Raw genomic sequence first — 57,671 nt, 5'->3', positions numbered from 1 at the left:
GTAGAGCGCTTTCACCAGGAGAGCGTGGCCTCGATCGCCGAACTGGCCGGTTTCGGTACCCAGGCCAACCAGTTCGAACTGCTGGAGGCAATACGCAAGGTCGTGGACGATCCGACCGAAGAGACCATCGAGTTCATCCGGCGCGACGTGCTCAACCTGGCCATGCGCAATACCGATAACCATGCTCGCAACACAGCGGTGCAATCTGCCGATGGTATCGTTCGCCTGACGCCCCTGTTCGATTTCGCACCGATGTACCTGGACCCCGAAGGCATCACCCGCTCGGCGCGCTGGTATCACCGTGAAACACGCAAGGAACTTCGGCACTGGACGGACATCCTGGATCACCTGGCCTTGTCCGGTCCGGAGCATGCGCAGGTGGTGGACGCCCTGGTCCGCTTTGGCGAACAACTGGCGACCTTGCCCAACTACATGCGCGAGGCAGGCATCGACAATGACATCGTCGAATTCGTCAAACCCAGCGTCGAAGCGCAACGAACCCACATCCTGGCATTGAGGTAGTCATGAGCAGAAGAAAACCGATCGACAAGACGCAGATTCGGGAGCGACGCAATCGCATGCTTGCGTCCGCAGCCGCCGCCAGGCTGTCACTCACCGAGGGCGTACGTGAGATGCGGGCGATTTCCGGGATGACGCAAGAGGAGTTCGCGCGACACCGTGGCGTCAGCGCCAGGGTAATCAAGGCAATCGAACTGGGACAGGGCAATCCGACGATGGCGACGCTGAATCGCATCGGCCAGTTCTTCGGTCTGGAGGTGGCATTCGTTCCGGTGATGCGCGAAGCGCAGGACAACGGTGTCCTGCAACCTGCCGACGATCTTGCTGCGATGGCGAGCGACGATGCCAGCGTGTCGAAAGCGATACTCATCCAGTTCAAGCATGATAGGGACAACGCCGCCGCTGGCATGCACGAAATTGCGGAGGCCATTGCCGAGTTCAAGCATCAGATGAATGCCGCTTTGCAGCAACTTAAACAGACGGCCGCTATGGGCGATTCGACCCAGCTGCCTGGGCCGGGAAACAGCACCGTGCCTGATGACACCGCGACGACCAAACCGCTTGTCCGTACAAGAAAGAAGCTGCGCTCACCCTGATGCAGGCAACAGTCGGACTACGTCGGACGGTCGAGGTTCCTGGTGGGTGTGGCGATGCCGTTCTACCTCGTCAGCCCAGCGCTTTCACGATCTCTTCCGCCAGCGGACCGGCCGAGGCGGGATTTTGCCCCGTCATCAGTCGGCCGTCGACGATCACCTTGACCTGCCAGGGATCGGCCGCCGAGAACTGCGCGCCTTCCGCCACCAGCGCATCCTCGAGCATGAAGGGCACGTCTGCCTTCGCGTAGTTTTCTTCTTCGCGGTTCGAGAACGCGGTGAGCTGGCGGCCCTTGATGAGCGGCGCGCCATCCTCGGTCTTCACCCCGAGCAGGGCGCAGGGGCCATGGCAGACCGCGGACACGATCAGGCCGGCGTTCCAGGCGCGCGCCAGGGCCTGCTTCACGTCGGGATTCGTGACCAGGTCCGCCATCGGGCCCAGGCCGCCGGGGACGAAGACGGCGTCGTAGTCGAGCACGTCCACTTCGGCCAGGCGGCGGCGGCGCGCCAGGCGGCGGATCGACTTGCTGTTGCGGTAGACCGCCTGGGCCGGGTCGCTCTCGTCGTAGCCGTCGTCCGACGGCGCGCCGCCCAGCGGCGAGCAGTATTCGACCGCCACCCCGTGCCGTTCGAACACCTCGACCGGGTGCGCGATCTCGGGGAAGAAGTAGCCTGTCGGGCGCTTGTGCGGACCGATTTCATGGGTGTTGGTCACGATGAACAGGACGTGCTTCATGCTCATGAGGTTCTCCTGGAAAGTGAATGGTCCGGCAGGGGAGTGGGGGCAGGTAAGGCCGCTTACTGCGCGGCGTCGCTGCCCTCGACCAGCAGCATCCGGTAGTCGGCGCCAAGGTGGCGGCGCTCGCGCGCCTGCCGGTAGGCCGGGCTGTCATACCATGCCCGCGCCGCCGCCATATCGGGAAAGCGCAGGATGGCGACGCCCTCGGCGGCTGGGCCCTCCAGCACCTCGAGCGCGCCATAGAAGGCGAGCCGGGTGATGTCGTGGCCGGCGCGCGCGGCGGGCGCCGTTTGCGCGTACTGGTCCATCTGGGCCTGGTCGGTGGTTTTTTCGCGGATGAAGACGACGTATGCTGACATGGATTCCCTTTAGTTCGGTTCGCCGAAAGGTCATCGGCGCCATATCAGCATAATCGTCATCGTCCGGCGATGAAAGTTAAAGACGGTAAATCCTGCGGGTATGAATCGCGATCCATTTTTCACCGTGAAGCATCGGCTGGTACGGAGCCGATGATCCGGTCGCCCATGCGCCGCCCAGCCTCGAGCATCAGGCGGCCGGCGCGCAGTTGCAGCGCTTCCCACTCGCGCAGCCGCTCTTCGACCGGCACCTCGGTGCGCTGCAGGGCCTGGGCCAGGAACAGCGCATTGGCCGCGGCCTTGGCAGCGCCGCCGGCCGTATGCGGGCGCGGCACCGAGGCGGCGTCGCCCACCAGCACCACCCGGCCCGACACCATGCGCGGACTGTCCAGGTCCAGGATCGCCTGCACGAAGGGTTCGGCGGTCAGGCCGACCAGGCGCGCGAATTGCGGCGCCAGACTGCGTGCGGCGTCTTCGCGCAGCGCCGTCGCGTGCTCGGGCCGCAGCGCGCCGGGCGGCAGCGAGAACGCATGCTGGCGGCCCCCGGCGTCGGTCATCACGCCGGGCAGGCGTTCCGGCGCCAGCTTGCGGTGCCAGACCCAGTTCCAGCGCCGCGCGCCGGGCGCGAGCGAGCGGTCCTCGCCCGGCACCAGGTATTCGAGGAACATGTGGTCCGGGCCCTGCTGGAAGGCGAACACGCCGTCGAGCAGCGCCCGGTCGTCGCCGCTGAGCGCCGGCTCGGGCACCAGGCCGCGCCAGGCGACGTAGCCGGCGTAGTCGGACGCCAGCGCCGGCAGCAGTTGCCGGCGCACCGTCGAGCGCGCGCCGTCGGCGCCGACCAGCAGGTCGCCGGTCTCGCTGCGCCCGCCGGCGAAATGGGCGCGCACCTGGCCACCCGCCTGCTCGAAGCGCAGCAGGGTTTCGCCCGGATGCACCTGCGAGTCCGGCAGCGCGGCGCGCATCAGCGCGTGCAGCATATTCCACGAGGTCTGGGTCTGCGGCTGGTAGCCGCGCTGCACGACGGTGCCGTCACGGTCGAGGAAGATGCGGTCGCCGGACGCCACGCCCAGCGCGCCGGGATGGCGCAGGCCCGCGAAGTGGAAGGCGTGCAGCACGTCGGGCTGCAGCACGATGCCGCCGCCGCGGCTGTCGAGGGCGTGCGGCGAACGCTCGAACACGTCTACCCGCCAGCCGATGGCGCGCAGGGTGAGCGCGGTAAACAGGCCGCCGAGGGAGCCGCCGATGATGATGGCGCGCGGTGCGGTGGTGTCGGTCATGGCGGCTCCGGATGATCAGGGTAAGCACATTATCCGGGGGCTGCGTACCGCCGCCTATCGGCGCATCGGATAGGGCGGGGCATACCTGGGTATGAGTCCGCCGCTTCACGATACTGGAACTTCGTCGCATTTATTGTCGTGCGGCAATGTTGCTTGTCGGCGCCGGGGCTAGGATGCAGTAACGGTCCGGGCGCCGGTCCGGTCGAGGAGGTAACTCTGCCATGGTGCATGACAAGTCCGTCAGCGAAGTCGCCGCCGAGCTGCGGCAAGTGTGGCGCGCAGCGTCCGGATTCCTGCTCAGTATCGAGCTATGGCTGATGGTGCTGGTGGCCGCCAGCATGGTCGCCGGGTTCTGGCTGGCCTTCATGGGCCAACCATCCTGCCTGCTGGCCTTCGGCTTCGCGCTCGGCTACCCGGCGCTGCGGGTCGTGCTGCACCTGAAGGGGCGCCTCGCCTGGCCTTTCTTCTGAGGCTGCCGGCGGGCGCGCCTCTCATCCACCTCAATAAATCTCTTGGACGATCCGGTAATCGCGGTCCGAGACCGGCACGAAGCGCGCGACGTTCAGCTTGTCCAGCACGTCTGCGCTCTGCGGGCCGCCGCGATTGAAGAAGGCGCCGCGTATCTTCTCCTGCAAGTCGTCGCACAGCTGGCCCCTGAACACGAAGGGGTCGGTCGGGATCGGGCCGGAGCGCCACACGACCCGGATCTGGCGCTCCCTGGCTGGATTCGAGGCCATCTCCGTCGCCAGGTTCTGGCTGCCGACGAAGGCGGCGTCGATCTGGCCGGCCAGCACCCGGTTGATCGACTGGGTATGGCTGCCCGAATAGCCGACCTGGGAAAAATACGCTTCCAGCGGCCGGCCGACCTGTTTCGCAAATACGTGGCGCGGGATCAGGGCGCCCGAGGTGCTCTCGGGATCGACCAGCGCCAGGCGTTTTCCGCGCAGCGCCCCGACGTCCATGATCGCGCTGCCGGCCCTGACGATCAGCAGCGAGTGATAGAACGCGCCGGCCGGCTGGAACCTGCTCGCCTTGTTCGCATAGTTGGCGAACGGCGTGAGCATGGGATCGGCGCGCCTGGCGGACACGTAGGACGCGGGCCCCAGCCGGGCCAGCTGGACCGCGCCGGACAGCAGGGCTTCGACCACCGCCCCGTACGAGGGCGCCGCATAGATCTCCACCGGGATGCCCAGCGCCGCCCGCAGCTGGTCGAGCAGCGGCTGCAGATCCGCGATCTCCTTCCTGACGTCGCCGCGCGGGATGATGGAAAAGCGCAGCCGGTTCGGCCGTTCGCAGGCCGCCGCCAGCGCCGGCGCGCCATGCGCGGAGAGGGCCGCCAGGAGCGGCAGCTGCATGAGGGTCCGGCGGCGGGGATCGGGGTTCATGTCGGCTGGAAGGATAGGTACTGCTTGTGGAGGAGAGGCGCAATCTGCGCCGCGGCGCACGGGCGCTGCAGGTAGAAGCCCTGCACCTGGTCGCATCCGGCGGCCTTCAGGTGCACCAGCTGGTCGCGCGTCTCGACCCCTTCGGCCACCACGGTCAGGCCCAGGTTGTGGGCCAGCGAGATGGTCGAGGCGACGATCACCGCGTCGTTGGTGTCGTTGCGGATGTCGCGGATGAAAGAGCGGTCGATCTTGACGGTATGGATCGGGAACTGCTTCAAGCGCGAGAGGCCCGAGAAGCCGGTGCCGAAGTCGTCGAGCGCCATCCGGATGCCGGCGCCGGCGAGGGCGTCGAGGTTGCGCTGCGCCAGTTCCGCATCCTCGATCAGGCTGCTCTCGGTAAGTTCGATCTCGATCAGCTCGGGTGCGATGCCGTGCAGGGCCAGTGCGCCCAGGAAGTCTTCCAGCAGCCGTTCGTCGCGCAACTGGCGCGCCGAGACGTTGATCGCCACCGGCACCAGCGGCACGCCGTCCGCCCGCCACTGCGCCAGCTGGCGGCACACGGCGTCGATGATCCAGCGCCCCAGCGGCGCGATGAAGTCCTGTTCCTCGGCCAGGGGGATGAAGTCGCCCGGGAAGATCAGGCCATGGTCGGGGTGCTGCCAGCGGACCAGGGCTTCCAGGCCGACGATCTGCAGGGTGTCGAGCGTCAGCTTGGGCTGGAAGTGCAGGCAGAATTCGCCGTCCTGGATGGCGGGCCTGAAGCGCGCGGCGAGCTCCGAGTGCAGCGCATTGGAAGCGTTCAGCGAGGCGTCGTAGAAGCTGAAGAAGCCGCGTCCGCGCGCCTTGACGCTGTACATCGCCTGGTCGGCATGCAGCAGCAGCGCGTCCAGCTGCTGGCCGTCGCGCGGATACAGCGCAATGCCGACGCTGGGACTCGTTTCGACGTCGTGGCCGTCGAGGTTCGTATAGACCGCCGACAGGCCCTGCACCAGCTTGCCGGCGAGCTGGGCGACGAATTCCTCCGACGGCACCTCGGACAGCAAGACCACGAACTCGTCGCCGCCCAGCCGGGCAACCAGGTCGTACTCGCGCACGGCGCCGCGCAGGCGCGCGGCCACCGCTTTCAGGAGCTGGTCGCCGACGCCGTGGCCCAGGGTGTCGTTGATCACCTTGAAGCGGTCGAGGTCGAAGAACAGCAGGGCATACAGGTTGCGGCTGCGCCTGGCCCGCTTGAGTTCCGCCGACGCCATCTCCTGGAACATCCGGCGGTTGGCCAGCCCCGTCAGGTGGTCTTGCGAGGCCAGCGCGAGGGCGCGGCTCTTTTCCTGCTCCAGCTGGGCGATCAGGCGCTGCTTTTCCTGTTCCGAAACGGCCACGGCGCTGTGCAGCCGCTGCTGTTGCCACAGGCCGGCCGCGATGCCGATCGTGATGACCAGCACCAGCAGAGAATAGGCGCCCGCGCGCAGGAAGTACGAGCGGTGCTGCGCATCCAGCTGTCCCAGGACGACCGCCGGATCCTGGATCACGGTCACCCGGATCGGGATGTCGGCCAGGACTTCGCGGGCAACGATGGCGCCGGCGGCGGGCTCCATCATCCCCGTCGCGCGCGACGCCGCGGGCAACAGGATCCCGCCCTGCATGACCGCCAGCGGCGCGCCGTCCTGGTGGACGATCTCGATGCGTCCTTCCGGCCCCAGGTCGACGTTGCGGTAGCTGCCTAAAAAGTAGCCCAGGTCGACCATCGCGCCGTAGTGGCCCCGGTCTCCGTCCAGCCGGACCAGGACCGGCAGGCGCCAGGGATACTTGCCGCTCGCGGCGGGGTGCCCGAACGCCATCGCCGGCGCGTCGGGCGGGGCGCCGCCGGTGCCCTCGAGAAGCTGCTGCAGCTCGGGTTCCCGGTCCTGGTTGGCGGACGAGTACACGAGGGCGCCGCCGGCGTCGAACAGCGCGGCGCGCACATAGGCCGAGTCGCCGACCATTTGCGGATTCAGGTGGAGGGCGCTGGGCTGCGCCCCAGTCGCTTCGCTGGCGGCGATGCGCGCATAGAGCGTGGCCCGGCCCAGCACTTCCTCGAGATTGGTCGCGACGATCAGGACGATGTTTTCGCTGCTGGTGGTCGCCGCCTGGCGCGCGACGGTTTTCTCCTGCTCGGCGCGATCGAAGTAAAAGGCCCAGATCGAAAGCACGATCGTGAGTCCGAGCACGCAGGTCACGGGCAGCAGGGCATTGGGGCTGACCAGTGACAGGACGCGGCGGCGCAGGATGGCGAATGGAAGAGGGGTGGAGGCAGGCACCGGGCTGTCATTTATCGAACCGAACGAGCCATGCTAACAACGTCACGTGACAGGTCCATGACATGGCGATGTCAGGCGTGCTTGCTGAATTGTCAAGTCTGCTATGCTTTCCGCTTGCAGCCCATTTGCTTCTCATGGAGGATCGCATCGATGACGTTTGACCCTTGCGCCAAGCCGCGCAACCTTTATTGGACCCGGCTCGCCGTCGCCGTCGCTCTGGCTGTCACGACGATAGGCGGCAGCGCCGCCCAGGCCCATGAACCCGCCCAGGCGACGGCGCCGCAATGGCGCCAGCAAAGTGACGCTTCCAGACCTACCGCGCGCCACGAGAACGGCTTCGTGGCGGTGGCCGGTCGCCTGATCCTGCTTGGCGGACGCGGCGAACGGCCCCTGGAGATCTACGACCCGGCCAGCGGGCGCTGGACCAAAGGCGAAGCGCCGCCATTCGAGATCCACCATCTGCAGGGCGTGGAGTTCGGCGACAAGCTATACGTGCTCGGCGCCCTGACCGGCAAGTTCCCGGAAGAGTCTCCGGTGCCGCACGTGCTGATCTACGATCCTGCGGTCGACCGCTGGAGCAAGGGTCCCGAGATTCCACCGCAGCGGCGGCGCGGCGCGAGCGGCGTGGCGGTGCATGACGGGATCATCTACCTGGTCGGCGGCAACCGCCGCGGCCATATGAGCGGCTACGTCGCCTGGCTCGACGCCTTCGATCCGGCCACCGGCCGCTGGACCGAACTCCCCGACGCACCGCATGCGCGCGACCACTTCCACGCCGCAGTCATCGACGGCAAGCTGTATGCGGCGGGCGGACGCCGCTCCGCGCACGACCTGGGCAACGCGCTGGCGCAGACCGTCGGCGAGGTCGACGTCTACGATTTCAGGGCGAAGCGCTGGAGCACGCTCCCTGCGCCGCTGCCGACGCAGCGCGCCGGGACCGCCAGCGCCGTCATCGACGGCAAGCTGGCGGTGATGGGCGGTGAGAGCATGAAGCACGAACACGCGCACCGCGAAGTCGAGGCCTGGGACCCGAAAAGCGCCCGCTGGCACACGCTGCCTGCCTTGCCGGTCGGCCGCCACGGCACCCAGGCCGCCACGCTGGACGGCAAAGTATATCTTGCGGCCGGCAGCGGCAACCGCGGCGGCGGGCCGGAGCTGGACGATCTCTGGCGCATCGAGCCTGGCAAGCCCGGTAAGCCCACTGCGCGCGATCCCGCCTACGATGCCTTCTCCCTGATTCCCGAGGCGCCGGGATCCGGCTGGATCGATGCGACCCTGCCGAATGTGCCGGTCGCACCGGCCCTGCACGCGACCGACTCGGTGTTCATCGACGTCGACCACGACGGCGACCTGGATGTCGTGATCTCGGTGGAGCACGGCGTCAATCGCCTGTACCGCAACGATGGCGGCGGCAAGCTGACTTACGTCCCCGACGCCTTCGGCACCCGCATGCACGACAGCGAACACGTGCGCGCCGCCGATTTCAACCGCGACGGCCATATGGACGTGGTGTTCGTGGCCGAGGCGGATGAGCACCACCAGCTCTACCTGGGCGACGGCAAGGGCGGCTTCGTCGACGCCAGCGCGCGCCTGCCGGCCCACAGCCAGGGCAATGGGCTGGCGGTCGGCGACGTCAATGGCGACGGCCTGCCCGACATCTTCATCGGCAGCACCGGCGAGGCGGGCGGTGGCAAGGAGGTGCCGGCCAAGAACCTGCTGTTCCTGGGCGACCCCAAGCGGCCCGGCTACTTCATCGATGCCTCCGCCACCCACCTGCCGCAGGCGAACGACCAGACCGAGGGCGCGGTGCTGGCCGATATGGATGGTGACGGCCATCTCGACCTGGTGCTGGCCAGCCCCAGCCAGCCGAATCGCCTGCTGATCAACGACGGCAAAGGGCGTTTCAGGGAAGAGTCGCACCGGCTCGAGCTGAAGGTGCCGATGGAGACCCGCGAAGTGCACGTGTTGGACGTGAACGGCGACGGCAAGCTCGAGATCGTGTTCTTCAATATCACGAGCAATAACGCCGGCTGGGAGAAAGACCCGCAAACGCGCCTGCTGGTCAACGACGGCAAGGGCAACTACCGCGACGAGACCGCGGCGCGCCTGCCGGCGCACACCTTCTCGAGCTGGGCCGGCACGGTGGTCGATTTCAATGGCGACGGCGCGCCGGATTTGCTGGTCGGGGCGATCGAGGTGCCGGGCTTCGTGCCGCTGCAGCCGCGCGCCTGGCAGAACGACGGCAAGGGCAATTTCAAGGAGGTGACCCTGGCGGTGCTGCCCGGTGTGACCGTCGGCCGCAGCTGGAGCATGGGCCGGGGCGACCTCGATGGCGACGGCAAGGATGACGTCTTCATCGGCGGCTGGGGAACCCAGGCGCGCCTGCTGCTCAGCGACATCAAGAAGCACCAGGCGTCGCTGCCGCCGGTGCCGAAGCTGGAGAAGAAGAAGCGGTAAGGACTAGCGCGCCGGCCTGAGGACGAATTCCGTGATCTCGGCCGGCACCCCGAGCCGGATCGGGAACCCGTTCCACAGCCCGGTGCCATTGCTGACATACAGCTCCATCCCTTTGACGCGGTAACTACCCGAGACGTAGCCGCCATTCGCGCGTTTCACCACCTGGTCGACACCCCGGATCATCCCGCCATGGGTATGGCCCGACAGTTGTACGTCGATCCCGGCTTCGGCATTGGCGGCGACGCCGATCGGCTGGTGGCTGAGCAACACGACCGGCGCATCCGGCGCCGCGCCTTCGAGCGCGCGGCGCGTGTCCGGCCCTTCCATGCCGAAGCGCGGCGCCACCCGGTCGGTCACGCCGGCAATCGTCAGGCGGCCGCCATCGTGCTCGATCGTGGCGTGGCGGTTGACCAGCACGCGCATGCCAAGTCCCTCGAAGACGCCGGTCCAGCGCTCGGCGCCGAAATAATATTCGTGGTTGCCCAGGCTTGCGATGACGCCGTGGCGCGCCGCCAGGTCGGCCAGCGGCCGCACGTCGCCCGCGCGCGCCTGCGGCGAACCGTCGATCAGGTCACCGGTGATGACGACCAGGTCGGGTCGCAGCGCATTGCTGCGCTCGACCACCTCGCGCACCCAGTCCCCGTGCATCAGGCGGCTGATGTGCAGGTCGGTCAGCTGCACCATCCGGAACCCGTCCAGGGCCGGGGGCAGGTCGCGGATCGCCAGCTCGACCCGGCGCACCTCGGGCACCCCGATCGCCTGGCCCACGCCGACCGCCGACAGCAGGGTGCCGGCGGCAAGGACGGCATACCGCACACGAAGCGTCAGCCGTGCATCGACGGCGCGCCCGCGGCGCAGCGCCCAGGCGGCCAGCAGGGCCAGGTCGGCCAGCAGCTGCAGCAGGAGCGCCAGCAGGAAGCTGCAGTACAACCAGCCCAGCAGGATGATGAAGATGCGCGGGATCTCGGGCGAATACATCGTGCCGAACACCCAGCGCTGGATCATGTGGTGCTGGCAGACCAGCAGCAGGGCGAGTCCCAGCCCGATCCGGGTGTAGCGGTGCAGGGGAAGGGGAACGATCAGGCGCAGTACGAAGTACAGGTAGGCAAGATAAACATAGGGGAAAAACACAGCGGCAACTTTCTTGTCTCTGGTTAAGTTGCCGCGATGATATCGCACTCTGCCCAGGGGGGCCGGGCCGCGCGCGGTTTATCGTCGTTTACTAAACTTCGCTAAACTTCGCCCGTTCCGCGAAAGACTGTTGAGTGAAAGTTCTTTCCTTTGTATAAATTCGCTTGTTGTTACACGAAGACCCCTGCTATGCACGCGGCATCACTGTCGTTTAGTAAATCCCTGTGAACGCTATCATTCCAGCGTCCGCGCATCCGGGGAAAGCACGGCATGCCGCTCCATGGAACCCGAAAGGTTCCGCCTAAAAGAAAGCCCGCCACAGGGCACGACAAGGAGACAAACGATGACTTCAAGAACCCAAGCCGCTTCCCGGCAGCAGACCTGCCGCATCACGCCCATCGCCATGGCGGTCGGCGCCGCACTGCTGACCCTTTCCAGCGCCCACGCGCAGACGGCTGCGAGCACCGCAGCGGAACCCGCAGCGCCGGTGGCCCAGCAGGGCGCTGCGCAACCAGAACCGGCGCAGGCGGGCGCACAGCCCGCGGTCCAGCCCAATACCGTGGCACCGGTGACGGTCCAGGTTACCGGCTACCGCTACGCGATCGAGAAAAGCCTCGACCAGAAGCGAGAGGCCAATTCGATCGTCGAGGTGGTCACGGCCGAAGACGTCGGCAAATTCCCCGACAAGAACGTGGCCGACGCCCTGCAGCGGGTGCCGGGCGTGGTCGTCACCCGCAGCGGCGGCGAGGGCAAGAACGTCTCGGTGCGCGGCCTGTCGTCGGAACTGACGCTGACCCAGTTGAACGGCAACTACGTCGCCACCGCCGAATCGAACGGTGACCCGTCGCGTTCGTTCAACTACACGCTGATGCCGTCGAATATGCTGGCCAGCGCAGAACTGTACAAGACGTCGGAAGCGCGCTTCGACGAAGGCGGCATCGGCGGCACCGTGATCCTGCGCACCCGCCGTCCGCTGGACGTGAAATCGGGTTCCGGCTTCCTGAACGCCGAAGGCACCTGGTCCGACACCACCAAGAAGACCGACCCGCAGATTTCGGGCCAGTACGCCTGGCACGACGAAAGCAACCGCATCGGCGTCCTGATCGGCTACACCCAGCAGAAGCGCACCATCCGCACCATGGGCGGCAGCACCTCCAACTGGCAGTGGTACAGCGACAGCCGCGCCAATAATCCGTCGGTCGACGTCAACGGCCAGCCGAACGGCCTGAACTCGTACTGGTGGGGCGAATCGGGCTTCTACAACCAGGATGGCGACTACTACACCAACTTCGCCCTGCCGACTTCGGTCAACCTGGACGTGGTGACCAATGAACGCGAGCGCAAGGGCGGCCAGCTGACGCTGCAATTCAAGCCGCTGCGCAACCTGAACATGACGGCCAACTATTTCCGCTTCGACTTGAAGCAGAATACGCAGACCAATTCCCTGAAGATCCCGGAATGGAGCATCGCGCGCTTCAACGGCGACGGCAATTATCCGGGCGGCCGCATGCTCGACCACCTGACCTTCGACCCGAGCGGCAGCATCGTCACCGGCGCCCAGTACAGCGCGCGTCCGGGCAAGAACTATTACTGCAGCTCGGCGCAGGCCGGGGCGGCCGGGTTCGCCAATACCGGCGGCTTCGGTCCCGACGACTGCACGATTCCGACCCCGCAGATCGCCGGCAACATCAGCCGCGAAAAAGCGTTGTCGCAGACCGCCGACTTCGAACTGAACTGGAAGGGCGAGTCGCTCGACGCCGACATCAAGCTCGGCCGCACCTGGGCCGAGGGCGGTCCGGAAATGACGCTCGGCATGCCGATCAAGCCGCGCCGCCAGAACGCCGACGGCAGCTGGAGCCTGGGCAACCACTTCTCGTCGTGGGACCTCTCCGGCACCCCGACCATGAACTTCTCGCCGGAGCTGATGGCCAACCTGCGCAATGGCATCGGCGAGATCGACCTTGGCTCGACCAGCTCGTCGTGGACCCGCAACAAGACCGACCAGAACTACGCCCAGGCCGACCTGACCTGGCACGTCGACAAGAGCAACTGGCTCGATTCGATCCAGTTCGGCGCCAAGTACCGCGATGGCGGCACCAACCGCCGTACCGGCAATAACTACTGGGTTTGCCAGGGCGCCGACCCGGGCGACTACGACAGCCGCTTCCAGAACGGTTGCGACGTCAATGCCAACAAATTCCGTCCCGACTTCCTCTACAGCGAAGAGCTGGGCAACCTGACCAACGGCCTGAAGGCGAGCGCCTTCCCGGCGATCAACTATCCGGCCTATATCGCGCACCTGAATAGCACCTACGGCCCGATGCAGACCCGTAACGAGGACAACTTCGTCTACAACGTCGACGAGAAAATCACGTCGATGTACGTCCAGGCCAACATCAAGACCGACCGCCTGCGCGGTAACCTCGGCATGCGCGTGGTGCGCACCCGCCAGCACGCCGATTCGACGGACCAGGTCGATTACTACAACGATTACTTCTTCGACGGCCCCGACGGCAACCCGGCGCCATGCCTGCCGGGCGGCGCGCCTGCCGCCGGCGCGCCGGCCGGCTCGGGCTGCACCAGCGGCTTCACCGTGCTGCCGGACAGCCAGACCAATCCGGCCAGCGGCCACATCTCGACCTTCGTGGTGAGCGCGCTCGACCGTACCTACACCGACTACCTGCCGAGCCTGAACCTGGCCTTCGACCTCACCGACACCCTGCTGCTGCGCGGCGCGGCGTCGAAGGTGGTGGCGCGTCCGAGCTACAACTCGATCGCCGCCCCGGGCAGCCTGCGCAACTTCGGCCAGGAATACGTCGACGACCGCCGCCTGATCGGCGGCGGCGACCAGGTCGGCTGGTTCGGTACGGGCAGCAACAAGGAACTGGACGCCTTCAAGGCCACCCAATACGACCTGGGCCTCGAGTGGTACTTCACGCGCGGTTCGGTGCTGGGCGCAGCCGTGTTCCGCAAGAACGTGAGCAACTTCGCGGTGCCGGTGGTGCGCGACGTCACCCTGGACATCGGCGGCCAGTCGGTGGCAGTGCAGAACTACAGCACCAGCGCCGGTGGCCGCGATGCGGTGTCCAAGGGCATCGAAGTGTATGCGCAGCACACCTTCGATTCCGGCATTGGCTTCCAGGCAAACTATACGTACAACAAGACCAACCAGGCCGCGATCACCTTGTCCAACGGCCAGCAGATCGGCACCTCGCCGCTGGTGGGCAGCGCCAAGAACCAGGCCAACCTGACCGTGTTCTACTCGGACGACAAGATGATGCTGCGCGCGTCGTACAACCGCCGCGGAGAAGTGGTCAACGGCCTGGTCAACGGTTTGAACGTGTATGACGAGCCATACAGCCAGGTCGACCTGAACGCGGCCTATAACTTCACCAAGGAACTCAGCCTGACCGCGTCGGTGCTGAACCTGACCGAGGAAGAGTCGCGTTCCCGCCTGGGCAACGACACCAAGGCGCGTTACTACTCGAGTGGCTACGCGGGCCGCGTGGCATACGTGGGCCTGAACTACAAGTTCTGAGTTCCGCCGTCGCGCCTCCCCGCACCTCGACCAGGAGGCGGGGAGGCCCACATCTCATGATTGCCATGTCTACACTGATGTCCTCCACGCGCCTGTTGCTCGGATTGGTCATGGCGCTGTTCGCCGGCGCCGCCCAGGCCGACGCCGTCCAGGCCGACGCCCCGCTGCAGTTCACCATCGACCAGGGCTGGACCTTCCGCATGGTGCCCGGCGACACCCAGGCCGGCGCCTATCCGGAAGCGGCGCCGTCGCGCGCGGCCACGGTGCCGGGCACGGTGCACACCGACCTGATGGCGCACGGCCTGATACCCGACCCATATATCGGCGCGCCCGAGGCCGGGTTGCAATGGATCGGCCTCGCGGACTGGGAATACCGCGTCGAATTCGATGCCTCGCGCGCGGCCTTGCGCAACGGGCGCAGCGACCTGGTGTTCGAAGGGTTGGACACCTTCGCCGAAGTCTGGCTCAACGGCCACAAGCTGCTCGACGCCGACAACGCCCACCGTACCTGGCGCGTGCCGGTCGAGGGCCGGCTGCGCCCGAGCGGCAATATCCTGCGCATCGTGCTGCGCTCGCCGATCGCGCGGATGCTGCCGCAGGTCGCGGCGATGCCGCACAAAATCGCAGGCAACTATCCTTCTCCCTACGGCGACGAGCCGCAGGACGCCATGACCGGCAACTTCGTGCGCAAGCCCGGCTATCACTACGGCTGGGACTGGGGGCCGCGCTACGTCGGCGCCGGCATCACGAAGCCGGTGGTGCTGCAAAGCTGGGATGCGCTGCGCATCGACGACCTGCAACTGCGCCAGGACCGCGTCGACGCCACGCGCGCCGAGCTGACCGCGATCGCCTCGCTTGACGCGGTGCGCGCTGCGGCGGTCGAGCTGCGCCTGTGGCAGACCGCGCCCGATGGCGCGCGCGTGCTGGCCGTCCGCAAGACCGCCCGGTTGCGCGCCGGCCCCAATCGCATCGCGCTTCCGGTGGCGGTCGACGCGCCGCAGCGCTGGTTCCCGAACGGCTACGGCAAGCAGCCGCTGTACCGCTATGAGCTCGAGGTCGCCGATGGCAAGACCCGGCTGGCGGGCGTCTCCGCCCGCACCGGGCTGCGCAGCGTCGAACTGCGCCGCGACCGCGACCCGCGTGGCACCGCCTTCTACTTCGTCATCAACGGCATTCCGGTATTCGCCAAGGGCGCCAACACGATCCCGTTCGACATGTTCCAACCGCGCGTCAAGAAGGCGCAACTGCGCCGCGCGCTGGAACTGGCGCGGGACGCCAATATGAATATGCTGCGCAGCTGGGGTGGCGGCTACTATGAAGGGCGCGACTTCTATGACCTTGCCGACGAACTGGGCCTGCTGGTATGGCAGGACTTCATGTTCGGCGGCGGCATGCAGCCGGCCTACGACCCGGCCTTCCGCGCGAACGTGGTGCACGAGGCACGCGACCAGGTCAGGCGCTTGCGCAACCATCCGAGCGTGGTGCTCTGGTGCGGCAATAACGAGCAAGAGATCGCCTGGAAATACTGGGGGCACGGCAAGACGCTGAAGGCGGCCGACGCAGCCTTCGCCGACCAGGTGTGGAAGGGCTATGTGCAGCTATTCGGCGCCGACTTGCGCCAGGTGGTGCGGGAAGAGGGCGGCGGCATCGGCTATTGGTCCAGCTCACCGAGCCAAGACCTGCAGGAAGTCGCCAACACCGAGGCCAGCGGCGATATGCATTACTGGGAGGTGTGGGGCAATCCGGCCCATCCGGTGACGAAATACCTGGAGATCACGCCGCGTTTCATGTCCGAGTACGGCCTGCAGGCGTGGCCGGTCCAGCGCACCATCGATGCCTTCGCCCGGCGCGACCAGCAGCAGCTCGGCGCGCCCGTGATCGATGCCCACCAGAAGTTCATGGCCGGCAAGGGCAACGAACGCCTGATGAAGTACATCAATGATGAGTTCGGCGCGCCGCGCGACTTCGCCGGCTTTGTTTACCTGAGCCAGGCGATGCAGGCCGAAGGCATCGAACTGGCGGCGCTGCATCACCGCCGCAGCCGGCCATATACCATGGGCTCGCTGTACTGGCAGCTCAACGACGTCTGGCCGGGCGCTTCCTGGTCCGGCATCGACTGGTTCGGTCGCCCGAAGGCGCTGCACTTCCACGCGCGCCGATTTTTCGCACCGGTGGCCTTGGCCGCGCTGCGCGACGCCAGGGGCGAGACTGGACTCAGTCTGCTCAATGACCGCACCAGCCGCGTGCGTGGCGAGCTGCGTACCCGCGTGATGACGCTGGAGGGCAGGGTGCTGCGCGACGAGCGCAAGCCGGTCGAGATGGCGCCGTTGTCGGCGACCAAAGTCGCCGCCTACCGCGATGCCGACCTGCTCGGCACGGCCGATCCCGCCTCAACCGTTGCCGTATTCGAGCTTCAAGCCGAGGGCGAGCCGACCGCGCGCGCCGTGGTGTACTTTGCGCCGGCCAAAAACATCGCCTGGAGGGATGCCGGCCTCCATGCCACACTGCGCCGCGACCCTCAGCACTCCGGCGCCTACCTGCTCGACATCTCCGCCTCCAGCCTCGCGCGCGCGGTCTGGATCGATTTCGGCGACCTCGATGCCGACCTGTCCGACAACGCCGTGACCCTGCTGCCCGGCGAGCGCATCACGCTGGAGGTGACGTCCGACGCCACCGAGGACGCCTTGAGCGCCGCCCTGCAACTTCGCGCGCTGGACGATGCCGTGCCAGCCACCCTTCCACAGACCAGGAGCCCTTCCGCACCATGACGCAGAAAGCAACCGCTCACGATTCCAGCAGCGCCGCCTTGCTGTCCGACCAACCACGCAGCGCAGGCGCAAGCCGCGGCGCTGCCCCGCGGCGGCGCGCCATCGCGGCCCAGGTCGCCGCCGCCGCGCTGCTGCTCGGCTGCGCCAGCACTACGCCGGACAACCTGGCGCCCGCCACGGACGCGGCCCGGTTCTCGAGCTCGTTCGAGGCCAACGAACCCATGCCGGCGACCCTGGCCGAGGGCGGTGTGCGCGTCGAAGCCGGTGCGGGTCCCGAGCGCCCCTACACCGCCAAGCCGAAGGCCGGCTACAGCGGCCTGCGCGCGCTGCGCTACCAGGCCGAAGGCGGCGGCGGCCGCATGCAGCTGTTCCCGGTCGATATCGCCATCGATACCGACACCACGCTGTCGTGGAAGGTGCTGCCCGAGATCGTCGACGACGACACGGTCGCCTCGACCGGCGTCTCGCTCGACCTGGTGCTGGACGACGGCAGCCGCGTCTCAAGCCTGGGCATCCTCGACCACCACGGCGTACGTGTCGGCGCCGCCTCCCAGGCCGAATCGAAGACGCTGTTCCCGCAGCAGTGGGCGAACAAATCGGTGCGCCTGGGCCAGCTGAAGGGCCGCCGCATCAAGTCGATCGAGCTCGAGGTGCGGCCCACGGGTGGCAAGGCGAGGGCCAGCGGCTGGCTGGACGACATCGTCATCGCCGACCAGGCCCCGCTGGCAGTCACGCGCGTGTCGGACTACGTGCGTGCCACGCGCGGCACCCAGGCCAACGGCACCTTCTCACGCGGTAACAACATCCCGGCGACGGCGATGCCGCACGGCTTCAACTTCTGGACCCCGGTCACCGACGCCGGCACGCTCAGCTTCATGTATAGCTGGAACGAGAAGAATGGTCCCGACAACCGGCCACGCCTGCAGGCGCTGTCGCTCAGCCACCAGCCGAGCCCGTGGATGGGGGACCGCCAGACCTTCCAGGTGATGCCGTCGGCCGCCAGCGGCCAGCCCGACCCCGACCGCCAGCGCCGCGCGCTGTCGTTCTCGCACGAGCAGGAACAGGCGCGCGCGCATGGCTACCGGGTCGACTTCGACAACGGCATCCGCGCCGAGATCGCGCCGACCGAGCGCGCCGCGGTGTTTCGCTTCCGTTTCCCTCTTGACGCCGACGCCAACCTCCTGTTCGACAACGTCGACGCGCGCGGCGGCCTGACGCTCGATGCCGCAACCCAGACCCTGCGCGGCTATACCGACACCCGCAGCGGCCTGTCGAACGGCGCCTCGCGCATGTTCGTGTTCGCGCGCTTCGACCAGCCATGGACCGCCAGCGGCGCGCTCGAGACCGGACGCCCGACCGGCTACGTCAAGTTCAAGCCCGATGCCAAGGGCGAGGTGCGCATGCGCATCGCCACTTCGCTGATCTCGCTCGAGCAGGCGCGGCGCAACCTGGATATGGAGGTCGGCAACGCCGGCTTCGAGGCCGTGCGCGAACGCGCCCAGGCCGCCTGGGACGTGGAACTGGGCCGGGTGAACGTGCAGGGCGCCAGCGAAGACCAGCTGGTGACCGTGTACTCGAACCTGTACCGCCTGTTCCTGTATCCGAACATGGCCCACGAAAACGTCGGCACGGTCGACAAGCCGGACTGGCGCCATGCCGACCAGAGCGGCTGGTCCAAGGACAATGCCGGCGGCGACGGCTCCAGCACCTCGGCCAGGATCATCCCGGGCAAGAACTACGTCAACAACGGCTTCTGGGACACCTTCCGCACCACCTGGCCGGCCTATGCGCTGTTCACGCCGACCCGCGCCGGCGAACTGGTCGACGGCTTCCTGCAGCAGTACCGCGACGGCGGCTGGATGGCGCGCTGGTCGTCCCCGGGCTACGCCGACCTGATGGTCGGCACCAGCTCCGACGTCGCCTTCGCCGACGCCTGGCTCAAGGGAGTGCGCGGTTTCGACGTGCACCAGGTCTACGAGGCGGGGCTGAAGAACGCGACGGTCGCGCCGCCGGTCTCGAACGTGGGCCGCAAGGGCCTGGGCAAGTCGATGTACCGTGGCTATGCCGACACCACGGTGCACGAGGGCATGTCGTGGACGCTGGAAGGGGCGCTGAACGACTTCGGCCTGGCCAAGATGGGGCAGGCGCTGGCGATTGAGGAGGCCGGCAAGGGCAATACGGCGCGCGCGCGCCGCTACCGCGAAGAGAGCGAATACTTCGCCTCGCGCGCCACCGACTACGTGCACCTGTTCGACCCGGCGACGGGCTTCTTCCGCGGCCGTGACGCCAAGGGCCAGTGGCGCCAGCCGGCGGCCAGCTTCGAGCCGCGCCTGTGGGGTGCGGACTATACCGAAGCCAACGCCTGGACCTTCGCCTTCACCACCCCGCACGATGCCGAGGGGCTGGCCAGCCTGATGGGCGGCCGCGACAAGCTGGCGGCGCGCCTGGACCAGTTCTTCGCCACCCCGGAGACGGGTGAGGAAAAATTCTCGGGCCGTTACAAGCGGGTGATCCATGAGATGACCGAGGCGCGCGACGTGCGCATGGGTATGTACGCGCACAGTAACCAGCCCTCGCATCACATTCCGTGGTTGTACGCCTCCGCCGGCCAGCCATGGAAGACCCAGGCGCTGACCCGCGAAGCGCTGCGCCGCCTGTACCTGGGCAGCGAGATTGGCCAGGGCTACGCCGGCGACGAGGACAACGGCGAGATGTCGGCCTGGTACACCTTCGCCATGATGGGCCTGTATCCGCTGCGCATGGGTTCTCCCGAGTACGTGATCGGCTCGCCGGCTTTTGCGCGCACCGACGTGCGGCTGGAAAACGGGCGCATGCTGAGCGTGATCGCGAACAACAACAGCCCGCAGAACGTGTACGTGCAGTCGCTCAAGGTCAACGGCAAGCCGTGGAACCAGGCCTGGATCAAGCACGCAGACATCGCCAATGGCGCCACCCTGGAATTCACGATGGGCAGTGCGCCGTCGACCTGGGGCAGCGACGCAGCGAGCCTGCCGGCCTCGCTCACGGCCCCCGGCGCGCAGCCGGAGGGCCTGGACGATCGCAGCGGCGGCGCGCGTAGCGTGACCCTGGACGGCAAGCGCATCGCCGGCGCGCTGGTGGACGACGATGCGGCGACCGTGCTGTCCCTGCCGCCGCGCGCCAGCGTCGCGTTCGCGTTTGCAGCGCCAACCCGCATCAGTCACTACACCATCACCGCGGGCGCGTCCGCGCCGCAAGGCCTGGGCTGGACGCTGGAGGGCCGCAGCGGCAAGGGTGGCTGGACCGTGCTCGACGGGCGTAGCGGCGAGCGCTTCGACTGGGGCAGCCAGTTGCGGCCGTTCGGTATCGCCAAGCCGGGCGCCTACCGCGAATACCGCCTGCGCTTCGACAACGGCAGCACGGTGGAGGTGGCCGAACTCGAACTGCTGCAGCCGGGCGTGCGCAAGCCGTCGACCGGTGTGTTGAGCGCCAGGTAAACACGAAACAGGCACGCAGTAAGTACGTTCTGCCGAGGTAAGACATGCCTCGGCAGAACCCGGCGACAGGCGGCGTTTGGCCTGTTTACTAAAAATCGCTAAAAAGAACCTGAGCGGCTTCTCTTCGATTGACGCGTCGAAAGTGCGACTGTTATAAAACCTGCTGGATGTACGCGAATTTGACGGGCCGGTTTGATGCCGGAAAACGCGGCATCCAGCGTTTAATAAAACAGTTTTAGATAATAAATACGGAGACACAGCATGTTGTTGATTTTGGTGCTGCCATGAGCCAGGTGACCCTGCGCGACATCGCCGGCGAGACCGGGCTGTCAATCGGTACCGTCTCGCGCGCCCTGAAGAACCAGGGCGGGATGACCGAGGCGACCCGCAGCGTGGTGCGCGAGGCGGCGATCCGGCTGGGCTACGATTTCTCGCTGCTCAAGAAGGGCCGCATCCGCCGCATCGCCTTCTTGCTGCACAGCCAGCACAACACGCTCACCTCCAGCCCCTTTTTCACGCCGGTGCTGCACGGCGCCGAGGAAGCCTGCCGGCGCGAGGGCATCGCGCTGTCGCTGATCGTGGTCGGTCCGGCCGAGCCGGTGCTGGAACAAATTCGCCTGCACCAGCCCGACGCGATCCTGTGCGCCGGCTTCTTCGAGCCCGAGGTCCTGAGCGCGCTGCAGCAGACCGGCAAGCCGATGGTGCTGGTGGACATGCACCGGCGCGGCTTCACCTCGATCAATCCGGACAATATGGGCGGCGGCTACCTCGCCACCCAGCACCTGCTGCGCTGCGGCAAGAAGCGCATCGCCATGTTGTCCGGCTCCCTGGCCCACTACAGCATCCAGCAGCGCAACCGGGGCTTCCGCCAGGCGCTGTTCGACGCCAAGGTGCATGCCGACCCGAGCCTGGAAGTCATCGTGCCCACCATGGGCGAGGGTGAGGACGGCGTGATCGAGGCCATGCGCAGCCTGCTGGAGCTGCCGAAGCGGCCGGATGCGCTGTTCTGCTACAACGACAGCACCGCCCTGGTCGCCATGAAGTACTGCCTGGCCGAGGGGCTCAAGATCCCCTACGACCTCGCGATCGTCGGCTTCGACGATATCGCCGCCTCCGCCGCCGCCATCCCGCCGCTGTCCACCGTCCACGTGGACAAGGAAGCGCTGGGACGGGCCGGGGTCGACTCCCTGCTGCACAAACCCGACGAAACCCCATCCCAGATAACCCTGCCAGTCGAGATGATCGTGCGCGAGAGCAGCTACGACGACTAACGCACAGACCCTAGAAGCCACCATGACCACTTTCCCGAACTTCCGCAGCCCGGACGTGCTGCTCGACCATGCGCGCCACACGATGCGCTTCTACCATCCGCGCGCGATCGATCCCGCCGGCGGCATGCACCATTATTTCAAGGACGACGGCGCGGTCTACGACGCGAGCCATCGCCACCTGGTCAGCAGCACGCGCTTCGTGTTCACCTATGCCATGGCTTACCGCCACTTCGGCGATCAGGCTTATCGCGAGGGCCTGGAGCATGCTGTGCGCTTCCTGCGCGAGGCGCACCGCGCCCCGGGTGGCGACGGCTATGCCTGGATGCTCGACGGCCGCACGATCGAGGACGGCACCCAGCATGCCTATGGCGAGGCCTTCGTGCTGCTGGCCTATGCGCACGCCACGATGGGCGGCCTGGAGGAGGCGCGTCCCTGGATCGCCGAAGCCTTCGAGCTGATGGAAAAACGCTTCTGGAACGCGGCCGACGGCCTGTATGCCGACGAGGCGAGCCAGGACTGGCGCGAGCTATCGACCTACCGCGGCCAGAACGCCAATATGCACGCCTGCGAGGCGCTGCTGGCGGCGCATGCGGCGACCGGCGAGCGGCGCTACATCGAACGCGCCTATACGGTGGCCTACAACATCACCCAGCGCCAGGCCGAACGCTGCGGTGGCCTGATCTGGGAACACTACGACACGGACTGGCAGCCCGACTGGACGTTCAATATCGACGACCCGGAAAACCTGTTCCGTCCCTGGGGCTACCAGCCGGGCCACTTCACCGAATGGGCCAAGCTGCTGCTGCAGCTGGAAGCGCGCGGCAAGGACGTGCTGGAACATGACCTGGGCTGGCTGCTGCCGACCGCGGAAAAGCTGTTCAAGGTGGCGGTGGAGAAGGGCTGGGACCCGGAATACGGCGGCCTGTGCTACTCGCTGGCGCCGGACCTGACCATATGCGACTTCCATAAATACTTCTGGGTGCAGGCCGAAAGCGCCGCGGCGGCGGCCATGCTGGCCGCGCGCACCGGCAACGCCGACTACTGGACCTGGTACGACCGCCTGTGGGAATACAGCTGGACCCATTTCGTCGACCACCAGCACGGCGCCTGGTACCGCATCCTCGACCGCGAGAACCGCAAGCTCTCCGACGAGAAGAGCCCGGCCGGCAAGGTCGACTATCACACCATGGGCGCCGCCTACGACATCGTGGCGGTGCTGAAGGGTGGCGCGCGTGCTTAATCCTCCGCTCATGCTGTGCGCCGGCGAGGCGCTGACCGACATGATCCACCAGGGCGACGAACAATGGGTGAGCCGCGTGGGCGGATCGACCTGGAACGTGGCGCGCGCGCTGGCGGCGCTGGGCGAGCCGACCGCCTTCGCCGGCGCCATCAGCCTGGACCGCTTCGGCGACGCGCTGTGGAGCGCCAGCGAGGCCGTCGGCCTGGACACGCGGCTGCTGCAGCGGGTCGACCGTTCGCCGTTGCTGGCCGTGGTCGAGCAGGGCGAGCCGCCGCGCTACTTCTTCATCGGTGACGATTCCGCCGACCTGCACTTCGAGCCGGCGCTGTTCCCGGCCGGCTGGGCCGAGGGCCTCTGCTGGGCCCACTTTGGCGGCATCAGCCTGGCGCGCGAGCCACTGGCGGCGAAGCTGCTAGAACTGGCGCGCCAGCTCAAGGCGCAGGGTGTCGCGATCAGCTTCGACCCCAACTACCGGAACGTGATGGACGAGCGCTATGCGCCGACGCTCGAAGCCATGGCCTCGATCGCCGACCTGGTGAAGGTGTCGGACGACGACTTGCGCGGCCTGTTCCCCGGCCTTGAACTAGACGAAGCGCTGGCGCGCCTGCGCGCCTTCAATCCGGAGGCGTATTGCCTGCTGACGCGCGGGGCCCAAGGCGCGAGCCTGTTCCACGGCGCCGAGCGTTGCGATGCGCAGGCCCCGAAAGTGGCGGTGGTGGACACCGTCGGCGCCGGCGACGCCAGCGCCGCCGGCCTGTTGACCAGCCTGATGCGCCATCCGGAGCGGCGCCTGCAATCGCACCTGCACGCGGCGCTGGCCGCCGGTTCCGCCGCCTGCCTGCAGGCCGGCGCCACGCCGCCGCCACCCGCGGCCATGCACCAACTGTTCGAACAGCTCGAAGGAGACGCAGCGTGATGAGTCAACACCGAACCACCCCATTCCAGCCTGCGATTCGCGGCATCTGCTTCGCCCTGGCCGCCTGCCTGCTGCCGCTGTCCGCGCTCGATGCGACCGCAGCCGGCGCGCCCGCAAAGGCGGCCGTCGCCGTCGGCACGATGCCAGTGAACACCTTCATCGGCACCCAGGATGAAGGCAATACCTTCCCCGGCGCCTCTGCCCCATTCGGCATGATCCAGGTCAGCCCGATCGCCGACCACTACGCCGGCTACCGCTACACCGACAAGAAGATCCGCGGCTTTGGCCACTCCTTCCTGTCCGGCGCCGGCTGCTGGGAGCAGGGCGGCCAGCTGTCGGTGCTGCCGGTCACCGGCACCATCGGTCCCGGCGGCGACTTCGACACCGCCAAGAAGGGCGCGTTCGACCACAAGCAGTACGCCGCCGACTACACCCATGACGGCGAAGTCGGCCAGGCCGGCTACTACAAGGTCAAGCTGACCAGCTATGGCGGCATCACCGCCGAGGCGACCGCGCTGACCCGCGCCGCCGCCGAGCGCTATACCTATGCGCCGGGAACGAAGACCGGCCACGTGCTGCTCAACCTGGGCCAGGCCAACGAACGCCATTCCGTGATCGGCAGCGAAGTCAAGATCGTGGGCGACCGCAGCGTCGAGGGTCAGATCGTCACGAAGAGCTTCTGTGGCGGCGCCAAGTACACGACCTGGTTCCGCATGGAGTTCGACCAGCCCTTCGCCAAGCGCGGCATCTGGGACGACCGCGCCGGCTGGCCGGATGTCGACGGCCCGAGCCAGCAGGGCGAGGCCAAGCCGCACGGCGTGTGGCTGAGCTTTGATCTGAAGGACGGCCAGGCGGTGACCGCCGTCAGCGCGATCTCGCACGTCGATGCCGAAGGAGCGCGTATCAACTTGAAGGCCGAGGGCATGGAGGCTGGTCGGCCGATGCGCTTCGACGCCATGAAAGCCAAGGCGCAGGCCAACTGGCAGCGCGAGCTGGCCAGCGTGCGCATTGAGGGCGGCAGCCTCGATGACCGCACCGTGTTCTACACCGCGCTGTACCACACCTTGCTGCAGCCGCTGACCGGCAACGACGCCGACGGCCGCTACCGCGGCTACGACGACGCCGTCCATACGGCCAAGGACTGGACCTATTACGAGTTCTTCTCGCTGTGGGACACCTACCGCGCCCAGAACCAGATGCTGGCCCTTCTGCGTCCGGAGCGCGCGAGCGATATCGCCACCTCGGTGCTCAAGATCCGTGAGCAGGGCGGCTGGCTGCCACGCTGGGGCTATGCCAACTTCGAGACCAATATCATGACCGGCGATCCGGTGACGCCGTTCCTGGTCGACCTGTGGCGCTTCGGCGCCCTGAAGGGCCGCGAGGCCGAGGCCTATGCCGCGCTGCGCGAGAACGCCTTCGGCGTGCCGGCCCACGGCATCCGTCCACAAGGCCGTTCGGGCAACCCGAGCTACCTCAAGCAGGGCTTCGTGCAGTACGACCGCAGCTTCATCTCGAAGGGCATGGACACCGACCCGCACCACGGCGCCTCGGCGACGCTCGAATACGCGGCGGCCGACGGCGCGCTGGCCGGCATGGCCCAGGCGCTCGGCCACGCCGACGATGCCAAGCTGCTGGCGCAGCGCGCGCTCAACTGGAAGGCGGTCTGGGATCCGAGCGTGGTCGACGCCGAGACCGGCCAGAAAGGCTTCCCGCGTCCGCGCCTGCTGGACGGCAGCTGGTTCGGCGACGTCGGCAGCGGCTACGATCCGCGCGGCGACCACGGCTTCCATGAAGGCACGGCCTGGCAATACCAGTGGCTGGTGCCGCAGGACGTGCCGGGCCTGGCAGCTGCCATGGGCGGCGCGGCGCCGGCCCTGGGCCGCCTGGACCAGTTCTTCGACTATCCGGCGGTGCTGGCCGATCCGAACGCGGTGCGCAAGTCGTGGGTGGTGGGACCGTACAGCTATTACGCCCAGTTCCGCTACAACCCGAACAACGAGCCCGACCTGCACGCGCCATGGATGTACACCCTGATGGGCCAGCCGTGGAAGACCACCACCGTGGTGCGCGCGGCCGAGACGCTGTTCACTAACGGTCCCGGCGGCGTGACCGGCAATGACGACCTGGGCACCATGTCGTCCTGGTACCTGTTCAGCGCGCTGGGCATCTACCCGGACATGCCGGGCAGCGGCCGCTTCCTGCTGCATGCGCCGCGCTTCGCCAAGGCCGAGATCGACCTGCCGCAAGGCCGCATCCTGCGCATCGAGGCGCCGGGCGCCAAGCCGGGCGAGCGCCGCTTCGTCAAGTCGGTGAACTACGGCGGCCGTGCGGTGGAGCGCGTGTGGCTGGACTGGGAGCAGCTGCAGTCGGCGGGCACGCTGAAGTACCAGCTGACGAGGCAGCCGGACACCAAGGGCTGGGGCACGCGCGGGCGTGACCTGCCGCGCCCACCGGCCGGCCTGGCGAACTAAGCGCAGATAAAACAATATCAGGAGACAGCATGGCCAATATGCCATACAAGGCGGCGCCAGCCGCCCCCAACCAGGGCGCGGCGACGCAGCTGGACAACAACACGAGCGCGCTCGTCATCGTGACGATCCTGTTCTTCATGTGGGGACTCATCACGTCGCTCAACGACGTGCTGATCCCGCACCTGAAGGCGGTCTACACCCTGACCTATGTGCAGGCCATGCTGGTGCAGTTCTGCTTCTTCGGGGCCTACGCCATCGTGTCGCTGCCGGCCGGCGCGCTGATCCGCCGCATCGGCTACCAGAAGGGGGCGGTGGCCGGCCTGCTGGTGGCCGCCGTCGGCTGCACCCTGTTCTATCCGGCCTCATTCGGCGGCTACGGCCTGTTCCTGCTGGCGCTGTTCGTGCTGGCCTCGGGCATCACGGTGCTGCAGGTGGCGGCCAATCCCTATGTGGCGGTGCTCGGCCCGGCGCGCACGGCCTCGAGCCGCCTGACCCTGACCCAGGCCTTCAATTCGCTGGGCACGACGATCGGGCCGGCCGTAGGCGGCCTCTTGATCCTGTCGGCCGCCGGGGCGGTCGCGGTGACCGGTGTCGATGCAGCGGCCGAAGCGGCATCGGTGCGCGGTCCCTACCTGGTGCTGGCCGGTGTGCTGGTGCTCCTGGCCGTGCTGTTCTGGCTGGCCCGCCTGCCGGCGATCGCCGATACCGATGACGTGCCGCTGGTGGGCGTAAGCCAAGGCTCGGCGCTGTCGCACCGCCATCTGGTGCTGGGCGCGATCGGCATCTTCCTGTACGTGGGGGCGGAAGTGAGCATCGGCAGCTTCCTGATCAACTTCATCGGCGAGCCGCACATCGCCGGCCTGTCGCATGCCGATGCCGCCCATTACGTCAGCATCTACTGGGGCGGGGCAATGATCGGGCGCTTCATCGGCTTCGCCGTAATGCGTGTGGTCAGCCCCGGCAAGACGCTGGCTTTCAATTCGCTGGCGGCGATCGCGCTGGTGCTGGTGGCGACCTTCACCCAGGGCGACCTGGCGATGTGGGCGATCCTTGCCGTCGGCCTGTGCAATTCGATCATGTTCCCGACCATCTTCAGCATGGCGCTGCATGGCCTGGGCAGGCACACAGGCCAGGCCTCGGGCATCCTGTGCATGGCGATCGTGGGCGGCGCGCTGGTGCCGTTCGCGCAGGGAGCCCTGGCGGACGGGTTCAATGTGCAGGTGTCGTTCCTGCTGCCGGCCGCCTGCTATGCCTTCGTCCTGTTCTTTGGCGTCAAGTACGCGTCGATGTATAAGGCGTAGGGTGGGCGGGTTTCCCGCCCACGCGTTCAACGCCACTGCGCTCTGCCACTGAGCATATGTGATTTGAACACGTGGACGGCGAAGCCGCCCACCCTACCATTGACCGCCCCAGATCAATCGAACGAGTAATTCACGCTGGCATAGAAACGCCGCCCGCGCGGATCGGTATAGCTCGGATCGTACCCGGACAGGAAGAAATAGGCCTGGTTCGAATACGGCGGACTCTCGTCGAACAGGTTCTGCACGCCGGCGCGCAGCTTCAGGCGCGTCGTTGCCTGATACGCCGCCGACAGATCCCACAGCGAGTATGACTTGACCTTGTTCTGCGCCACCACCGAACCGTCGTCGATATTGATCGCCGTGTTCTGGTCGTCGTAGCCGCTCGACCAGGTGTTCTGCAGGCTGGCCGAGAGGGGGCCGCGATCCCAGTCGAAGCTCACCGTATGGCGCCAGCGCTGCACCACGCCGTCGGTGACGAATTTGTTCAGGTTGCTCACGAAGGCGTCGCCCGGCGCGTTCTGGATTTCCGACGACAGCACATAGGTGCCGTTCAGGCGTCCGCCGAAACGGCCGATGGCGGTGTCGACGCCACGCACCGTGACCGCCAGGTCCAGGCCCTTGGCCACCTGGGCGCCGCGATTTTCCTTGCGCAGCTCGATATAGTCGATGACGTCGTCCTCATCGCGGTACACCAGGTCGCCGTACTTGGCCAGGTTGCCCAGGATGATGTCGTCGCCGATCTCGCTGATCAAGTCGGTACGCTTGATATTCCAGTAGTCGAGCGAGGCGCTCACATTGCGGCCGGCCGCGAACACGGCGCCGAAGGAGAACTGGCGGCTGCGTTCGGGCTTGAGGTCGGCGTTGCTGTAGCGGCGCGTATCCCAGTTGTCGGCGCAGTCGGCATAGTTGTTCTCGACCGTGGCGCAATAGACCGGATCGGGCAGGGTGGCGGTGCTGCTGTAGACGGTGGGGCGGAACAGCTCCGTCATCGTTGGCGCACGGAAGCCGCGGCCGGCCGAGGCGCGCACCAGCAGCGCATCGGTCGGGCGGTAGGAGAGGCCGATCTTGGGGCTGGCCGCGCCGCCGACCTGCTCGTAGTGGTCGTAGCGCGCCGACAGCTGCGCTTCCCACTGCTTGGCGAACGGCACCAGCACTTCGCCGTACAGGCCGGCGACATCGTGCTTGTCGCTGGTGGCGCGGCCGCCTTCCGGCGCGGCGTCGTTGTTAATGTTGTCGGAGAGGAGCAGGGCGGATGGCGTGAAGTTATTCTTCTCGCGCCGCACCTCGCCGCCGATGGCAACCGCCAGTTCGCCGCCAGCCAGCGGCATGAGCGCGCGCGAGAACTTGAAGTCGACTGCGTCGAGCGTGCCGCGCGCACGGCGCACGACGTCGTCGACCTGGATGCTGTCGATCAGGGCGCGGCCTTCGGCGCTGGATGGGCCGAAGGGGTTGATGCGGCCGTCCAGGATCCCTTCCATCAGCTCGTTGTACAGCACGTAGCCATTGGTGTCGCGGTCCTTGACCGTGTTGACGCTGTGGTTGTACGCGGTGTCGTAGTCCCAGCCGCCCACGGTGCCGCTGACGCCGACCACGAAGCGCATGCCTTCGCTGGTCAGTTCGCTGGTGCGCTGGCCGGCTTCGGACAGGCGCATGCGCAGTTCCAGCTCGCCCGGATAGTCGTCGTCCAGTTCTTCGAGGCCGGTGCCCACCAGTTGCGGCACCAGGCGATAGTCGATATAGCCCGTCACGCGCGCCGACGAACCGGTGTAGTACGACTTGGAGCGGCTGAGCGCCACCTCGGCATAGGCCTGGTGGCCGCCGCCCAGCTTGAGCACACCGCGGCTGAGCAGGCTCGCTTTTTCCGTCTTCGGATAGAGCTCGGTGTCGCCCATATAGTTATAGGTGCAGGCATCGACGCCGCCGGTGCCGGCGGGCAGGTAGACGTTGGCCGGCGGCGCGCAATCGGGCGCCGACAGGTTGATCAGGCGGTTGGTGATCGGGCGGCCGTTGATGGTGAAGCCCTGTTCCTGCAGGTGGTCGCGCTGGTTCGAGGTCAGGCGGATGTTGGCCGGGCCGGTATAGCCCGACAGCAGATGGCCCAGGCGTTCCTCGACCCGCAGGCCGGGGATGAAGCTGCGCTGCGAGGTATTGAGCGCGTTGGTGCGCTGGAAGTCGGCCACCGCGAACACATTGTAGCCGTCGCGTTCGAGGTCGCCCTTGCCGGCGCTGATGCTGGCGGTGCGCTTACCGGCGCCGCCTTCGTCGGTGGTGCTGCCGTAGGCGTTCAGTTCCAGGCCCTGGAAGTCCTTGCGGGTGATGAAGTTGATGACGCCGCCGATCGCATCGGTGCCGTACAGCGCGGAGGCGCCGTCCAGCAGTACCTCGACCCGCTCCAGCGCGGCCGCCGGGATGTTGTTCAGGTCGACGCCGCTGTCGTCGCCGGGCGAGGCGAAGTTGGCCATGCGCCGGCCATTGAGCAGGACCAGGGTCGACGAGGTGCCGATGCCGCGCAGGTTGGCGCTGTTGAAGCCGCGCTGGTCGCCGCCGACATTGATGCTGGCGCCGTCGGTCAGGCCGCCGACGTTGCTCGATACCCGGGCCAGGAGTTCGGAGGCGGTGGTCACGCCGGCCTTCTCGATCTCGGCGCGCGAGACGATCTGCACCGGCAGCGCGGTCTCGGACAGCACCCTGCGGATGGCGGAACCAGTGACTTCGACCTTCGGCATGGCGGCCGGCGCCGGCACCGCCACCGCCACCGCCACTGGGGCGGCCTCAGTCGCAGTCGTTTCCTGCGCCAGCGCGCCCGTCGATACCCCTGCCGCCATCCAGGCGCCCGCCAGCAGCGCACCGCGCACGGCGTGTGCCGCCGCCTTCAACTTCATATTCATCAATTGTCCTTGTGAAACTACGCAATAACCGACGAGTGTAAACGCGCGGCGAGCCGTAAAGACAACAATCGATGCCGGAAACGAGGGATGTTGCGAATCTGATACGCGCAAGCCGCCAATCCGGCTCGGTATTCCCTTTGGAGAAATAATGTATTGCGGGTTGCAACGATTCCCTGCGTTCGCATAATTCATGAAAATGCATCCATGACGAACGCGGCCAAACTGGCCGCCACCCTGGGAGACCGCAGCATGACGACCTCTGTTTACCACGACGGCGAACGCGCCGTGCAGCGCAGCGCCGGGGAGGTCGGCATCGCCGACCGCAATGGCGTGGTCATCGCCGACACCATCCTCGGCGGCGCCCGGCCCTTCATCGGCAAGCAGTCGATGGTGGTGCTGGCCAGCGTCGACGCCGACGGCGCACCCTGGTCCACCGTCCTGTTCGGCCAGCCCGGCTTCGCCCATGCCGACAGCGCGGCCCAGGTGACGGTCGACCTGCCGGCGGCGCTGCGCGATCCCGAGGAACCGTTCTGGCGCAACGTTGCCGCCAATCCGGCGGTCGGCAGCCTGTTCATCGAGCTCGGCTCGCGCCGCCGCTACCGCATCAATGGTGCCCTGGCGCGCCTGGACGACGGAGGTTTCGACCTGGACGTGCGCGAGGCCTATCCGAACTGCCCTAAATACATCCAGCGCCGCCAGCTGCGCCGCATCGATGGCGAGGCGGCGCCGGCCCTGCTGGGCAAAGGCCACGCGCTCGACGAAGATGCGCGCGCCATCGTGCGCCGCGCCGACACCGTCTTCGTGGCCAGCAACCACCAGGAGCGTGGCGCCGACGCCTCGCATCGCGGCGGCAGCTCCGGCTTCATCCAGGTGGTAAACGACACGCTGCTGCGCATCCCCGACTACTCCGGCAACAGCCTGTTCAACACCTTCGGCAACCTGGCGGTCGATCCGCGGGTGGGCCTGTGCATACCCGATTTCGACGGCCAGCGCCTGTTGCAGCTGAGCGGCCGCGCACGCATCCTGCATGGCCAGGACGATCCGCACGGCCTGACCGGCGGCACCGGGCGCTTCTGGGAAGTCGCGATCGAGCGCTGGCTGCTGCGCTGCGCGCCGCAGCGCCTGGACTGGGAATACCTGGACGCTTCGCCCTTCAATCCGGCGGTGGAGGACTGAATCGTGAGATATCTGATCGATGCCATCATCCGCCATGGCCCCGTCGTAAAAGAGTTCCGCCTGGCGGCCGAAGGCGGCGCGCCGCTGCCTTCGTGGCAGCCCGGCGCCCACGTCGAACTCGAATTCACTTCGCGCGCCGGCGCCAGCCACCGCAATGCCTACTCCGTGATTGGCGAAGAAGTTGGCATGCTGCGCATCGCGGTTCAACGCGAGGAGGGCGGGCGTGGCGGCTCGCGCGTGCTGCACGACGAATTCGAGCCCGGCATGACGCTCGAGGTCAGCCCGCCGCTGGACGCGTTCAAGCTGCATGTGGGCCGCACCCGCACGGTGCTGATCGCGGGCGGCATCGGCATCACGCCGATGGTGCCGATGGCGCGCGCGCTCGACGCGGCCGGCGCCAGCTACCGCCTGCACTACCTGGCGCGCGACGCCGAACGCCTGGTCCTGGCCGACGACTGGATGGGACTGGGGCCTGAGTGCGTCCAGACCCACGTCACCGCCACCCAGGGCCGTCCCGACCTGGCAGGCATGATCGGGCCGTGGGAAGAGGGCTGCGAGCTGCACGCCTGCGGGCCGTCGATGCTGCTGGAAGCGATCCGCGCGGCCGCCACGGCGCAGGGCTGGCCGCAGCAACACATCCGCTTCGAGAGCTTCGGCGCGCGCGCCCACGACCAGGACCAGTCGCTGCAGGTCGTCCTGCGCCAGACGGGGATAACCCTCGATGTTGCGCCGGGCAAGTCGATCCTCGATGCGATGATCGAGGCCGACGTCTTTGTCTCCTACGAGTGCAAGCGCGGCGAATGCGGCAACTGCTATGCTGGCGTGGTGTCGGGCGAGCCGCTGCACCGCGACGTCTGCCTGAATGCGCAGCAGCGGGCCATGGGCATGACGCCCTGCGTCTCCTGGGCCCGGGGCCCGCTGCTGGAACTCGATCTGTAAGCTGTTTTCACCACCACCAACCGAAAGGTCTCACGATGACAACGCCCACCGCAGTGCGTCCGCCGCTGCCGCCGTTCACCCGCGAATCCGCGATCGAAAAAGTGCGCCTGGCCGAAGACGGCTGGAATACGCGCGATGCAGCCAAGGTGTCGCTGGCCTACAGCCTGGACACCCGCTGGCGCAACCGCGCCGAATTCGTCAACGGCCGCGACGAGGCGCGCGGCTTCCTCGAGCGCAAGTGGAACAAGGAGCTCGAGTACCGCCTGATCAAGGAGCTGTGGGCCTTCACCGACAACCGCATCGCGGTGCGCTACGCCTACGAGAGCCGCGACGACTCCGGCAACTGGTACCGCTCGTATGGCAACGAAAACTGGGAATTCGGCCCGGACGGCCTGATGGTCAACCGCTATGCCAGCATCAACGACATGCCGATCAGCGAAGAAGAGCGCAAGTTCCGCTGGCCATTAGGACGCCGCCCGGACGATCATCCGGGCCTGTCCGACCTGGGACTGTAAAGGGCGCGCAAGCGTTTGACTCGCTCTGGCCCGCGCAGGAATGCGCGGGTGAGCGTCTCGACGAAAGCCTGATCGTAGCGCCCCCATGACGGCGGGGCCGGCGAAAGCGATCGAGACGAATGAGCAAGGGATTGCACGCTTCGAGCATTCATTCCCGCGGCCTGGCACTCTAGACTGGTGTTCATCCCAACCAGCCGGAGCGACGTATGAACCAGGTAACGATGTACACCACCCGCCAATGCCCCTACTGCACGATGGCCAAGCGCCTGTTGGCGGCGCGCGGCGTGACGCCGCGCGAGATCGCGATCGATGGCGACGAGGCGCGCCGCAACGAGATGGTCGACCGCACCGGGCGCCGCAGCGTGCCGCAGATCTTCATCGGCGAGCGCCACGTCGGCGGCTACGACGATCTGGCGGCGCTCGATCATGCAGGCCAACTGCAGGTATTACTGTGAAGCCGATTCCAGTGTTGCTTTTGGCGAAACAATGAATTTCTAGCGGTATCCATTCCCTAAATGGTCAGTATTTACGACAATGATGACGTGCGCCTGGCTGGCCGGGGGGCTGGCGGCGCCGTGCACTATCGGTGAACCATGATGGGAACTATGACCAGGGACGACCGCGCCAGCTACACGCTGTCGTTCGCAGAATTCGACATCGAGCCGCGCCTGCGCCGGCTCAGCCGCGGCGGCGCCGTCGTGCGCATCGGCGCGCGCGCCTTCGACATCCTGTGGCTGCTGGCCGAGGCGCCCGGGCAGGTGCTCGAGCACCGCTACCTGCTCGAACGGGCGTGGGCCGGACGCGTCGTCGGCGAGGCCAACCTGCGGGTGCAGATCGCGGCCCTGCGCCGCGCCCTGGACATCAAAGGGGTGGAACGCTACATCTTGAACGTGCCGGGACGCGGTTACCTGCTGACGGCGCCGGTGGTGCGCCGTTGATCGTCAGTCCGCTTTCCGCCTGGCCCGGGCGATCGCCGCGTTGATGCCATCCGGCCCGTAGCCCGCGTCGTGCATGCGCCGCAGCGCGTCCGGCGACGGCGCACCCGCTTGCGACAGCAGCGTCGCGACGAAGGCGAGGCAGGCGGTCGCCCTGGCCTCATGGCTGCTGCCTTCCTCGTTGGCCATCATTTCGGCGGTGTTCATGCCGGCCGCCCGGCCGCGCTCGCGCAGGCGCAGGATCAGCGGCGTGGCCGCTCCCGTCCCGGCGCGGCGGCGCGCCAGGAACAGGTCGATGCGGATCCGGGTGCGCAGGTCGAGTCCCGTGGCGGCAGAGTTCTCGTTATGCGAATTCATACGAACTCATGGTCCATCATAATGGGGATTGCGGCGGCAGATAATTGCTGAGACTGCCATTCTGCGAAATAATGAAGCCCATTGGAATCGGCGTGCTACGCAAGGCACAATTTCGCAGGGAGTAATGAGTGGACCAGATCCATCTGATGAACGTCTTCGTGGCCGTCGGCGAAGAAGAAGGCTTCGCCGCGGCGGCGCGGCGCCTGGACCTGTCGCCGGCCGCCGTCACGCGCGCCATCGCCGGTCTCGAGGAAAATCTGGGCGTCAAGCTGCTGCTGCGCACCACGCGCAATGTGCGCCTGACGGAAGCGGGCCGGCGCTACCTGGACGACACGCGCGCCATCCTGGCCAGCATCGATGAAGCCAACGAGGCGGCGGCCGGGGTCAACGCAGCGCCCAAGGGCAATCTGTCGGTGACGGCCTCGGTCCTGTTCGGCAAGACCTTCGTCATGCCCTGCATCGTGCAGTTCCTGAACGAGTATCCCGAAGTCGAGGTGTCGGCGCTGTTCCTCGACCGGATAGTGAACCTGGTCGACGAAGGCATCGACGTCGCCGTGCGCATCGGCCACCTGCCCGATTCGAGCCTGAAGGCGCTGCGCGTGGGGCAGGTGCGGCGCGTGCTGTGCGCCTCGCCCGAGTACCTGGCGCGGCAGCCCTTGCCGCAGCATCCGGCCGACCTGCTGCGCCATACGGTCATTGCCGCCACCGGCATTTCGCCGCGGGTCGAGTGGAAGTTCGGCGCGGTCGACGATCCGACCATGGTGCGCCTGCGGCCGCGCCTGACGGTGACCAGCAACGACGCCGCCATCGAGGCCGCCTGCGCCGGGCTGGGGATCTGCCGGCTGCTGTCCTACCAGATCGCCGACCAGCTGACCGCCGGCCGCCTGAAGATCGTGCTGTCCGAATACGAGGAAGCGCCATGGCCGGTGCACCTGGTGCACCGCGAGAGCAAATTCGGCTCGTCCAAGGTGCGTAACTTCATCGACCTGCTGGCCGACCACCTGCGCGCCAACCCGCATCTCAACTAGCGTCCGGTCCGGCATTGCGGCAGGCGCAACGATGTATTGTCCTGGGCGGGATTTCTCTTGGCGTCTCCGGTTCCTAGAATGGCTTCATTCGCTGCACGGCGCGGCGAACACAAGCCCACTAGGAGAAAACCATGAAAGCAGCCATCATCATCCTGTCCGATCCCAAAGCCGGCGAAGACGCGCTGGGACGCATGTTCAACGGCCTGGCCGCCGCCTACGACTTCAAGCAGAAGAACACCGAGGTCGGCATCTACTTCCAGGGCACCGGGACCCGCTGGCCGGGCGTCCTGGCCGACGGCAAGCACCCGATCCACGCCCTGTACAAGGCGGTCGAAGACAAGGTGGTGGGCATCTCCTGCGGCTGCGCCGACGTGTTCGGTGCACGCGAAGAAGCCGAGAAAGCAGGTTTCGACATGATCACCGATAACAGCGTGCCGGGCACCTCCGGCCTGCCGAGCATCGCGCAGATCGCGGCCGACGGCTATACCGTGTTCACCTTCTGAGCAGGCGGCGGAGCGCGCCGTGCACGCGGGCTCCCCTGTCGTCTCCGGTTCAGACGATAATGTCAGGGTTTATCAAAAAAACTCGGAGACAGCATGTTCGACACCGCAAGCCGGCCCGGCGCGCTCGCGCCAGGGACCGGCCCGGCCACGTTGGAAGGGGCGTACCGCAAGGCCACCTGGCGCCTGATCCCCTTCATCTTCGTCTGCTACCTGTTCAACTACCTGGACCGCGTCAACGTCGGCTTCGCCAAGCTCGAGATGCTCGACGCCCTGCAGTTCAGCGAGACTATCTATGGCCTGGGCGCCGGCATCTTCTTCATCGGCTACGTCAGCTTCGGGGTGCCGGGCAACCTGATCCTGCACCGGCTGGGCGCGCGGCGCTGGATCGCCATCATGATGATGACCTGGGGCTCGCTGTCGGCCTGCATGCTGTTCGTGACCACGCCGCTGGAGTTCTACCTGCTGCGTTTCTTCACCGGGGTGGCCGAAGCAGGCTTCTTCCCGGGCATGGTCCTGTACTTCACCAAGTGGTTCCCATCGCACAAGCGCGGCCAGGTGATGGCCTTGTTCATGTCGGCGATCCCCGTCTCGGGCCTGCTCGGCGGCCCGCTCTCGGGCTGGATGCTGAGCCACTTCGCCGACGGCCAGGGCGGCATGGCGGCCTGGCAGTGGCTGTTCCTGCTGCAGGGGCTACCCACCGTGTTCCTGGGCCTGGCGGCGCTGTTCTACCTGAACGACGGCGTGGCCCAGGCCAGCTGGCTCGGAGCCCACGAGAAGGCCGCCCTGCAAGAGGAGCTCGCGCGCGACGAGCGCGAACGCCCGCCCGGCGCGAGCGCCGTGCACTCGCTGCGCGCGCTGCTGCTCGACCGCCATGTGTGGATGCTCGGCTTTATCTATTTCAGCATCAAGATGGGGGCGTATGCGATCAACTTCTGGCTGCCGTCGATCATCCGCGAGCTCGGCTTCGAGGACGTCGGCACGGTCGGCTGGCTGAGCGCCATTCCCTACCTGTTCGCCTGCGTGTTCATGGTCATCGTGGGCCGCTCGGCCGACCGACTGCGCGAGCGTCGCTGGCACCTGTCGGCGCCGCTGCTGATGGCGCTGGCGGGCCTGGCAATGGCCGCGCACTTCTCGGACAACGCCATTCTCGCCATGATCGGCCTGTGCCTGGCAACGATGGGTGCACTCGCAGGCCTGCCGATGTTCTGGCCCCTGCCGGCCGCTTTTCTCAGCAGCGCGGCCGCGGCGGGCGGCCTGGCCCTGATCAATTCTATGGGGCAGGTGGCCGGCTTCGCCAGCCCATTCCTGGTCGGCTGGATCAAGGATCTTACCGGCAGCACCGACATCGCGCTGTATATCCTGTCGAGCGTGATGCTGGTCGGGGCCTTGCTGGTGCTGACGGTGCCGGCGCGGCTGGTGAATAGGTAAGAACTGCGCGGTGAGCACTGCGCGCTGATCAGGCGGGGCTGAGCAGCGCCGACACGTACAGCAGCAGCTTGTCTTCGCTGCGCGCCAGGTCGAGCCCCGTCAGCTCGCCGATGCGGCGCAGGCGGTAGTCGAGCGTGTTGCGGTGGATGCCGAGCGTGGCGGCGGTGGCGGCCGAGTTCTCGTGCTGGGCGAACCAGGTGTCGAGCGTGGTGCGCAGCATGGCGCGGCTCTTGTCGCCCGCCAGCCTCGCGATCGGCATGCGCAGCTGGTGCGCCTGCCAGCCGCTGTCCAACCCCGACAGCAGCACCGGCAGGGCCAGGTCGTAATAGCTGAACACCTGCTGCTGCGGCATGCGCAGGCGCCCCAGCCGGCTGGCGCTGCGCGCGCTCTGGTAAGAGATGGCGGCGCCTTCCAGGCCGGGCAGGGCGATGCCCATCGCCAGCGTGAAGGGAAGCTCGCATTCCTCGCGCACCAGCTGGGCCAGCAGGTCCAGGCGCCGCTGCGGCGTCGTCTCATAACCCTTGCGCGCCGGATCCCAGGTATCGAGCAGCACCATCTCGGACGGGCCGACGGTGGCGGTCAGCGCATCCTCGCGCCGCGCCAGGAGGCGCATCTGCAGGCGCTGGATGTCGTGCAGGGCGGCCCCGGCGTCGGCGCCGTCCGGGCGCGGCTGCAGCTCGAGCAGGAATACCAGCTGCATGCGCTCGAGGTCCAGCCCCAGGCGCCGCGCCCAGCCTTCGAGCTCGGGGCGGTGCGCGCTGTCATTACGGATCAGGTTCAGCACGAAGGCTTCGCGGTAGCGCGAGTTGTTCTGCAACTCGTTCGCCAGCGCCGCCTGCTCCAGGATCATCTCGGCCGTCAGCCGCACCAGTTCGCCGAACTGGCGGACCTCGTCCGGCGCGCCGGAGAGGCCCACCGCGCCGCACAGCTGGCCGCCCACGGAGAGGGGCAGGTTGGTGCCCGGCTGGGCGCCATGCAGCTTGCGCGCGGCGGCCGTGTCGATCTCCACGGTCAGCTTCTTGGCCAGCGCGAGCAGGGCGCCCGCATGCAGTTCGCCGACCCGCTCGCGGTTGCCGCTCGCGAGAATCACGCCGCTGGCATCCATCACATTGACGTTGAACGGGATGATCCGCATGGTGCGGGTGACGATTTCCTGGGCGAGCCGGGTGTCGAGGATGTGCATGGGGTAGTGCCTGGAAGGTGGAACGGTCCTTGTGATTATGCACAAAACTTCTTCCATCGAGGGCGCTGATTTGGGCAGATAATGGTGATTATTGTGAGGTTGCACGAAAAATGCCGACTATTTCGCGCTTCGTTTTGTGCGTGTCGCCGACGCCCGAAATCCCTTGTTTGGCCGATAATCTTGTCGATCACCCTTATTAGAAATTCGGAGACAGCATGAGCACCACCGCAAGCACATCCGGCATCCAGGACGGGGGCGCCGGCGCGGCCCTGTTGGATGGCGCCTACCGCAAGGCCACCTGGCGCCTGATCCCCTTCATCTTCGTCTGCTACCTGTTCAACTACCTGGACCGGGTCAACGTCGGCTTCGCCAAGCTCGAGATGCTCGACGCGCTCCAGCTCAGCGAAACCGTGTACGGCCTGGGCGCCGGCATCTTCTTCATCGGCTACGTGACCTTCGGCGTGCCGAGCAACCTGATCCTGCACCGGCTGGGTGCGCGGCGCTGGATCGCCATCATGATGATGGCCTGGGGCGCGCTGTCGGCCTGCATGCTGTTCGTGACTACGCCGACCGAGTTCTATGTGCTGCGCTTCTTCACCGGCGTGGCCGAAGCCGGCTTCTTCCCCGGCATGGTGCTGTACTTCACCAAGTGGTTCCCGTCGCACAAGCGCGGCCAGGTGATGGCGCTGTTCATGTCGGCGATCCCCGTCTCGGGCCTGATCGGCGGCCCGCTGTCGGGCTGGATGCTGAGCCACTTCGCCCACGGCCAGGGCGGCATGGACGGCTGGCAGTGGCTGTTCCTGCTGCAAGGCCTGCCCACCGTGTTCCTCGGCGTGGCCGTGTTCTTCTACCTGAACGACGGCATCAAGCAGGCCGGCTGGCTGACCGACGCCGAGAAGACGGCGATGCAGGACGCGCTCGACCAGGACGAGCAGCAGCGCTCGAAAGGCGTGCATGCGGTGCATTCCTTCGGCGCCGTGCTGCGCGACTGGCATGTGTGGATGCTGGGCTTCATCTATTTCAGTATCCAGATGGGCGTCTACGCGATCAACTTCTGGCTGCCGTCGATCATCAAGTCGCTGGGCTTCGAGAACGCGACCACGGTCGGCTGGCTGAGCGCCATTCCCTACCTGTTCGCCGGCGTGTTCATGGTGCTGGTGGGCCGCTCGGCCGACCGCCGGCGCGAGCGCCGCTGGCACCTGTCGGCGCCACTCCTGATGGCGCTGGTGGGCCTGCTCATTGCCGCCAATTTCTCGGACAACGCGGTGATCGTGCTGGTGGGCCTCTCCCTGGCCACGATGGGCGCGCTGACCGGCCTACCGATGTTCTGGCCCTTGCCGGCGGCCTTCCTTGGCAGCGCGGCGGCGGCCGGCGGCCTGGCCCTGATCAACTCGATGGGCCAGGTGGCAGGTTTCGTCAGTCCCTTCCTGGTCGGCTGGATCAAGGACGCCACCGGCAGCACCGACGTCGCGCTGTACATCCTGTCCACCGTCTTGTTCATCGGCGCCATGCTGGTGCTGGTCGTGCCTGCCCGTCTGGTCAATCGCTAAAAGGAGAGGTCCATGAAAATCGTCATCGCTCCAGATTCGTTCAAGGAAAGCCTGTCGGCGCTGGAAGCCGCCAGCGCCATCGAGGCCGGCTTTCGGGAGATCTTCCCGGAAGCGGTCTACGTGAAGGTGCCGGTGGCCGACGGCGGCGAGGGCACGGTCGAGGCCATGGTCGCCGCCACCGGTGGCCGCCAGGTCGTGTTGCAGGCTACCGGTCCGCTGGGGCGGCCGGTCGAGGCCTTCTATGGCCTGACCGGCGACGAATCCACGGCCGTGATCGAGATGGCCGCCGCCAGCGGCCTCGAACTGGTGGCGCCCCCCGAGCGCGATCCGCTCGTGGCCACCAGCCGCGGCACCGGGGAACTGATCCGCGCCGCGCTGGACGCCGGTGCGCGCCGCTTCATCCTCGGCGTGGGCGGCAGCGCCACCAACGATGGCGGGGCCGGCATGCTGCAGGCGCTGGGCGTCGAATTGCTCGATGCGCAAGGCGCCCAGCTGGCGCCGGGCGGCGGCGCGCTGGCTCTGCTTTCTCGCATCGACGTCTCCGGGCTCGATCCGCGCGTCAAGGACTGCGTGTTCGAGGTGGCCTGCGACGTCAGCAATCCCCTGGTGGGCCCCAAAGGCGCGTCCGCGATCTTCGGGCCGCAGAAAGGCGCCACGCCGGAGATGGTCGAGCAGCTGGACGCCAACCTGCGCCACTACGCGGGCGTGATCGCGCGCGACCTGGGCCAGGAGGTGGCCGATATTCCAGGCGCCGGCGCCGGCGGCGGCATCGCCGCGGCGATGCTGGTGTTCCTGAAAGGACGCCTGCGTCCGGGCAGCGAGATCGTGGCCGATGCGGTGGGCCTCGATGCCTTCGTGCGCGAGGCCGACCTGGTCGTCACCGGCGAGGGCCGCATCGACAGCCAGACCGTCAACGGCAAGACGCCGATCGGCGTGGCGCGCGTGGCCCAGCGCCACGGCAAGCCGGTGATCGCCATCGGCGGCTGCCTCGCAAACGACGCCCATGCGGTGCACGCGCACGGCATCGCGGCGACCTTCAGCACCGTCATGAAGGCGGGGACGGTGGCCGAGGTGCTGGCGGGCGCGCAGTTCAACCTGCAGTGCACGGCGCGCAATATCGCGGCCGCGCTCAAGCTGGGCATGGACTTGCGGCGCTAGCCAATCAATGGCGTATCGACTTTCTTGAGGGTGCGCAGCACGAAGCTCGACTTGCTGTGGCGGATGCCGGGGATCTTGTACAGGCGTTCGCGCAGCAGGCGTTCGTAGTCGCGCGTGTCTTTCACCGCGATGCGCAGGAAATAATCGTAGTCGCCCGAGATCAGCGAGGCTTCCAGCACCTCGGGAATCGATTCAAGCGCGCGCCCGAATTCATACAGCGTCTCCTCGCTGTGGCTGTCCAGCGTGACCTGCACGATCAGCTGGTCGTGGTAGCCCAGGCTGGGCAGGTCGACCTTGACCGTATAGCCCTGCAAGGCCCCGCTATCCGTCATCCGCTTGATGCGGTTCCAGCACGAGGTAGTCGACAGGCCCACCATGGCGCCGATCTCCTGCAGCGGCGTGCGCGAGTCGCGCAGCAGGATGCCAAGGATGGTCAGATCGGTCGCGTCGAAAGATTTTTTATCTTGAGTCATATATGATGAAAATTATTCAGGTAATGCGGCGATATTAGCTGAAATTATGAAGCACTTTCACGTCCTGAGTCGATAGACTTCAAGGCATGAAACCACATCCCGAATTCCTCCCGCCGCCGACCGGCAAGGTCGCCCTGACCGGCGCCGGCCTGCTGCTCGACACCCTGGTCGCCTGCGGCGTCGACACCGTGTTCGGCTATCCCGGCGGCGCCGTGCTGCCGCTATACGATGCGCTGGCCCAGGACGGGCGCCTGCGCCACGTGCTGGTGCGCCACGAGCAGGCCGCCGTCCATGCGGCGCAAGGCTATGCGCGCTCCACCGGCCGGCTGGGCGTCGTGTTCGTGACGTCCGGGCCGGGTATCGCCAACACCACGTCGGGCCTCCTCGACGCCCTGAGCGATTCGATCCCCATCCTGTGCATCAGCGGCCAGGTCGCGACCACGTCGATCGGCACGGATGCCTTCCAGGAGTGCGACGCGCTGGGCATTTCGCGCACGGTCACCAAGTGGAATACGCAGGTCCGGGCCACGCGCGACATCGTCGCCACGATCCGGCGCGCAGTGCAAGAGGCGCTCGAAGGCCGGCCCGGTCCGGTGCTGGTGGACGTGCCCAAGGATATCCAGGCGCGCGCGGTGGACGCGGCCGACTTTGGACGCCAGGTGAAACCAGCCCCGCAACTGCCGGCCGCGGGCGACGACCTGGAAGGCCTGGATGCGGCCGCGCTTTTGATCCGCCAGGCGCGGCGCCCGGTGTTCTACGGCGGGGGAGGGCTGATCAACGCGGGTCTCGACGCCTGCGCGGCCTTCACGCGTCTGGTGCGCTTGGCGGATGCGCCCTGCACGCTGACCCTGATGGGCCTCGGCGCCTTCCCGGCCTCGGACCGGCGCTGGCTGGGCATGCTGGGCATGCACGGCACGCTGGAAGCGAACCTGGCGATGCACCACGCCGACCTGGTCGTGTGCGTCGGCGCGCGCTTCGACGACCGGGTGACGGGACGGCTGGCCGACTTCTGCCCGGGCGCGAAGGTCGTCCACATCGACATCGACCCCCGCTCGATCGGCAAGGTGGTGGCGGCCGACGTCGGCCTGCGCGGCGATTGCGGCGCGGTGCTGCGCGGCCTGCTGGATCGGCTGGCCGGCCTGCGCACCGATCCGGCCCTGCTTGCGGACTGGTGGCGCACGATCGACAACTGGCGCGCCGAGCGCTGCCTGGACTTCGCCGCGCAGGATGACGTGATCGTCCCGCAGCAGCTGATGTCCACCCTGGCCGGGCGCCTGGCGGGCAGCAACGCGATCGTCTCGACCGACGTCGGCCAGCATCAGATGTGGGCCGCGCAATACCTGGGCTTCGAGGCGCCGCGCCGCTGGCTGACCTCGGGCGGCGCCGGCACCATGGGCTATGGCTTGCCGGCGGCGATCGGCGCCCAGGTCGCGCATCCGGACGCGCTGGTCGTGTGCGTCAGCGGCGATGCGTCGGTGCTGATGAACATCCAGGAGCTGTCGACCGCCGTGCAGCACCGCTGTCCGGTCAAGCTGGTCCTGTCGAACAACGGCTGCATGGGCATGGTGCGCCAGTGGCAGGAGCTGCATCACGGCGGGCGCTATAGCCACAGTTATACCGAAGCCTTGCCCGACTTCGTGGCGCTGGCGCGCGCCTTCGGGTGGGAAGCGGGGAGGGTGGAATATGCGTCCCAGCTGGAAGAAGGAATGGACGCATTCCTGGCATCGGACGGGCCCTTCCTGCTCGATGTCAGGGTGGCCCAGGCCGAGAACTGCTTCCCGATGATGCCGGGCGGGCGAGGGCACCACGAAATCATGCTGGGCAAGGATCGCTGGTATCGCGCTACTAAGTAATTGCTCGTATTGAAAATGATTCTCATTCACGATAGGATGCCGGTTTGTTCATGAATTCCGCATGCCATGCTCACGCCCGTGTCCCGTCGTCCGCTCCTGATCGTCCTTGCGCTGTCTCACGCTTTCCCTGTCTTCGCGGCGCCGCAGGAGACTGACGAGCAAGACATGCAGGCGGTGCGCGTCACCGCCACCCGGGCCCAGGGCTTCATGCCGAACACCGTGGAGGCGGGCAGCTTCCGTGGTTCGGACGTCATGGACGTGCCTTCGACCGTCAACGTGATCACGCGCGAAGTGCTCGAGCTACAGGCTGCCGCCGGCCTGTACGACGCGCTGCGCAACACGGCCGGCGTCACGCGCCAGCAAAATGGCGGCGATACCTGGGATCAGCTGGTCATCCGCGGCATCGCGGTCGAGAACCGCACCAACTACCGCCTCAACGGCTCGCTGCCGCTGATGAACTTCGGCCAGGTCTCGATGGAGAATAAAGAACGGGTCGAGGTGCTCAAGGGCGCCACCGCCCTGTACTACGGCTTCACCTCGCCGGCCGGCGTCGTCAACTTCGTCACCAAGCGCGCCGGCAGCGCGCCGGTCAACACGGTCGGTCTGACCCTGGACGACAACGGCTCCGCCGTCGCCAGCGCCGACGTGGCGCGCCGCTTCGGGCAGCGCCAGGAATTCGGCGTGCGCGTCAACGTGGCTGGCGGCACGCTCGGCTCCCACCTCGACGGCGTCGGCAACGGCAATCGCGGCTTTGGCTCGGTCGCCCTCGACTGGCGCCTGAGCGAGCGGGTACGCCTGCGCGCCGATCTCGAATACGACAAGCGGCGCGTGACCGAGCAGGCCGGCATCAACCTGCCGCCGGTGGTGGGCGGCGTCATCGCGCTGCCGCGGCCGGTCGATCCGCGGCGCCTGATCGGCCCGGACTGGGCGCGTTTCGAAACCCGTTCGCACAATGCCCAGCTACGCGCCGACATCGCCCTGAGCCAGGACTGGGCCCTGACCCTGGAGGCCGGGCACGCCGAGACCGGGCGCGAGCGCAACCTGCCGATCTTCCGCTTCGACAGCGCGGCCAGCGTCGCCGGCGGCGCCGGCCGCATCACCGGCAACTCCCAGTTCGCCGACGTCGACTCCGACATGCTGCGCGCCGAGCTGGCCGGGCGCTTCTCGACCGGCTCGCTGAGCCACGACCTGACGCTCGGCGTGAGCAGCACCGACAAGGGCCAGGCGCCGGTCTATCAGTCCACCTACACGGTCCCCTTTCAAAACCTGTACGATCCGGTCCCGATCCGCAACGCCAGCTTCGGCGCCGTGCCGACGCGGCCCACCACGGCCGCGCTGGATAGCCGCGACAAGGGCCTGTATCTGGTCGACCGCATCCAGCTGGGCCAGTGGCAGCTGATCGGCGGGGTGCGCCGGGTCGACTACCAGAGCAGCCAGGGCGCCAACCGCTACGACGTGAGCGAGACCACGCCAATGGCGGCCGTGATCTGGCGCGCCCGCGACGACTTCTCGTTGTATGCCTCGATGGCCGAAGGGCTCGAGGAAGGCGAGGCGGCGCCGGCCGGCAGCGCCAACGAGGGCACCCGCATGGCGCCGGGCGTGAGCAAGCAGAAGGAGATCGGCGCGCGCTGGCGCAGCGGCGGCGGCCTCCTGACCCAGCTGGCGCTGTTCGACATCGAGCGTCCCGGCTATTACACCAATGCCGCCAACGTGTTCACCGCCGACGGCGAGCAGCGCTATCGCGGCGTCGAGCTGTCGGCGCAGGGGCGCCTCACACGTCGCTTGTCCTGGCAGGGTTCGGCCCAGGTGCTCGATCCCGAATTCCGCGACATCGGCGCCGCCTATGACGGCAAGCTGCCCGAGAACGCGGCGCGCCGCACCGCCAGCAGTTTCCTGGCCTACGACCTGGACGCGGTGCCCGGCCTGTCGCTGACCCTGGGCGCCTATTACACGGGCAAGCGCCCGGTGAATGACCTGAACCAGGCCTGGCTGGGCGGCGTCACGCTGTTCAGCGCCGGCGGGCGCTATGCCACGCAGGCTTTCGGCAAGCGCACCACCTGGCAGCTCAATATCGATAATGCGGCCGACAAGCAGTACTGGGCGGGAGCGGGTACGCGTCTGTCGGCTGGCCTGCCGCGCCTGGTCAAGCTGTCGATGAAGGTGGACCTGTGATGGCGGCGCCCAATTCGCCACGGCGCTGGCGCCTGCCGACCATGCGCGAGGTCTGGTTCCAGCTGCACTGGTTCGTCGGCATCACGGCCGGCACCTTGCTGGCGGTGATCGGCCTGACCGGCGCCATCCTCGCTTTCGAGGACGAGATTGTCGAAGCCATCAATCCCGGCGTGTTCGCCGTCCCGGTCGAACAGCGGTCGCGCCTGGAGCCGGAACAGATCCTGCGCGCGGCCCGCCAGGCCCATCCCGGTGAACGGGTCGCCAGTCTCACATTCGAGGCGCAGCCCGGCAGCACCGTCGGCGTACGCTTCGCCCCGCCGCCAGGTGAGCGGCGCGGCCTGGAGATCCATGTCCATCCGTATAGCGGCGACATGCTGCCCGCCGTGCGCGGCGCGGCCTTTTTCCAGTTCGTCGATTCGACCCACCGCTGGCTGCTGCTGCCGCGCGCGCCGGGCCGCATCGTGCTCGGCATCCTGGCCCTGTGCCTGGTCGGGCTGGCGCTCAGCGGCCTGTACTTGCGCTGGCCGCGCAAGAAAGACTGGCGCAGCTGGCTGACCTTCAACACCTCGCTGCGCGGCCGATCCTTCCTGTGGGCGCTGCATGCGATCGCCGGCACCTGGGCCCTGGTCGCCTACCTGGTGGTGGCCGGCACCGGACTTTACTGGAGTTTCGATATCGTGCGCGGCACCTTGCAGGACTGGGCCGGCACACCGTCAGCACAGCCGCGCGAAGCCAGGTCCGCTGCCACGACGCGGGGCGAGGGCGGTCTGGCGCCGGCCTGGAATACTTTCGTGTCGACGGCGCCCGACTGGTCGAGCGCCACCATCCGCTTGCCGGAGCGCGGGAGCGGCGCCTATCAACTGACCTGGCTTGCACAGGATGCGCCGCACGACCGCGCGCGCAACCGGATGACCCTCGGCGACGATGGCGCGGTGCGCCAGGACGAACGCCATGCCGACAAGGACGCCGGCCAGCGTGCCCTGACCACCATCCGTCCGCTGCAAACCGGGACGTATTTCGGCTTGCCGGGACGGATCGTCATGATGCTCGCCAGCCTGGCCTTGCCTGGCTTCGCGATCACCGGCTGGATGCTGTATCTTGGCCGCCGGCGCCAGAAGCGTGCGCTGGCGCGCGAGCGCAGCCTGGCGGCGCAAGCCGGCACGGACACCAGCGGTGCGCCGGTGCTGGTGGCCTTTGCGACCCAGGGCGGCCAGGCCGAACGGATCGCGCTGCACAGCGCCGGCGCCTTGCGCGCCGGCGGCCGCGCGGTCGACCTGCGCGCCGTGTCGGCGCTGGCGCCGGGCGACCTGGCCGGCTACGGGCAGGCGCTGTTCGTGGCCAGTACCTTCGGCGAAGGCGAGGCGCCCGATTCCGCACGGCGCTTCAGCCGCGAATTGGAGGCATGGCAGTCCATGTTTGATGGCTGCCGCTTCGCCGTGCTGGCGCTGGGCGACCGCAATTACGCGCGTTTCTGCGGCTATGGGCATGCACTGGACCGCCGCCTGCAGGCGCTGGGCAGCAAGCCGCTGTTCCCGCTGATCGAAGTGGACCAGGGCGACGAAACGGCGCTGGGACGCTGGATGCATGCGCTGGGCGGGCTTGGCGCCAGCGCGGGCGAGCTGCCGCCAGCCGGCGAGGCCGCACCGCTGTATGACTGGGTACTTCATTCAAGGCGCCTGCTCAACCCGGGCAGCCAGGGCGCGCCGCTGTACGAAATCGCCCTGCGGCCAGGCCTCGAGGCCAGCTGGCAGGCAGGCGACTTGCTCGAGATCGTTGTTCCCGCGGCCCCGACGGCGCCACGCCGCTATTCGATCGCCAGCGTGCAGGAGGACGGCGCGGTGGAGCTGCTGGTGCGCCAGCAGCGTCACGAACACGGCCTCGGCCTGGCCTCCGGCTGGCTGACCGAACACCTGGCGGTCGGCGGATCGGTGCGCGCGCGCCTGGTCGCCAATCCGGGCTTTCATGCACCTGGCGACGACCGGCCCTGCATCTATATCGGCAACGGCTCGGGCATGGCCGGCTTGCGCGGCCATCTGCGCAGCCGCGCCGGCATGGGGCGGGGCCGCAACTGGCTGCTGTTCGGCGAGCGCCAGCGCGCTTTCGATAGCGTATGCGACGCCGAGCTGGCGGTCCTGCGGGCAGAAGGCATGCTGCCCGAACTCGACCTGGTATTTTCGCGCGACCCGGGGCCCGAATACGTCCAGGACCGCCTGCATGCGCGCGCCGACGTGCTGCGCCGCTGGATCGACGACGGCGCCACGATCCACGTCTGCGGCAGCCTGCAGGGCATGGCCGGGGCGGTGGACGAGGCGCTGGCCGCCATCCTGGGACGGGCGGAACTGGAACGCCTGATGGACGCGGGGCGCTACCGGCGCGACGTCTACTGATTCACTTGCCGCCCTGGAGCCGCTGCACGGTCTGGTCGGTGGTCCACAGCGCGTTGGCGATGTAGCGGTAGTTGACCAGCGCGCTGGCGTAGCCGTCGCCTTCCGGCGTCTTGGGGCCGGCGACTGCATCGCGCACCACGGCCACCTCGAAGCCGCGCTCGAGGAATTCGCGCAGGTGCGACTCCACGCACAGGTTCGACAGCATGCCGGCCAGGATGATCTTGTCCACGCCCTGCTTGCGCAGCTGGAGCATCAGGTCGTTCGACTGCGGGCCGTACAGCTTGTGCGGCGAGGCGACGACAGTCTTGCCGTCCTCGATAAACTGTTTGAACTCGGGCATGAAGTCGGCGCCGGAGCCGCGAAAACCGTCCAGGCTCAGGGCGCTCGGGCGGTCGAAGATCTTGATCTTGTGCTGGAAGATCTCGGCCGGGCCGCCGTGCTTCCAGGCGTGGTCGTGCGGGTAGTAATAGTGCGGCGAGATCGACACCACGATGCCGGCCGCCTTCGAGGCCTTGAACAGCTTGGTCAGGTTCGGCACCAGGTTCTGCTCGGTGACGCTTTCGCCGACCACGCCCCAGGCCGCGCCCTTGGCGCTCATGAAGTCGATTTGCGGATCGATCACGACCAGCGCCGTGCGCTTCAGGTCGAGCTGCATGCCCGGATCGGGCAGGGCCGGCTTGGCGGGATCGGTGTACTTCGCGGGGATCTGGGCGGCAGCGCCGGTGGCGAAAAGGGCGCCGGTCAGGGTGCCGGCCAGGACGAAGGCCAGCGCGCGGCCGATGGTGGATGGTTTGGTGGTCATCAGGGTTCTCCTTGTGGATGGACCTCCATTACATCGTTGCCGCGCATGGCTCGCCAGCCCACATTTGGCGAGCCTGGCATCCCCCTGATTCTGGATGGCATTTGTGGCCGAAAACGTGGTAAGAATAAGTTTTCGGACGTGGCTTGAGGTGACGCCGGAGACTGACCCAACGCCCGCATTCCGCAGGCTGGGCGCGCATGGCGACGGTAGCCATTCGAACTACGCCATACGGCATCTGCAGGCTGGCGCCGCTCTCGTTATACTGCGCGCATGAACATTCCCGAATCCGACGCCGGCGGCGATTTCCAGGCCCTCGTGGCGGCGCGCCGCAATTTCACCTTGCGGCGCCTGCACGCGCCGGGGCCAGATGCGCAAGCGCTGGAACGCATGGTCGAAGCGGCGGCGCATGCGCCCGACCATGGCCTGCTGCGGCCGTGGCGCTTCGTGCTCATCCCGCAAGAGCGGCGCGCCGACCTGGGCGAGGTGTTCGCCGAAGCCCTGGCCGAGCGCGACCCCGGCTGTGGCGAAGAAGCGCTGGCCACCGCGCGCGACAAGGCGCAGCGTGCGCCTTGCCTGCTGGTGGCGGTGCTGCGCGACGATACGGCGGCCAAGGCGATTCCCGTGGCCGAGAAGCTGGTCTCGCTCGGCTGCGCCTTGCAGAACCTGCTGCTCGCGGCCGGCGCCGCCGGCTTCGCGACCGGTCTGGCCAGCGGCGCCGCCATGGACGCACCGGGCATGAGGCGCCTGTTGCGCCTGGAAGCGCACGAGCGCGCGATCTGCTTCATCGGCCTGGGTACGGCGGGAATTGAAAAACCGCCGCGCCCAAGGCCGGACGCGGCGGATTACCTGAGCAGCATCTGATCTTTGACTGCGGCGCGGTCAGCCTCCGCCGCAGGCGCCGCAACAGCCGCCGGCGCGCGCCTGGCGCACCGGGAAGCCCGCGCGCGTGGCCGTGATGTCGATCTCGCGCGACGATGTCAGGTCGCCGTCGTACAGGACCCTTACGTGGCTGGCGCCGGCATTGGCCTCGACCGCGTTCACGCCGGGGATGGCGCGCAGCCAGTACAGGATGTGGTCGGCGCCGGGCTGGTCCAGCGCGGCGTCCAGTTGCAGTCGGTGTTCCATGGTTGGATCCTTTCGGTGGCGATGAACGGTCAGCCGCAGCTGCCGATGTAATGGCATTCGGCGCAGCGCGCGCAGCCGTCGACCTTGTGCAGGGCGCGGGCGCCGCATTCCGGGCACTTGGCGGCGGCCGTGCGCGGCTCGGCGGCGATGTTTTCGGCAAGCGGCGCCGGCATGGTTTCTTCATGGTCCGCCGCGCGCGCCGCCAGCGCGCAGTCGAGCTGGTCGACCGGCACCTGGTTGCCCCAGGTGTCCAGGAAGCCGCGCCGGATCAGCATCCGCTGCAACATGAAGGCGATCGCCGCCACTTCGGAATCGTGGTAGACCGGCACCTGCACGCCGTCCTCGCGGACCAGGTGGCCGCAGCGCACCGGCCCTTTCTCCCACACCACCTCGCGCATGTCGGCCAGTGCCTTTGCTACCGGGCTGCCGGCGCGCGCCGCCAGCGACAGCAGGCGCATGGTCGAGGTGATCCACTGGTGGCCGTCGCTGCGCTGGTTGGCCGGCATGAAGAATTCGAAGGGACGCTCGATGGTCACCGGGCGCCCGTCGTGCAGGCCCTCGACGCGCAGGAAGCTGATGGTCAGGTAGACCGCCTTCTTGCCCTCCTGGGTCGTGTACTCGACTTTCGAGGTGAGCGATTCCAGCTCGCCCAGCGGGCGCGACTCGAAGCGCTTGCGCAGCGGATCGTCGTCCGACGGTGCGGGCGACGTCGAGGCCGGGGCCGGCGCTTCCACGCTCAGCACGCTGCCGGTAACGCTGTTGGGACGGTAGGTAGCCAGGCCTTTCAGGCCGGCGCGCCAGGCCTCGGTGTACAGGTCCTTGAATTCGGCATAGGGATAATCGGCCGGCACGTTGACGGTCTTCGAGATCGCCGTGTCGACATAAGGCTGCACCGCCTCCATCATGCGCAGGTGGTCGAGCGCCGACATCTCGAGCGCGGTGACGAATTGCGGCGGCAGCGGCTCACCGTCGGCCTGGAGACCGAGGTGACGATACAGGCGCCAGGCGTGGTCTGCCACTTCATAGGTGCGGATGGAGTCGTCCGGCATGCGCTTGCGGCGCTGGTAGACCCAGGAGAAGGCCGGCTCGATGCCGTTCGAGGCATTGTCGGCGAAGGCCAGCGAGATGGTACCGGTCGGCGCGATCGACAGCAGGTGCGAATTGCGGATGCCGTGGCGCGCGATGTCTTCGCGCAGCGCATCCGGCAGGCGGGCGACGAACTGGCCGGCCAGGTAGCGCTCGGCGTCGAACAGCGGGAACGGACCCTTCTCGCGGGCCAGCGCGATCGAGGCCGCATAGGCGGCGTTGCGCAGCTCGCGCGCGATGCAGGCCGCCATGGCGCGGCCTTCCGGCGCGTCGTAGCGCAGGCCGAGCATCACCAGGGCGCTGCCCAGGCCCATGAAGCCCAGGCCGATGCGGCGCTTGCTGGCGCCTTCCTCGGCCTGTTGCGGCAGCGGCCACTGGTTGGCGTCGAGCACCAGGTCGAGCATGCGCACGCCGATCGCGGCGACTTCGCGCATGGTGTCGAAGTCGAAGGCGGCGCCGGGGGTGAAGGGCTGGCTGACGAAGCGGGTCAGGTTGAGCGAACCGAGATCGCAGCAGCCATACGGTGGCAGCGGCTGCTCGCCGCAGGGATTGGTGGCCGCCAGCCGCTCGCACCAGTACAGGTTGTTCTCCGCGTTCATGCGGTCGATGAACAGCACGCCCGGCTCGGCGTGGTCGTAGGTCGAACCGACCACCTTGTCCCACAGCGTCCGGGCCGGCACGCTGCGATAGACCCACAGGCCGTCGTCGCGCTGGAAGGCGCCGGCATCGATGGCGTCCTGGGCCGGCGGGGCGCGGTGCACCAGCTCGACGGCTTCGTCGGCCAGCACCGCTTCCATGAAGGCGTCGCTGACGCCCACCGACAGGTTGAAATTGCTGAAGGCCCCGCCGTCCTTGGCGGCGATGAAGCGCTCGATATCGGGATGGTCGATGCGCAGCACGCCCATTTGGGCGCCACGGCGGGCGCCGGCCGATTCGACCGTGCGGCAGGAAGCGTCGAACACTTCCATATACGACACCGGGCCGGAAGCGCGCGAGTGCGTGCCTTTGACCAGGCTGCCGGCCGGGCGGATCGGGCTGAAATCGTAGCCGACGCCGCCGCCGCGGCGCATGGTCTCGGCGGCTTCCGCCACCGCCGTATAGATGCCGGGCAGGCCGTCGGTGTCGCCGGTGATCGAGTCGCCCACCGGCTGCACGAAGCAGTTCATCAGGGTGGCCTTGATGCCCAGGCCAGCGGCGGAATTGATGCGGCCGGCCGGCACGAAGCCGTGTTCCTGGGCCCACAGGAAGCGCTGCTCCATCTCGGCGCGCAGGGCTTGCGGCTCATGGCTTGCCAGCGCATGCGCCACGCGGGCGCGCACTTCCTCGATCGAGGTTTCCAGGCCGCGCGCGTATTTTTCGCGCAGGACGTCGGTCGATACCTCTTGTGGAGGCATGGCCGCGGTAAACAGGTGGTCTTTGGCGTTCATCGAATTCTACGGATCGTGGATCGTTCGATCCTGTGGGTTAGGTGTTCGTCCACTATCCGCGCTTCGGGCGCCCGGCGCCTTAAACCGGTTCAAGATTCCGACAGCGTTCCCAGGTCTTGCGCGATCAGCGCCGTCATCGTGCGCGCCTGGTCCGGATCGACGTCATGGTGAAAGCGCTTCTTGACGCCGTGTTCGGCCAGCTGCCAGTGCAGGTCCGGCTCGATACCGTGCCGCGCCAGGCAGCTGCGGGCGCACAGCAGCGGGCAGCCGTCGATCACGGCCAGCGGCCGGCCGGATCGCGCCAGCTTGAGGATCGGCTTGACGTCGCCGCCGATGCCGGCGATGCAGGACATCTCGGCCACGCCCATGCGGTCCAGTTCGAGGGCGACCTGGTTGGCGGTCTGGGCGGCGCTGGAACAGCCCGAGCACGAGTACACGATGGGAAAAGTCGACTTGTCCATGATGGCCTTTCAATGGGGATGGGGCGGGGCGCCGGGGCGCCGCGGGATGAGCGACGCCAGCACCCGGTGCGGCGCCAGCCGGGCCGGGTCGAACACCGGGCCGTCGATCGCGTCGAGCGTGTTCTTGATCGTCAGCCCGAGTTCGGTGTCGCCTTCCATCAGCAGGCGGCGGCTGAAGAACAGGGTGTCCGGATCTTCCTTGCGCGCCGCCAGCTGGGCGAAGTCGTGCAGGCTGGCGCTGATGGTGAGGTCGGGCGCCTGGCTGCGCGCGGCCGGTCCGAAGGCGCTGCCGTTCCAGACGAAGTCGAAGGCGAGGCCGGCATCCGGCGCGCACAGGCGCAGGCGCTTGCCGCGCAGGGCGGCGCGCACGTCGTCGGGAAGGTGGCGCACCAGCGCGAGGTTGAGTGCGGTGGCGAACAGGCGCGAGCCGGGGGCGGCCGGCAGCAGCGACAGCAGACGCTTGACGGGCGCGGGCAGGGGATGCGATTCAGGGTGCATGGTGGTTCCTTGTCGTGTGGTCAGGCGGCGGGTCAGGCAGCGATGCGCTCGAGTCCCGGCCGGCCATGCCAGAAGCCGTCGCAGGCTTCGGCCGGCATCAGGGGCGCCATGCGCGCCGTCGCATCGCCAGGGGCAATGGCGCCGTCCAGGGCGGCGCGCACCAGGGCCACGATGGCGGGCATATTGTTCGCTTGCGGGCTGAGACGCACCACGTCCACGCCCATGGCGCGCATGGCATCGAGCTCGCCCACCAGGTTGTAGACCAGCGCCGACTGGGTCTGGATGCCGTTCAGCACCAGGAAGGATTGTTTTTCTCGGGTCTGCATCACCAGCCCGTCCGGATGCTCGATGCAGCTGAAGCGGCAGTCGTCCTTCGGCAGGTTGCGCTGGCGCGCGGTGAAGCAGCGCGCCGAGAAGGCGAGCGGCAGGCGGCCATAGGCGAATACCTCGGTCTCCAGGCCGTCCGGGCGATCTGCCAGCAGCGCGGCCAGGCCGGTGCGCGACATCTCGAGCGGCATCACCCAGCGGGTGGCGCCCAGGCGCGCCACGATGTCGAGCGACTGGGCGCTGTACAGGTTCAGGTGCGGGCCGGCCACGAAGGGCTGGCCGCTCATGCAGTTGACGGCGCCCATGTCGTTGGCCTCGACCAGGAAGCGGCCATTGGCGGCGACGCGGCGCATGGCGCCGAGGTCGGAATGGGATTCGATCAGCACCTGGGTCGACAGCACCACCTGCTTGCCGGCCCCCTGCAGCAGCTCAGCCAGGGCCAGCCAGTCGGGCAGGCGCAGTTCATGGCGGCGCGAGCATACGGCTTCGCCGAGATGGATGATGTCGACCGGGCTGTTGGCGAGCGCCTCGTAGAAGGCGAACACGGTGGCGCGCGGCCAGTAGTACTGGATGGGGCCAAGAGAGATCTTCATATTTTTATTTCCAGGGACGGTGATAGGCGCCCAGCGTGTGCTGCCGGCCTTCGGCCACCTTGTCGAGCTCCGCCATCCAGGCTGGCTTGAGCGAGAAACGCTGGCCCGACAGGCAGGTGTCGATCGCCTCGCGCCAGACCCGCGTCACCTGGGCCACATAGGCCGGGCTGCGCTGGCGGCCCTCGATCTTGATCGCGCGTGCGCCGAGGGCGGCCAGCTGGGGCAGGATCTCGAGCGTGTTCAGGCTGGCCGGCTCCTCGACCGCGTAATAGGTCTCGTCGCCGACGTCGAAGCGGCCCTTGCACAGGGTCGGATAGCCGGCGTGCTCGCCATCGTCGTAGCGGTCGATCAGCACCTCGTTCAGGCGCGCTTCCAGTCCCTTGGGTGTGTGCTGCCAGCGCACCGCCTTGGCCGGCGAGCAGACGCCGTGGGTATTCGGCGATTCGCCTGTCACATAGGACGACAGCTGGCAGCGGCCTTCGACCATCACGCACAGGCTGCCGAAGCCGAACACCTCGATCTCGACCGGCGTGCGGCCAATCAGGTGCTCGACCTGGCTCAGGGACAGCACGCGCGGCAGCACCGCGCGTACGATGCCGAAGTGGCGGTGATAGAAGTCGATGGCTTCCAGGTTGGTGGCCGAACCCTGCACCGACAGGTGCAGGCGCAGCCCGGGGTGTACGCGCGCCGCGTATTCCATCAGGCCGGGATCGGCCAGGATGACGGCGTCGATGCCGAAGTCGGCGGCGCGGTCGATGGCGGCGCGCCAGGCGTCCCAGCCGGCCGCCTGGGGATAGGTGTTCAGGGCCAGGAAGACCTTGCGGCCGCGCCGGTGGGCATAGTCTATCCCGGCGCGGATGGCATCCTCGCCGAAGTTCAGGCCGGCGAAGTTGCGGGCATTGGTGGCGTCGCGAAAGCCGAGGTAGACGCAGTCGGCGCCGTTGTCGACGGCGGCCTTGAGGGCGGGCAGGCTGCCGGCGGGGCAGACCAGTTCAATGGGTGGGCGGATGGTGGCGGGGAGTTCGGCAGGTGTCGGTGTCATGGGCGATGCAGGTTGATGGTGCGTGCCGTGACTGTAGCGACCCGGGGTTCCGGGCGCATTGAACTGGTTCAAGGACTACGTGAGCCGCAGCACCTTGCCATCGGCATCGAACGCCAGGAAGCGTTCGATGGCGCCGCGGTGCACGGCATCGATCATCATCTTGAGCGCGCGTTCGACATCCGGAGCGGTGGGCAGGGCGCCGTCGATGCCCGGCAGGGCGGCGACGAAGGCGACGTCCCATGGCTGGCCGGTCTGCTGCGATTCGCGCGCCAGCGTGGCGAAGTCCGGCAGTTCGTCGACTGCCTTGTCGACGCACATCACGGGCGCCAGCGCGCCTCCCTGGCCGGCCTCGAAACGCTTCTTCTGGCCCGGTGTATGGTTGAGTGGCAGCTCGCGCGCGGCGAACACAAACAGCAGCCGTTGCGGCTCGTCCTGGGTGCGTGCGGCCAGGAGAAAATCGTTGAAGTCGGTGATCTGCATGGTCAAGTCGCCCCCTTACTGCACCAGCGGCGTGGCGGCGCCTTCGAGCGTGACGCCCTGGACGTCGGCGCGGCCCACCAGCAATTGCAGGTACTGGTGCACGCCGCGTTGCCAGGCCGCCGTAGCCAGGTAGTCGGCGATCCGCTCGCGCACCGCCTCGAACGGCAGCAGGCGACCCGCGACCCGGCGCTGCACCTGCACGATGTGCAGGCCGAAGCGGGTCTCGACCGGGCGCTCGGCCAGCCGGCCTTGTTCAAGGCGGAACACGACAGCGTCGAATTCGGGCACGCACTGGCCGCGCGCCAGCTGGCCCAGGCTGCCGCCGACGGCGCCGGACGGGCAGTTCGAGTACTGGCGCGCTAGTTCGTCGAAGCGCTCCGGCGCCGCCTTGAGCGTCGCCAGCACCGCGTCCGCGGTCTCGCGCAGCAGTTCCAGCGGCGCGTTGGGCGTCACCTGGAACAGGATGTGGCGCGCCTCGACCAGTTCGCCGTTGGTGAACTGCTGTGGATTGGCGGCGTAGTAACGAGAGCAGGCGGCATCGTCGGCCTGCGGCACCTTTACTTCGCTGGCCAGCAGCGCTTCGATGCACGCGTCTTCGTCCTCGCCCAGCATGCACAGGCCGAGGCGGTCGGCTTCCTGCAGCAGCAGGGTGCGCAGCACCACTTCGTGCACCGACTGCTTGAGCGGATTGTCGGCATGCTGGTGGTGCGCCAGTTCGCGTTCGATGACGTGGTCGTCGATGTCGACGCCGTTGACGGACAGTCCCATGATGCAGCTCCTTAACGTGGACGGACCAGCTGGAAGGCGCGGCCCAGGTAAGCCAGGGCGCCGAAGCCACTCCACACGTGCACCAGGCGGGTGAATGGGAAGATCACGAACAGCGACATGCCCATGAACAGGTGCAGCTTGAAGACGATCGGGGCCTCGGCCACATAGGACGCCGCGTCGCCGCGGAAGGTCACGATGTGCTGGGCCCAGCGCATCAGGCTGACCATGGTCTCGCCGTCGAGGTGGTCGAAGGAAGTGAAGATCGAGCCCAGGCCCAGCAGCAGGGTGGCCAGGATCCACAGCAGCACGATCTTGTCCTTGAAGGTGGTGACGCGGCGTAGGCGGTCGGAGGTGAAGCGGCGCACCAGCAGCATGGTGATGCCCACCAGGCAGATCAGGCCCATCACGCCGCCGCCGGCCATGGCGACGATCTGCTTGGTGCTGTGGGCAATGCCCATGGTGTCCCATACCCAGACCGGGGTGAGCAGGCCGACGGCGTGGCCGAACAACAGGCCAATGACGCCGATGTGGAATAGCGCCGAGCCCCAGCGCAGGCTGCCCCGGTGCAGCACCTGGGTCGATTCGGATTTCCAGCTGTACTGCTCGCGGTCGAAGCGGATCAGGCTACCGAGCAGGAAGATCGCCAGCGCGATATAGGGATAGATCCCGAAGAAGAATTGGTTCACGTAGTCCATGATGGTCTCCTGTTCAGGCGGATACCGGGGCGCGGTGCGCGCCTTGCGGGTAGAAGTTGATCGGTTGCGCGCCACCTGGCGCGTGCTTGA

The 57,671-nt window shown here is 67.5% G+C and carries 47 protein-coding genes (2 of these 47 cut by a window edge); 26 read left to right on the top strand and 21 right to left on the bottom strand.

Annotated elements, in window-relative coordinates; translation table 11 throughout:
• Positions 1-522, top strand: partial view of a type II toxin-antitoxin system HipA family toxin gene (locus tag FVD38_RS07015; RefSeq protein ID WP_147934150.1) — the 3' portion only. Its footprint begins 759 nt before the window's first position; the window shows 522 of its 1,281 coding nt (coding positions 760-1,281); its start codon lies off the left edge, out of view; it ends in the stop codon at positions 520-522.
• Positions 523-524: 2 nt separating this feature from the next.
• On the top strand, positions 525-1,115 hold the full coding sequence (locus FVD38_RS07010; RefSeq protein ID WP_147934149.1) for a helix-turn-helix domain-containing protein: 591 nt from the start codon (positions 525-527) through the stop codon (positions 1,113-1,115).
• A 70-nt stretch (positions 1,116-1,185) separates the two neighbouring features.
• Here FVD38_RS07010 and FVD38_RS07005 read toward each other — a convergent pair whose 3' ends face one another.
• The 3 genes from FVD38_RS07005 to FVD38_RS06995 form a co-directional block, all read right to left on the bottom strand.
• Entirely contained in the window at positions 1,186-1,854 is a 669-nt protein-coding gene (locus FVD38_RS07005; protein ID WP_147934148.1) for a type 1 glutamine amidotransferase domain-containing protein, read from the bottom strand.
• Positions 1,855-1,910: 56 nt separating this feature from the next.
• The gene (locus tag FVD38_RS07000) at positions 1,911-2,210 is read right to left on the bottom strand and encodes a DUF1330 domain-containing protein (protein WP_147934147.1); all 300 of its coding nucleotides are present in this window, start codon (positions 2,208-2,210) and stop codon (positions 1,911-1,913) included.
• 119 nt (positions 2,211-2,329) lie between these two features.
• Positions 2,330-3,484 carry an FAD binding domain-containing protein gene (locus tag FVD38_RS06995; RefSeq protein WP_147934146.1) on the bottom strand — a complete coding sequence of 385 codons (1,155 nt, stop codon included), beginning with the start codon at positions 3,482-3,484 and terminating at the stop codon, positions 2,330-2,332.
• Positions 3,485-3,705: 221 nt separating this feature from the next.
• Here FVD38_RS06995 and FVD38_RS06990 point away from each other — a divergent pair, with 221 nt between their 5' ends.
• On the top strand, positions 3,706-3,954 hold the full coding sequence (locus FVD38_RS06990; protein WP_147934145.1) for a hypothetical protein: 249 nt from the start codon (positions 3,706-3,708) through the stop codon (positions 3,952-3,954).
• Positions 3,955-3,984: 30 nt separating this feature from the next.
• Here FVD38_RS06990 and FVD38_RS06985 read toward each other — a convergent pair whose 3' ends face one another.
• The gene (locus FVD38_RS06985) at positions 3,985-4,839 is read right to left on the bottom strand and encodes a phosphate/phosphite/phosphonate ABC transporter substrate-binding protein (protein WP_147934144.1); all 855 of its coding nucleotides are present in this window, start codon (positions 4,837-4,839) and stop codon (positions 3,985-3,987) included.
• Between the two features lie 26 nt (positions 4,840-4,865).
• Positions 4,866-7,163, bottom strand: coding sequence for a putative bifunctional diguanylate cyclase/phosphodiesterase (locus tag FVD38_RS06980; RefSeq protein WP_229493471.1), 2,298 nt, complete (start codon positions 7,161-7,163; stop codon positions 4,866-4,868).
• 150 nt (positions 7,164-7,313) lie between these two features.
• On the opposite strand from FVD38_RS06980, the gene FVD38_RS26620 reads away from it, so the two are divergent.
• Positions 7,314-9,620 (top strand): FG-GAP-like repeat-containing protein, encoded by a 2,307-nt coding sequence (locus FVD38_RS26620; RefSeq protein WP_222706894.1) that lies wholly within the window; start codon positions 7,314-7,316, stop codon positions 9,618-9,620.
• 3 nt (positions 9,621-9,623) lie between these two features.
• Here FVD38_RS26620 and FVD38_RS06965 read toward each other — a convergent pair whose 3' ends face one another.
• On the bottom strand, positions 9,624-10,751 hold the full coding sequence (locus FVD38_RS06965) for a metallophosphoesterase (RefSeq protein ID WP_147934143.1): 1,128 nt from the start codon (positions 10,749-10,751) through the stop codon (positions 9,624-9,626).
• Positions 10,752-11,094: 343 nt separating this feature from the next.
• Between FVD38_RS06965 and FVD38_RS06960 the strand changes: the two genes are divergently transcribed.
• From FVD38_RS06960 to FVD38_RS06925, 8 genes are all read left to right on the top strand, one after another.
• The gene (locus FVD38_RS06960) at positions 11,095-14,289 is read left to right on the top strand and encodes a TonB-dependent receptor (protein WP_222706893.1); all 3,195 of its coding nucleotides are present in this window, start codon (positions 11,095-11,097) and stop codon (positions 14,287-14,289) included.
• Positions 14,290-14,354: 65 nt separating this feature from the next.
• Positions 14,355-17,057: a beta-mannosidase gene (locus FVD38_RS06955; RefSeq protein ID WP_229493469.1), complete on the top strand. Its 2,703-nt coding sequence runs from the start codon at positions 14,355-14,357 to the stop codon at positions 17,055-17,057.
• A complete protein-coding gene (locus FVD38_RS06950; RefSeq protein ID WP_147934142.1) occupies positions 17,054-20,533 on the top strand; it encodes a GH92 family glycosyl hydrolase in 3,480 nt (1,159 codons plus the stop codon). Before FVD38_RS06955 ends, FVD38_RS06950 begins: the two co-directional genes overlap by 4 nt.
• Positions 20,534-20,817: 284 nt before the next feature.
• Positions 20,818-21,804, top strand: a complete 987-nt coding sequence (locus FVD38_RS06945; RefSeq protein ID WP_123069310.1) for a LacI family DNA-binding transcriptional regulator — start codon at positions 20,818-20,820, stop codon at positions 21,802-21,804.
• 22 nt (positions 21,805-21,826) lie between these two features.
• A complete protein-coding gene (locus FVD38_RS06940) occupies positions 21,827-23,044 on the top strand; it encodes an AGE family epimerase/isomerase (protein ID WP_147934141.1) in 1,218 nt (405 codons plus the stop codon).
• Between the two features lie 10 nt (positions 23,045-23,054).
• Entirely contained in the window at positions 23,055-23,960 is a 906-nt protein-coding gene (locus FVD38_RS06935) for a carbohydrate kinase family protein (protein WP_147934224.1), read from the top strand.
• Complete coding sequence (locus FVD38_RS06930; protein WP_147934140.1) at positions 23,960-26,431, top strand: GH92 family glycosyl hydrolase; 2,472 nt, start codon at positions 23,960-23,962, stop codon at positions 26,429-26,431. Before FVD38_RS06935 ends, FVD38_RS06930 begins: the two co-directional genes overlap by 1 nt.
• Before the next feature lie 29 nt (positions 26,432-26,460).
• Positions 26,461-27,732 carry a sugar MFS transporter gene (locus FVD38_RS06925; protein WP_147934139.1) on the top strand — a complete coding sequence of 424 codons (1,272 nt, stop codon included), beginning with the start codon at positions 26,461-26,463 and terminating at the stop codon, positions 27,730-27,732.
• Between the two features lie 113 nt (positions 27,733-27,845).
• Here FVD38_RS06925 and FVD38_RS06920 read toward each other — a convergent pair whose 3' ends face one another.
• On the bottom strand, positions 27,846-30,620 hold the full coding sequence (locus FVD38_RS06920; RefSeq protein ID WP_147934138.1) for a TonB-dependent receptor: 2,775 nt from the start codon (positions 30,618-30,620) through the stop codon (positions 27,846-27,848).
• Positions 30,621-30,824: 204 nt separating this feature from the next.
• Here FVD38_RS06920 and FVD38_RS06915 point away from each other — a divergent pair, with 204 nt between their 5' ends.
• The 5 genes from FVD38_RS06915 (at position 30,825) to FVD38_RS06895 (ending at position 34,188) form a co-directional block, all read left to right on the top strand.
• Positions 30,825-31,796 carry a pyridoxamine 5'-phosphate oxidase family protein gene (locus tag FVD38_RS06915; RefSeq protein ID WP_229493467.1) on the top strand — a complete coding sequence of 324 codons (972 nt, stop codon included), beginning with the start codon at positions 30,825-30,827 and terminating at the stop codon, positions 31,794-31,796.
• A gap of 3 nt (positions 31,797-31,799) precedes the next feature.
• Positions 31,800-32,735, top strand: coding sequence for a PDR/VanB family oxidoreductase (locus tag FVD38_RS06910; protein ID WP_147934137.1), 936 nt, complete (start codon positions 31,800-31,802; stop codon positions 32,733-32,735).
• Between the two features lie 35 nt (positions 32,736-32,770).
• Entirely contained in the window at positions 32,771-33,250 is a 480-nt protein-coding gene (locus tag FVD38_RS06905; RefSeq protein ID WP_147934136.1) for a nuclear transport factor 2 family protein, read from the top strand.
• A 206-nt stretch (positions 33,251-33,456) separates the two neighbouring features.
• Positions 33,457-33,705 carry a glutaredoxin 3 gene (grxC, locus tag FVD38_RS06900; RefSeq protein WP_147934135.1) on the top strand — a complete coding sequence of 83 codons (249 nt, stop codon included), beginning with the start codon at positions 33,457-33,459 and terminating at the stop codon, positions 33,703-33,705.
• A 150-nt stretch (positions 33,706-33,855) separates the two neighbouring features.
• The gene (locus FVD38_RS06895) at positions 33,856-34,188 is read left to right on the top strand and encodes a winged helix-turn-helix domain-containing protein (protein ID WP_187271499.1); all 333 of its coding nucleotides are present in this window, start codon (positions 33,856-33,858) and stop codon (positions 34,186-34,188) included.
• Positions 34,189-34,191: 3 nt separating this feature from the next.
• Here FVD38_RS06895 and FVD38_RS06890 read toward each other — a convergent pair whose 3' ends face one another.
• A complete protein-coding gene (locus FVD38_RS06890; RefSeq protein ID WP_147934133.1) occupies positions 34,192-34,542 on the bottom strand; it encodes a hypothetical protein in 351 nt (116 codons plus the stop codon).
• A 128-nt stretch (positions 34,543-34,670) separates the two neighbouring features.
• On the opposite strand from FVD38_RS06890, the gene FVD38_RS06885 reads away from it, so the two are divergent.
• From FVD38_RS06885 to FVD38_RS06875, 3 genes are all read left to right on the top strand, one after another.
• The gene (locus FVD38_RS06885; protein WP_147934132.1) at positions 34,671-35,570 is read left to right on the top strand and encodes a LysR family transcriptional regulator; all 900 of its coding nucleotides are present in this window, start codon (positions 34,671-34,673) and stop codon (positions 35,568-35,570) included.
• Between the two features lie 131 nt (positions 35,571-35,701).
• Positions 35,702-36,073, top strand: coding sequence for a DsrE family protein (locus FVD38_RS06880; RefSeq protein WP_147934131.1), 372 nt, complete (start codon positions 35,702-35,704; stop codon positions 36,071-36,073).
• Positions 36,074-36,166: 93 nt separating this feature from the next.
• Complete coding sequence (locus tag FVD38_RS06875; protein WP_229493466.1) at positions 36,167-37,501, top strand: MFS transporter; 1,335 nt, start codon at positions 36,167-36,169, stop codon at positions 37,499-37,501.
• A gap of 28 nt (positions 37,502-37,529) precedes the next feature.
• Here FVD38_RS06875 and FVD38_RS06870 read toward each other — a convergent pair whose 3' ends face one another.
• Entirely contained in the window at positions 37,530-38,684 is a 1,155-nt protein-coding gene (locus tag FVD38_RS06870) for a sugar diacid recognition domain-containing protein (RefSeq protein ID WP_147934130.1), read from the bottom strand.
• A gap of 215 nt (positions 38,685-38,899) precedes the next feature.
• Between FVD38_RS06870 and FVD38_RS06865 the strand changes: the two genes are divergently transcribed.
• A complete protein-coding gene (locus FVD38_RS06865) occupies positions 38,900-40,234 on the top strand; it encodes an MFS transporter (protein WP_222706891.1) in 1,335 nt (444 codons plus the stop codon).
• Positions 40,235-40,246: 12 nt separating this feature from the next.
• Positions 40,247-41,392 carry a glycerate kinase gene (locus FVD38_RS06860; RefSeq protein ID WP_147934129.1) on the top strand — a complete coding sequence of 382 codons (1,146 nt, stop codon included), beginning with the start codon at positions 40,247-40,249 and terminating at the stop codon, positions 41,390-41,392.
• On the opposite strand, the gene FVD38_RS06855 is transcribed toward FVD38_RS06860, so the two are convergent.
• Positions 41,389-41,865, bottom strand: a complete 477-nt coding sequence (locus tag FVD38_RS06855; RefSeq protein WP_147934128.1) for an Lrp/AsnC family transcriptional regulator — start codon at positions 41,863-41,865, stop codon at positions 41,389-41,391. The genes FVD38_RS06860 and FVD38_RS06855 overlap by 4 nt on opposite strands.
• 86 nt (positions 41,866-41,951) lie before the next feature.
• On the opposite strand from FVD38_RS06855, the gene ilvB reads away from it, so the two are divergent.
• From ilvB to FVD38_RS06840, 3 genes are all read left to right on the top strand, one after another.
• Positions 41,952-43,718, top strand: coding sequence for a biosynthetic-type acetolactate synthase large subunit (ilvB, locus tag FVD38_RS06850; RefSeq protein ID WP_147934127.1), 1,767 nt, complete (start codon positions 41,952-41,954; stop codon positions 43,716-43,718).
• Between the two features lie 66 nt (positions 43,719-43,784).
• Positions 43,785-45,890, top strand: a complete 2,106-nt coding sequence (locus FVD38_RS06845; protein ID WP_147934126.1) for a TonB-dependent siderophore receptor — start codon at positions 43,785-43,787, stop codon at positions 45,888-45,890.
• Complete coding sequence (locus FVD38_RS06840; RefSeq protein WP_147934125.1) at positions 45,890-48,277, top strand: PepSY domain-containing protein; 2,388 nt, start codon at positions 45,890-45,892, stop codon at positions 48,275-48,277. Before FVD38_RS06845 ends, FVD38_RS06840 begins: the two co-directional genes overlap by 1 nt.
• 1 nt (position 48,278) lies before the next feature.
• Here FVD38_RS06840 and FVD38_RS06835 read toward each other — a convergent pair whose 3' ends face one another.
• Positions 48,279-49,079 carry a cysteine hydrolase family protein gene (locus FVD38_RS06835; RefSeq protein WP_147934124.1) on the bottom strand — a complete coding sequence of 267 codons (801 nt, stop codon included), beginning with the start codon at positions 49,077-49,079 and terminating at the stop codon, positions 48,279-48,281.
• A gap of 270 nt (positions 49,080-49,349) precedes the next feature.
• Here FVD38_RS06835 and FVD38_RS06830 point away from each other — a divergent pair, with 270 nt between their 5' ends.
• A complete protein-coding gene (locus FVD38_RS06830) occupies positions 49,350-49,940 on the top strand; it encodes a nitroreductase family protein (RefSeq protein WP_147934123.1) in 591 nt (196 codons plus the stop codon).
• An 18-nt stretch (positions 49,941-49,958) separates the two neighbouring features.
• Here FVD38_RS06830 and FVD38_RS06825 read toward each other — a convergent pair whose 3' ends face one another.
• The 10 genes from FVD38_RS06825 to narJ form a co-directional block, all read right to left on the bottom strand.
• A complete protein-coding gene (locus FVD38_RS06825) occupies positions 49,959-50,204 on the bottom strand; it encodes a hypothetical protein (protein WP_147934122.1) in 246 nt (81 codons plus the stop codon).
• A gap of 29 nt (positions 50,205-50,233) precedes the next feature.
• Positions 50,234-52,717: an adenosylcobalamin-dependent ribonucleoside-diphosphate reductase gene (locus FVD38_RS06820; protein ID WP_147934121.1), complete on the bottom strand. Its 2,484-nt coding sequence runs from the start codon at positions 52,715-52,717 to the stop codon at positions 50,234-50,236.
• Positions 52,718-52,806: 89 nt separating this feature from the next.
• Complete coding sequence (locus FVD38_RS06815) at positions 52,807-53,178, bottom strand: putative zinc-binding protein (protein WP_123070165.1); 372 nt, start codon at positions 53,176-53,178, stop codon at positions 52,807-52,809.
• A 9-nt stretch (positions 53,179-53,187) separates the two neighbouring features.
• Complete coding sequence (gene ubiT, locus FVD38_RS06810; protein ID WP_147934120.1) at positions 53,188-53,676, bottom strand: ubiquinone anaerobic biosynthesis accessory factor UbiT; 489 nt, start codon at positions 53,674-53,676, stop codon at positions 53,188-53,190.
• 32 nt (positions 53,677-53,708) lie between these two features.
• Positions 53,709-54,596 carry a U32 family peptidase gene (locus tag FVD38_RS06805; protein ID WP_123070167.1) on the bottom strand — a complete coding sequence of 296 codons (888 nt, stop codon included), beginning with the start codon at positions 54,594-54,596 and terminating at the stop codon, positions 53,709-53,711.
• A 4-nt stretch (positions 54,597-54,600) separates the two neighbouring features.
• Positions 54,601-55,638, bottom strand: a complete 1,038-nt coding sequence (gene ubiU / locus FVD38_RS06800) for a ubiquinone anaerobic biosynthesis protein UbiU (RefSeq protein WP_147934119.1) — start codon at positions 55,636-55,638, stop codon at positions 54,601-54,603.
• A 75-nt stretch (positions 55,639-55,713) separates the two neighbouring features.
• On the bottom strand, positions 55,714-56,118 hold the full coding sequence (locus FVD38_RS06795; protein WP_147934220.1) for a ribonucleotide reductase subunit alpha: 405 nt from the start codon (positions 56,116-56,118) through the stop codon (positions 55,714-55,716).
• A 15-nt stretch (positions 56,119-56,133) separates the two neighbouring features.
• Positions 56,134-56,886: a peptidylprolyl isomerase gene (locus tag FVD38_RS06790; RefSeq protein WP_147934118.1), complete on the bottom strand. Its 753-nt coding sequence runs from the start codon at positions 56,884-56,886 to the stop codon at positions 56,134-56,136.
• 11 nt (positions 56,887-56,897) lie between these two features.
• Positions 56,898-57,581, bottom strand: coding sequence for a respiratory nitrate reductase subunit gamma (gene narI, locus FVD38_RS06785; protein WP_123070170.1), 684 nt, complete (start codon positions 57,579-57,581; stop codon positions 56,898-56,900).
• 13 nt (positions 57,582-57,594) lie between these two features.
• Positions 57,595-57,671, bottom strand: the 3' portion of a protein-coding gene (gene narJ, locus FVD38_RS06780; protein ID WP_123070171.1) for a nitrate reductase molybdenum cofactor assembly chaperone. 583 nt of this gene lie beyond the right edge of the window; 77 of the gene's 660 nt are visible here — the last part of the coding sequence; its start codon lies beyond the right edge, outside the window — the gene reads right to left on this strand; it ends in the stop codon at positions 57,595-57,597.

This window comes from Massilia arenae, assembly GCF_008014745.1.
Lineage (GTDB): Bacteria > Pseudomonadota > Gammaproteobacteria > Burkholderiales > Burkholderiaceae_D > Telluria > Telluria arenae.
The sequence above is the reverse complement of the archived record's forward strand: the minus strand, read 5'-3'. Positions and strand labels throughout refer to the sequence as shown.

What these genes read in the sequence shown, in the direction of transcription:
- FVD38_RS07010 (WP_147934149.1), top strand. Translation starts at nt 525, where the DNA reads ATGAGCAGAAGAAAACCGATCGACAAGACGCAGATTCGGGAGCGACGC.
- FVD38_RS07005 (WP_147934148.1), bottom strand. Translation starts at nt 1,854, where the DNA reads ATGAGCATGAAGCACGTCCTGTTCATCGTGACCAACACCCATGAAATC.
- FVD38_RS07000 (WP_147934147.1), bottom strand. Translation starts at nt 2,210, where the DNA reads ATGTCAGCATACGTCGTCTTCATCCGCGAAAAAACCACCGACCAGGCC.
- FVD38_RS06995 (WP_147934146.1), bottom strand. Translation starts at nt 3,484, where the DNA reads ATGACCGACACCACCGCACCGCGCGCCATCATCATCGGCGGCTCCCTC.
- FVD38_RS06990 (WP_147934145.1), top strand. Translation starts at nt 3,706, where the DNA reads ATGGTGCATGACAAGTCCGTCAGCGAAGTCGCCGCCGAGCTGCGGCAA.
- FVD38_RS06985 (WP_147934144.1), bottom strand. Translation starts at nt 4,839, where the DNA reads ATGCAGCTGCCGCTCCTGGCGGCCCTCTCCGCGCATGGCGCGCCGGCG.
- FVD38_RS26620 (WP_222706894.1), top strand. Translation starts at nt 7,314, where the DNA reads ATGACGTTTGACCCTTGCGCCAAGCCGCGCAACCTTTATTGGACCCGG.
- FVD38_RS06960 (WP_222706893.1), top strand. Translation starts at nt 11,095, where the DNA reads ATGACTTCAAGAACCCAAGCCGCTTCCCGGCAGCAGACCTGCCGCATC.
- FVD38_RS06955 (WP_229493469.1), top strand. Translation starts at nt 14,355, where the DNA reads ATGTCTACACTGATGTCCTCCACGCGCCTGTTGCTCGGATTGGTCATG.
- FVD38_RS06950 (WP_147934142.1), top strand. Translation starts at nt 17,054, where the DNA reads ATGACGCAGAAAGCAACCGCTCACGATTCCAGCAGCGCCGCCTTGCTG.
- FVD38_RS06945 (WP_123069310.1), top strand. Translation starts at nt 20,818, where the DNA reads ATGAGCCAGGTGACCCTGCGCGACATCGCCGGCGAGACCGGGCTGTCA.
- FVD38_RS06940 (WP_147934141.1), top strand. Translation starts at nt 21,827, where the DNA reads ATGACCACTTTCCCGAACTTCCGCAGCCCGGACGTGCTGCTCGACCAT.
- FVD38_RS06935 (WP_147934224.1), top strand. Translation starts at nt 23,055, where the DNA reads ATGCTGTGCGCCGGCGAGGCGCTGACCGACATGATCCACCAGGGCGAC.
- FVD38_RS06930 (WP_147934140.1), top strand. Translation starts at nt 23,960, where the DNA reads ATGAGTCAACACCGAACCACCCCATTCCAGCCTGCGATTCGCGGCATC.
- FVD38_RS06925 (WP_147934139.1), top strand. Translation starts at nt 26,461, where the DNA reads ATGGCCAATATGCCATACAAGGCGGCGCCAGCCGCCCCCAACCAGGGC.
- FVD38_RS06920 (WP_147934138.1), bottom strand. Translation starts at nt 30,620, where the DNA reads ATGAATATGAAGTTGAAGGCGGCGGCACACGCCGTGCGCGGTGCGCTG.
- FVD38_RS06915 (WP_229493467.1), top strand. Translation starts at nt 30,825, where the DNA reads ATGACGAACGCGGCCAAACTGGCCGCCACCCTGGGAGACCGCAGCATG.
- FVD38_RS06905 (WP_147934136.1), top strand. Translation starts at nt 32,771, where the DNA reads ATGACAACGCCCACCGCAGTGCGTCCGCCGCTGCCGCCGTTCACCCGC.
- grxC (WP_147934135.1), top strand. Translation starts at nt 33,457, where the DNA reads ATGAACCAGGTAACGATGTACACCACCCGCCAATGCCCCTACTGCACG.
- FVD38_RS06895 (WP_187271499.1), top strand. Translation starts at nt 33,856, where the DNA reads ATGACCAGGGACGACCGCGCCAGCTACACGCTGTCGTTCGCAGAATTC.
- FVD38_RS06890 (WP_147934133.1), bottom strand. Translation starts at nt 34,542, where the DNA reads ATGAATTCGCATAACGAGAACTCTGCCGCCACGGGACTCGACCTGCGC.
- FVD38_RS06880 (WP_147934131.1), top strand. Translation starts at nt 35,702, where the DNA reads ATGAAAGCAGCCATCATCATCCTGTCCGATCCCAAAGCCGGCGAAGAC.
- FVD38_RS06875 (WP_229493466.1), top strand. Translation starts at nt 36,167, where the DNA reads ATGTTCGACACCGCAAGCCGGCCCGGCGCGCTCGCGCCAGGGACCGGC.
- FVD38_RS06870 (WP_147934130.1), bottom strand. Translation starts at nt 38,684, where the DNA reads ATGCACATCCTCGACACCCGGCTCGCCCAGGAAATCGTCACCCGCACC.
- FVD38_RS06865 (WP_222706891.1), top strand. Translation starts at nt 38,900, where the DNA reads ATGAGCACCACCGCAAGCACATCCGGCATCCAGGACGGGGGCGCCGGC.
- FVD38_RS06860 (WP_147934129.1), top strand. Translation starts at nt 40,247, where the DNA reads ATGAAAATCGTCATCGCTCCAGATTCGTTCAAGGAAAGCCTGTCGGCG.
- FVD38_RS06855 (WP_147934128.1), bottom strand. Translation starts at nt 41,865, where the DNA reads ATGACTCAAGATAAAAAATCTTTCGACGCGACCGATCTGACCATCCTT.
- ilvB (WP_147934127.1), top strand. Translation starts at nt 41,952, where the DNA reads ATGAAACCACATCCCGAATTCCTCCCGCCGCCGACCGGCAAGGTCGCC.
- FVD38_RS06845 (WP_147934126.1), top strand. Translation starts at nt 43,785, where the DNA reads ATGCTCACGCCCGTGTCCCGTCGTCCGCTCCTGATCGTCCTTGCGCTG.
- FVD38_RS06840 (WP_147934125.1), top strand. Translation starts at nt 45,890, where the DNA reads ATGGCGGCGCCCAATTCGCCACGGCGCTGGCGCCTGCCGACCATGCGC.
- FVD38_RS06835 (WP_147934124.1), bottom strand. Translation starts at nt 49,079, where the DNA reads ATGACCACCAAACCATCCACCATCGGCCGCGCGCTGGCCTTCGTCCTG.
- FVD38_RS06830 (WP_147934123.1), top strand. Translation starts at nt 49,350, where the DNA reads ATGAACATTCCCGAATCCGACGCCGGCGGCGATTTCCAGGCCCTCGTG.
- FVD38_RS06825 (WP_147934122.1), bottom strand. Translation starts at nt 50,204, where the DNA reads ATGGAACACCGACTGCAACTGGACGCCGCGCTGGACCAGCCCGGCGCC.
- FVD38_RS06820 (WP_147934121.1), bottom strand. Translation starts at nt 52,717, where the DNA reads ATGAACGCCAAAGACCACCTGTTTACCGCGGCCATGCCTCCACAAGAG.
- FVD38_RS06815 (WP_123070165.1), bottom strand. Translation starts at nt 53,178, where the DNA reads ATGGACAAGTCGACTTTTCCCATCGTGTACTCGTGCTCGGGCTGTTCC.
- ubiT (WP_147934120.1), bottom strand. Translation starts at nt 53,676, where the DNA reads ATGCACCCTGAATCGCATCCCCTGCCCGCGCCCGTCAAGCGTCTGCTG.
- FVD38_RS06805 (WP_123070167.1), bottom strand. Translation starts at nt 54,596, where the DNA reads ATGAAGATCTCTCTTGGCCCCATCCAGTACTACTGGCCGCGCGCCACC.
- ubiU (WP_147934119.1), bottom strand. Translation starts at nt 55,638, where the DNA reads ATGACACCGACACCTGCCGAACTCCCCGCCACCATCCGCCCACCCATT.
- FVD38_RS06795 (WP_147934220.1), bottom strand. Translation starts at nt 56,118, where the DNA reads ATGCAGATCACCGACTTCAACGATTTTCTCCTGGCCGCACGCACCCAG.
- FVD38_RS06790 (WP_147934118.1), bottom strand. Translation starts at nt 56,886, where the DNA reads ATGGGACTGTCCGTCAACGGCGTCGACATCGACGACCACGTCATCGAA.
- narI (WP_123070170.1), bottom strand. Translation starts at nt 57,581, where the DNA reads ATGGACTACGTGAACCAATTCTTCTTCGGGATCTATCCCTATATCGCG.